General features: G+C 52.7%; 36 protein-coding genes. 24 read left to right on the forward strand and 12 right to left on the reverse strand.

Going from position 1 to position 53214, the window contains the following annotated elements:
* Positions 1-412: 412 nt before the first annotated feature.
* The 4 genes from dctP (at position 413) to ACTH3S_RS05420 (ending at position 4680) form a co-directional block, all read left to right on the forward strand.
* Positions 413-1516, forward strand: a complete 1104-nt coding sequence (dctP, locus tag ACTH3S_RS05405; protein WP_441808006.1) for a TRAP transporter substrate-binding protein DctP — start codon at positions 413-415, stop codon at positions 1514-1516.
* A gap of 66 nt (positions 1517-1582) precedes the next feature.
* Positions 1583-2083 (forward strand): TRAP transporter small permease subunit, encoded by a 501-nt coding sequence (locus tag ACTH3S_RS05410; protein ID WP_441808007.1) that lies wholly within the window; start codon positions 1583-1585, stop codon positions 2081-2083.
* Positions 2080-3411: a TRAP transporter large permease gene (locus tag ACTH3S_RS05415; protein ID WP_441808008.1), complete on the forward strand. Its 1332-nt coding sequence runs from the start codon at positions 2080-2082 to the stop codon at positions 3409-3411. Before ACTH3S_RS05410 ends, ACTH3S_RS05415 begins: the two co-directional genes overlap by 4 nt.
* Before the next feature lie 108 nt (positions 3412-3519).
* The gene (locus ACTH3S_RS05420; protein ID WP_441808009.1) at positions 3520-4680 is read left to right on the forward strand and encodes an iron-containing alcohol dehydrogenase; all 1161 of its coding nucleotides are present in this window, start codon (positions 3520-3522) and stop codon (positions 4678-4680) included.
* Between the two features lie 64 nt (positions 4681-4744).
* Here ACTH3S_RS05420 and ACTH3S_RS05425 read toward each other — a convergent pair whose 3' ends face one another.
* Both ACTH3S_RS05425 and ACTH3S_RS05430 read right to left on the reverse strand, forming a co-directional pair.
* Positions 4745-5533 carry an IclR family transcriptional regulator gene (locus ACTH3S_RS05425; RefSeq protein ID WP_441808010.1) on the reverse strand — a complete coding sequence of 263 codons (789 nt, stop codon included), beginning with the start codon at positions 5531-5533 and terminating at the stop codon, positions 4745-4747.
* A 68-nt stretch (positions 5534-5601) separates the two neighbouring features.
* Complete coding sequence (locus ACTH3S_RS05430; protein ID WP_441808011.1) at positions 5602-7080, reverse strand: phospholipase D family protein; 1479 nt, start codon at positions 7078-7080, stop codon at positions 5602-5604.
* A gap of 352 nt (positions 7081-7432) precedes the next feature.
* Here ACTH3S_RS05430 and ACTH3S_RS05435 point away from each other — a divergent pair, with 352 nt between their 5' ends.
* From ACTH3S_RS05435 to ACTH3S_RS05445, 3 genes are all read left to right on the forward strand, one after another.
* Positions 7433-10297 (forward strand): M66 family metalloprotease, encoded by a 2865-nt coding sequence (locus ACTH3S_RS05435; RefSeq protein WP_441808012.1) that lies wholly within the window; start codon positions 7433-7435, stop codon positions 10295-10297.
* A gap of 68 nt (positions 10298-10365) precedes the next feature.
* Positions 10366-12477 carry a sensor domain-containing phosphodiesterase gene (locus tag ACTH3S_RS05440; RefSeq protein ID WP_441808013.1) on the forward strand — a complete coding sequence of 704 codons (2112 nt, stop codon included), beginning with the start codon at positions 10366-10368 and terminating at the stop codon, positions 12475-12477.
* A gap of 49 nt (positions 12478-12526) precedes the next feature.
* A complete protein-coding gene (locus tag ACTH3S_RS05445; protein ID WP_441808014.1) occupies positions 12527-12898 on the forward strand; it encodes a VOC family protein in 372 nt (123 codons plus the stop codon).
* A 28-nt stretch (positions 12899-12926) separates the two neighbouring features.
* Here the strand turns inward: ACTH3S_RS05445 and ACTH3S_RS05450 are convergent, their stop codons facing one another.
* The 3 genes from ACTH3S_RS05450 to ACTH3S_RS05460 all read right to left on the reverse strand — a co-directional run bounded on the left by ACTH3S_RS05450 (position 12927) and on the right by ACTH3S_RS05460 (position 17765).
* Complete coding sequence (locus ACTH3S_RS05450) at positions 12927-15191, reverse strand: helicase C-terminal domain-containing protein (protein WP_441808015.1); 2265 nt, start codon at positions 15189-15191, stop codon at positions 12927-12929.
* The gene (locus tag ACTH3S_RS05455; RefSeq protein WP_441808016.1) at positions 15188-16876 is read right to left on the reverse strand and encodes a VRR-NUC domain-containing protein; all 1689 of its coding nucleotides are present in this window, start codon (positions 16874-16876) and stop codon (positions 15188-15190) included. Before ACTH3S_RS05455 ends, ACTH3S_RS05450 begins: the two co-directional genes overlap by 4 nt.
* A gap of 148 nt (positions 16877-17024) precedes the next feature.
* Positions 17025-17765, reverse strand: a complete 741-nt coding sequence (locus ACTH3S_RS05460) for a substrate-binding periplasmic protein (protein WP_441808017.1) — start codon at positions 17763-17765, stop codon at positions 17025-17027.
* Positions 17766-17955: 190 nt separating this feature from the next.
* On the opposite strand from ACTH3S_RS05460, the gene recC reads away from it, so the two are divergent.
* The 3 genes from recC to recD are packed head-to-tail and all read left to right on the forward strand — an operon-like array spanning position 17956 to position 27610.
* Entirely contained in the window at positions 17956-21546 is a 3591-nt protein-coding gene (gene recC, locus ACTH3S_RS05465) for an exodeoxyribonuclease V subunit gamma (RefSeq protein ID WP_441808018.1), read from the forward strand.
* On the forward strand, positions 21543-25274 hold the full coding sequence (recB, locus tag ACTH3S_RS05470) for an exodeoxyribonuclease V subunit beta (protein WP_441808019.1): 3732 nt from the start codon (positions 21543-21545) through the stop codon (positions 25272-25274). The genes recC and recB overlap by 4 nt, the downstream gene beginning before the upstream one ends.
* Positions 25271-27610 (forward strand): exodeoxyribonuclease V subunit alpha, encoded by a 2340-nt coding sequence (gene recD, locus ACTH3S_RS05475; RefSeq protein ID WP_441808020.1) that lies wholly within the window; start codon positions 25271-25273, stop codon positions 27608-27610. The genes recB and recD overlap by 4 nt, the downstream gene beginning before the upstream one ends.
* Here recD and ACTH3S_RS05480 read toward each other — a convergent pair.
* Positions 27603-29399: an ABCB family ABC transporter ATP-binding protein/permease gene (locus ACTH3S_RS05480; RefSeq protein ID WP_441808021.1), complete on the reverse strand. Its 1797-nt coding sequence runs from the start codon at positions 29397-29399 to the stop codon at positions 27603-27605. The two genes, recD and ACTH3S_RS05480, sit on opposite strands and share 8 nt — an antisense overlap.
* A gap of 230 nt (positions 29400-29629) precedes the next feature.
* On the opposite strand from ACTH3S_RS05480, the gene ACTH3S_RS05485 reads away from it, so the two are divergent.
* The 3 genes from ACTH3S_RS05485 to ACTH3S_RS05495 all read left to right on the forward strand — a co-directional run bounded on the left by ACTH3S_RS05485 (position 29630) and on the right by ACTH3S_RS05495 (position 33660).
* The gene (locus ACTH3S_RS05485; RefSeq protein ID WP_441808037.1) at positions 29630-31366 is read left to right on the forward strand and encodes an ABC transporter transmembrane domain-containing protein; all 1737 of its coding nucleotides are present in this window, start codon (positions 29630-29632) and stop codon (positions 31364-31366) included.
* A 146-nt stretch (positions 31367-31512) separates the two neighbouring features.
* Positions 31513-32790: a 4-aminobutyrate--2-oxoglutarate transaminase gene (gene gabT, locus ACTH3S_RS05490; RefSeq protein WP_441808022.1), complete on the forward strand. Its 1278-nt coding sequence runs from the start codon at positions 31513-31515 to the stop codon at positions 32788-32790.
* Positions 32791-32895: 105 nt separating this feature from the next.
* Entirely contained in the window at positions 32896-33660 is a 765-nt protein-coding gene (locus ACTH3S_RS05495; protein WP_441808023.1) for a VC0807 family protein, read from the forward strand.
* A gap of 93 nt (positions 33661-33753) precedes the next feature.
* On the opposite strand, the gene gyrB is transcribed toward ACTH3S_RS05495, so the two are convergent.
* From gyrB to dnaA, 5 genes are all read right to left on the reverse strand, one after another.
* Positions 33754-36168, reverse strand: a complete 2415-nt coding sequence (gene gyrB, locus ACTH3S_RS05500) for a DNA topoisomerase (ATP-hydrolyzing) subunit B (RefSeq protein WP_441808024.1) — start codon at positions 36166-36168, stop codon at positions 33754-33756.
* Positions 36169-36245: 77 nt separating this feature from the next.
* A complete protein-coding gene (gene recF / locus ACTH3S_RS05505) occupies positions 36246-37379 on the reverse strand; it encodes a DNA replication/repair protein RecF (protein WP_441808025.1) in 1134 nt (377 codons plus the stop codon).
* Between the two features lie 124 nt (positions 37380-37503).
* The gene (locus ACTH3S_RS05510; protein WP_441808026.1) at positions 37504-38775 is read right to left on the reverse strand and encodes an ABC1 kinase family protein; all 1272 of its coding nucleotides are present in this window, start codon (positions 38773-38775) and stop codon (positions 37504-37506) included.
* A gap of 14 nt (positions 38776-38789) precedes the next feature.
* Positions 38790-39893 carry a DNA polymerase III subunit beta gene (dnaN, locus tag ACTH3S_RS05515; protein ID WP_441808027.1) on the reverse strand — a complete coding sequence of 368 codons (1104 nt, stop codon included), beginning with the start codon at positions 39891-39893 and terminating at the stop codon, positions 38790-38792.
* Between the two features lie 40 nt (positions 39894-39933).
* Positions 39934-41385, reverse strand: a complete 1452-nt coding sequence (gene dnaA, locus ACTH3S_RS05520; protein ID WP_441808038.1) for a chromosomal replication initiator protein DnaA — start codon at positions 41383-41385, stop codon at positions 39934-39936.
* A 689-nt stretch (positions 41386-42074) separates the two neighbouring features.
* Here dnaA and rpmH point away from each other — a divergent pair.
* The 9 genes from rpmH to ACTH3S_RS05565 all read left to right on the forward strand — a co-directional run bounded on the left by rpmH (position 42075) and on the right by ACTH3S_RS05565 (position 51968).
* Positions 42075-42209 carry a 50S ribosomal protein L34 gene (gene rpmH, locus ACTH3S_RS05525; RefSeq protein WP_008172542.1) on the forward strand — a complete coding sequence of 45 codons (135 nt, stop codon included), beginning with the start codon at positions 42075-42077 and terminating at the stop codon, positions 42207-42209.
* A 15-nt stretch (positions 42210-42224) separates the two neighbouring features.
* Positions 42225-42632: a ribonuclease P protein component gene (gene rnpA / locus ACTH3S_RS05530; protein ID WP_441808028.1), complete on the forward strand. Its 408-nt coding sequence runs from the start codon at positions 42225-42227 to the stop codon at positions 42630-42632.
* A complete protein-coding gene (gene yidD / locus ACTH3S_RS05535) occupies positions 42632-42925 on the forward strand; it encodes a membrane protein insertion efficiency factor YidD (RefSeq protein ID WP_441808029.1) in 294 nt (97 codons plus the stop codon). Before rnpA ends, yidD begins: the two co-directional genes overlap by 1 nt.
* Positions 42926-42929: 4 nt before the next feature.
* A complete protein-coding gene (gene yidC, locus ACTH3S_RS05540) occupies positions 42930-44651 on the forward strand; it encodes a membrane protein insertase YidC (protein WP_441808030.1) in 1722 nt (573 codons plus the stop codon).
* Positions 44652-44744: 93 nt separating this feature from the next.
* Entirely contained in the window at positions 44745-46124 is a 1380-nt protein-coding gene (mnmE, locus tag ACTH3S_RS05545; protein WP_441808039.1) for a tRNA uridine-5-carboxymethylaminomethyl(34) synthesis GTPase MnmE, read from the forward strand.
* Positions 46125-46316: 192 nt separating this feature from the next.
* Entirely contained in the window at positions 46317-47189 is an 873-nt protein-coding gene (locus ACTH3S_RS05550) for a helix-turn-helix transcriptional regulator (RefSeq protein WP_441808031.1), read from the forward strand.
* Positions 47190-47359: 170 nt separating this feature from the next.
* Positions 47360-48604 carry an MFS transporter gene (locus tag ACTH3S_RS05555; protein ID WP_441808032.1) on the forward strand — a complete coding sequence of 415 codons (1245 nt, stop codon included), beginning with the start codon at positions 47360-47362 and terminating at the stop codon, positions 48602-48604.
* Between the two features lie 79 nt (positions 48605-48683).
* A complete protein-coding gene (locus ACTH3S_RS05560) occupies positions 48684-50726 on the forward strand; it encodes a TonB-dependent receptor (protein ID WP_441808033.1) in 2043 nt (680 codons plus the stop codon).
* A gap of 108 nt (positions 50727-50834) precedes the next feature.
* Complete coding sequence (locus ACTH3S_RS05565; protein ID WP_441808034.1) at positions 50835-51968, forward strand: SIP domain-containing protein; 1134 nt, start codon at positions 50835-50837, stop codon at positions 51966-51968.
* Between the two features lie 131 nt (positions 51969-52099).
* Here the strand turns inward: ACTH3S_RS05565 and ACTH3S_RS05570 are convergent, their stop codons facing one another.
* Positions 52100-52177 carry an SEC-C metal-binding domain-containing protein gene (locus ACTH3S_RS05570; RefSeq protein ID WP_441808040.1) on the reverse strand — a complete coding sequence of 26 codons (78 nt, stop codon included), beginning with the start codon at positions 52175-52177 and terminating at the stop codon, positions 52100-52102.
* A gap of 142 nt (positions 52178-52319) precedes the next feature.
* Here ACTH3S_RS05570 and ACTH3S_RS05575 point away from each other — a divergent pair, with 142 nt between their 5' ends.
* Both ACTH3S_RS05575 and ACTH3S_RS05580 read left to right on the forward strand, forming a co-directional pair.
* Positions 52320-52694 (forward strand): DUF2959 family protein, encoded by a 375-nt coding sequence (locus ACTH3S_RS05575; RefSeq protein WP_441808035.1) that lies wholly within the window; start codon positions 52320-52322, stop codon positions 52692-52694.
* 231 nt (positions 52695-52925) lie between these two features.
* Positions 52926-53213: a cytochrome c peroxidase gene (locus tag ACTH3S_RS05580; RefSeq protein WP_441808036.1), complete on the forward strand. Its 288-nt coding sequence runs from the start codon at positions 52926-52928 to the stop codon at positions 53211-53213.
* The last annotated feature ends 1 nt before the right edge of the window (position 53214 follow it).

Genomic DNA, 53214 nt, shown 5'->3' on the forward strand with positions numbered 1-53214 from the left:
ACAAGATCACTTTAAACGCTGTCTGTCAGGTGCAAGTCCGACAGGCTGCTAGGAAGGCATTGCTTAATTTGACATGCTGGTATGCTTGAACAACAATGAATATTCGGACTAAAAAGGTACAGTTCGTCTCAATATTCGTTATATTTTTAGATTTGCAACAATGCCAAAGCGTAGCCACGTGCTGCGAATACTAACAAAAGTGAGGCTGTGCAGATGATTTACACCAATCCAAGCAACAACAAAACCAGTAACACCCCTTAAATCCTCTCATTGAAGCCTCATTGATGGTGGGCATGACTAGACGGTGTAAACGCTGCTTAAAGCTTCTTTCGAAGTTTACGTCAACTGCGAATCTTGTTTTTCCCGAAAATCAAAACAACAATTTCAAAAGCCAAACACTAGGGAACATTCCATGAACAAAAAACTCCAATTTGCCGCCGCCGGCCTAGCTGCTGGTATCGCTCTTGCCTCCTTTTCCACGGCCACTTTGGCCAAGGAAAAGTGGACCATGACCACCACCTGGCCCGAAAACTTAGCGCTGATTGAAATCGATCGCCATTGGGTTGAACTGGCCAACAAACTTGTTGGTGACGAGCTGGAAATCAACTTCCGCGCCGGCGGCACCTTGATGCCCGGCACCGAAGTGTTTGATGCCACCGAAACCGGCAGCATTGAAGCTGCGGGTGATTGGCCCGGTTACTGGGCAGGTCGCAGCCCGGCCTTTTCTCCGCTAGCCACCACCACCAGTTTGTTCAACGGCGTGGATTACTTGAACTGGATTCAACAGTGGGGCGGTTTCGAGCTCTATCAAGAAGTTTACGGCAAGTACAACATGGTCTATTTGCCATACGGGATCACCAATAATGAATCGGGCTTTATGGGTCGCACCCCCATCAAAAGCCTAGCTGACCTCGACAAAAAGCGCATCCGTCTTTCCGGTCGTGACCAAGGGCGCGTTCTGGAGAAGCTCGGCGGCTCACAGGTCACCATTGCGGGTGGAGAAATTTATCAAGCTATTGAGCGCGGCGTGATTGACGCCGGTGAGTTTTCCACGCCGGGCGTTGACTACCAGGCCGGCTTTGCTGAAGTGGCCGAATATTGGGCCACGCCCGGCTGGCACCAGTCTGCCAGTGTATTTGGTGTGATGATCAACAAAGATGCCTGGGACGAGCTTTCCAGCGAAACCCAAGAGAAGTTGAAGATTGCTGCTGACGCTAACCTAGCCTGGTCACTTTCTTGGTCGGAGCACGGCTCCACCGAAGGCGCCGTTCAGTTCGAGAAAGCTGGCGTCGAAATCAGCCAGTTCTCTGAGGAAGATCTGGCACGCATTCAAGACATCACCAATGAAGTGATCGTTCGCGGAGCCTGCGAAGATAAGATGCATGCCAAGGTTTATCATTCCATGATCAGCTACATGGAGAACTACGCTAACTGGCGTGATATTAGCGCACCGTTCAACATGAGCCGCACTCTCGACAACCTGCCTTCCCTGGAAAAAATAGAAGAGTGCTTGTAAGACTCTTACCGCTACCCCGATGCGGCGCATCGGGGTAGCTCTTCGTATTGATTGCGGGGTTTCTCTATGAATGCAATTGCTAATGCGATCGATACGCTCAATGACGTTTTCGGCCGACTCATTGCGCCACTGATTGCGATTATCACGCTAGTTGTTCTTTACGATATTGCTTTGCGCTTTTTTATCGGCCGCCCCAGCGACTGGGCTTTTGATATCACCAAGATGCTATTCGGTGCTCATTTCATGCTGATGGCGGCTTACGGGCTTCGCCACCATGTTCACGTCGAAGTCGATGTGATCAAACGGTTACTCTCACTCAGGAAACAGGCGATTCTCGACGTTATCGGCTACCTGATCTTCTTCGCTCCCTTCATGTGGATGCTATTAAGCCTCGGCTGGAGCTTCTTTATGCGTTCGTTCAGCCGCAGCGAAACCACCTACGGCATGGTGTCCATTCCGGTTTATCCAGTTAAAGGCGTCATATTCATCGCGGCGGTATTGATCCTGCTGCAGGGTATCGCGATCTTCATCCGGGCGATTCAGCAACTACGGGAGGAGCGGGCATGAACTTAAGTCCGGAAATGCTCACCCTGGTGATGTTCGCTGGGTTGATCGTAGGCCTGTTTATGGGCCACCCCCTGGCGTTTGTACTGGGCGGTGTCGCGGTCATCGGTGCCTTTGTAGGGCCTGGCCTGAACGTGATGGGTACCCTGATCAACAACATCTATGGCAATGCCATGGATAACTACGTGCTCGTGGCAATCCCGTTATTTGTCTTGATGGCGCGGTTTCTGAACGATTCCGGTGTCACCGAGAAAATGTTCGATGCCATGCGCCTGCTACTCGCCAATCTGCGTGGTGGCTTGGCGTTGACGGTGGTCATTGTATCTGTGCTGTTGGCTGCAACCACAGGTATTGTGGGCGCCTCGATAGCGGTGATGGGCATGATCGCGCTTGTGCCTATGCTCAAGTATGGCTACAACAAGGAGCTGAGTGCCGGGGTAATCATGGCCAGCGGTTGTCTGGGCATCCTGATTCCGCCCAGTATCATGCTGATCCTGATGGCCAGTTACTCGCCGGTCTCGGTGGGGGCCCTGTTTGCAGGGGCCTTGGTACCTGGGCTGATATTGGGGGTGATGTACGCGCTTTACGTTTTGATCATCTGCTACATCAAGCCAGCGTACGGCCCGAAGGTGCCAGCTGAAGAGCGCGCCCAGACCAGCACCGGCGAATTGCTCATTATGCTGTTCAAGTATGTTCTTCCGCCCATGGCGTTGATTCTTGGGGTATTGGGGGCATTGTTCACCGGTATCGCCACGGCTACTGAAGCCTCTGCCATCGGGGTATTCATTGCATTTTTGCTATTCTTGATTTTCGGGGATCGCAAGCTCAAGACCTGCTACAACACCCTGATCGATGCCAGCAAGACCACCACCATGGTGATGCTGGTGCTGGTAGGCGCCACAGCCTTCACTGGGGTCTTCTCCCGTGGTGGCGGCATGAGCGTGATCAGCGATCTGGTATTAGCCATGCCCGGCGGCACCACGGGCGCCCTGATTCTGATGCTGTTCCTCGTGTTCATTCTGGGTATGTTCCTCGACTGGACCGGTATTGTGCTGCTCAGTTTCCCAATCATGTTGCCCATCGTCGAGGCCATGGAAGTGGATATGCTGTGGTTCGTGGTAATGGTAGCCGTAGTGCTGCAAACCTCGTTCCTGACGCCGCCGTTCGGCTACGCCCTGTTTTACCTGAAAGGGGTGGCACCGCCAGGCGTGGAAATCGTCGATCTGTACAAGGCGGTGATTCCGTTCGTAGCCTTGATCCTCTTGGCATGCGCGCTGCTAACTGTCTTCCCTTGGTTGGTTACCGGCTTGCCAGGCATCATGTTGGGCTGATCTCCTTTGCCTTGGCTGCCCCAGTCGGGTTGATAACCACAACGCCCATCACTTCTCGGTGGCGGGCGTTGTGGCTCAAGAAAACAATAATGACCAAAGGACGTAAGTATGTCTGTAGCCGTTGCTTTACCTCGAGTTATGGAAATGGGTGCGGGAGCCATCAACAAGTTACCCGGCATCGTGCAATCCTTGGGTGGTAGCAGACCACTCATCATTACCGACAAAATAATGGTGCAACTGGGCTATGCCCAGCAAATCCAAACCCTGTTATCAGCAGACGATTTGCAAGCAGATGTGTTTGACGGCACCGAGCCAGAACCCACGGCTGCCTCCATTGAAGCCGGCCTTCAATGCGTGCTGGATAAAAAATACGATGTGATTATTGCCTTGGGCGGCGGCAGCCCAATAGACAGCGCTAAAGCTATCGCGATCCTAGGCAAGCACGGTGGCAATATTCGCGATTACAAATTTCCCCGCCAGGTCAGTGAAGCCGGTATTCCGCTTATAGCGATTCCGACAACCGCGGGCACAGGCTCCGAAGTCACGCGCTTTACCATTATTACCGATGAAACAAACGATGAGAAAATGCTGTGTGCCGGCCTTGGCTTTGTGCCGCTTGCCGCTATTGTTGATGTAAATTTAACCCTGAGCGTGCCACCGCGCACAACCGCCGATACCGGTATTGATGCGTTAACCCACGCCATTGAGGCCTACGTTAGCCAAAAAGCCAGCCCATTCAGTGATACTCAGGCTTTATCGGCCATGCGTTTAATTGCTCCGCACTTAAAGCGTGCCTACAGCAACGGTAACGACATTGAAGCTCGGGAAGCCATGATGTTGGGGTCAACTCTGGCGGGCATTGCTTTTTCCACGGCATCTGTTGCCTTAGTACATGGCATGAGCCGCCCGATTGGTGCGTTTTTCCATGTGCCTCATGGTCTGTCCAATGCCATGTTGCTGCCCAGTGTTACGGCATTTTCGATACCGTCTGCGCCAGAACGCTACGCCGATTGCGCTCGGGCAATGGGCGTAGCTGCCGCCACGGATAACAACGAACAGGCCAACCGCAAATTACTGGAAGCACTCGAAACCTTTAACCGCGAACTGAAAGTCCCAACATTGGCAGAATTTGGTGCCGAAAAAGCGCACTTTGACAGCCTCTTGCAAACCATGGCGGAACAAGCCTTGGCATCCGGTTCCCCAAGTAATAACCCACGTATTCCAAGCGTTGCGCAGATAATCGCTATCTATAAAAAGCTGTGGGTTTAAACGCTTAATCCATATAGAAGGGTAAAGGTAATAGAACAACTGTCCGAGTGTATGGGCAGTTGCTCTATTGAGAATCTGACGTTGTTGCTTCTTTTAACATCAGGCTTAGCTCTTTTGCTGCTGCTTGAAGCTGTGGCACAAAAACCTGCAATTCCGCTAGTGTTTTTCGGATAGTCGGCGCATGGGTAAATAAGCTGGCAAAGTAGTGTCCTTCCGGGCTTAAAATCGGCACTGATATTGCGACTATTCCGGCAATGTACTCTTCGTTATCAACACCAACCCCCGTTTTTTCGATCTGCTCTAAGCTGGCTTCTAGCTGCTGCTTATCCGCCAAGGTATTATTGGTCAGGGGCCGCAACGGCATATTGTTAATTAATCGTTTACGCTGGGCTTTCGGGAGCGAACTCAAATAGAGCTTGCCGCTCGAAGTGCACCACACCGGCACATTGTCGCCAACTTGCAAATAAAGCTGTAACGGCCAATTGCTTTGTACGCGGTCGGTGTAAACCATTTCGAGGTTCATCGGAATAGCAATACCGCAGGTTTCGCCTACCTCTGCAGCCAAACGCTGTAAAACTGATAGCCGTAGGATCTCTAGGGAGTCACTGGTTAGTACGCCGACAGCTGTTTTCATCAATCTTGTGCCGGGAATAATCAAGCCACGCCAGTCCGTTTGCACAAAACCGTCAGCTTCCAACTGTTGCAACAATCGATGAATACTGGGTTTTGGGATATCTAAAGTGAATGCCAAGTCTGCGGGCGAAAGTGGACGCTCACTGACAGATACCAGTTCAACAATTTCTAAAACCCGATTGATTGAGGAACCTTTGCTACGTTTAGCTGAATCATTCATTGGGCTTAAATTCACCTGAATTAGTATAAAATGTCGTGGACTAGCTATTTGCTCGCTCTACCTCTTTGTCAAAGCAAGGACTCAATAGGCAGTATCGAGAAAAACGAAACCATCATTCGCTTAATCAGCCCAGCCCCCGGATCGTGGCTGTGCCTAACCTCTTCTTCGCCGTTACGCTCAATCCACTGCAAATCGCCATCTTCATCCAGCACCACTTCATAAGCGGTTATTCGCGCTTGTTCTTCAAAATGACTTTCCACCACTTGAGTCAGCTCTGGACTTTCAATCACAAAGCCGAGTTCGGTGTTGATATGAACCGATCGGGGATCAAAATTGAAAGAGCCTACGAACAAGCTTTCGCCATCAATCGCAAAGGTTTTAGCGTGTAGGCTGGAGGAGGAACTGCCCATCAGGTTTTTCTGCAACTGACCTTCCACAGACTCGCGACCGGGTAACTTGCGCAGCTCAAACAGTTGCACACCGGCTTCCAGCAGCGGCTTACGGTACTTTGCGTAACCTGCGTGCACCATGGCTACGTCGTTGGCTTCGAGGGAGTTAGTCAGTACCCGCACCTGAACACCTTGGCGCTCCAGATCCCGGAACATTTTTACGCCGGTTTTAGTGGGGATGAAGTAAGGCGATACCAGGGTTACTGAACGTTCTGGGCTTCCCATGGCTTCTGCCATCTGCCGGCTCAGCAAACCTTTCTTCGGCTTTTTACCAAGCACCTTGGCGGGGTCGTCACTGATCATGGCAACCGGCGCCCAAGTGAACTCCAGGTTGCCCGCCAGCAGCTTCTTCAGAAACTCTGAGTCTTCTATTGCACACACATACTTGCTAGCTTCAGAGCTGGCGTTACAGATTTTGGCGGTTTCTACCACCTTGGCTAAATCCTTCTCATCAGCTTCGCCTAAAATGGTCGATGCAGGATAGGCGGAGACACTTGACCAATAACGATCAAAGTCGTTAGAAAGCTCATGCACCACAGGGCCAATAGCTAACACATCAAGGTCGGCAAACAGCGCCCCTTGGCCGGCGCCAAAATACTCATCGGCCACATTGCGCCCGCCAATGATCGCCGCTTGGTTATCCGCGGTGAAAGATTTGTTGTGCATACGGTGATTCAGCCGTTGGAAGCTGGTCACGTAACCAATCCACTTGGGGCTGCGCACCACGAACGGGTTAAACAGCCGTATCTCGATATTCGGGTGGGTATCCAGCGCAGCCAGCGCGTCATCAAGCCCGGAGATTCCGTTGTCATCCAGCAAGAGGCGAACCCGAACACCCCGTTCGGCGGCCCGGTAGAGCACATCAAGCAGCATGGTGCCGGTGATGTCGTATTGCCAGATGTAATACTGAACATCCAAAGTGACATCCGCGCCTTCGGCCAACAGCGCCCGTGCGGCAAAGGCGTCGTGGGCGTTTTCAAGAAACACAACACCGCTCTTGCCCGGGTGCGCCTCTGCTAAAGGCGTAATCGCATTCCCCAAGCGAGTGTTAGTGGTTTGGTCGGCGGGTATGGCGAGGCTTTCATTGCGATCGGTCATGGGAGGTAGTGCACACCCGCTAATGGTCAACAATATGGCCAGAACGGCTATCACACTCGGTAAATGCCCTCTGGGCCGTTTAAACACGTGAATGACTCCTTCTGATTGGGTGGATAAGTGTAGCAGTTATCCTGCCAATTTTTAGATTCTGGTAAAGCCTATGCCCGCAATTTGAACACGGCCTCACCACTTAAAAGTCAATGTAAAACACTTAGAAATTTTTTAAAAACTTCTTTATATACGGCAATTTAGCGACCACAGTCACACCGTACAAAATGCAACGGAATACCGTTTGGGCATTTTGGGCCAGTGGATAAAAATGCCCAGCTTCAACGGAAATAAGGTTTTTGTAATGTTCAGAAACAATTTAATAGGTGTGTTGGTTGTGCTGGTTATGACAGGCTGCGGTGGAGGCGGCAGTGGAGATAGCGATTCGAAAACCTCGTCACCCGGTGCTTATCTGGAAATTACCGGGAGCCCGACTTCTGCAGTCGCTAAGGTGCCATATCATTACCAACCGGAACTAAAAGCCAATGTGAAGTCTTTGCAATTCCGCGCCACAGGCCTTCCCGATTGGGCGAGCCTGGATGCCGCTACCGGTGAAATCAGCGGCACACCTGGCGCTGACGACGTCACAGCATATACCCCGTTCACACTCACGGTTACATCCGATGCAGGCAGTTCTACTCAGGAACAGGTGCTGCGGGTTCTGCCCACAGATACTTACCTCGGCAATGCCAAGGTACTTGCGTTTGACGCCATTGATTACGAAGGCAATGAACGAACATTACGCAATGATCTGTCCGGCGGGCTGCTGAAGGGCCAGGTCACCTTTGCCCAATCCCATACGGTGAAGCCCCATAACAATTTCGTGAGAGACGGGGGCGACGAAACCCAAAGCGTGTACACGCCGAAACCGGTTGCCCTGCGCGATGCCTTGTTGCTGTTCACACCGGATACGCAGGACACTCCGATTACAGTTGAAGTCACGGCAACTCTCAACGGTGAGCCGGCCGGTCGCTTCGTCATGAACCATCCCAACGCGCTACCAAGATCGGATTACTCTGGCCCACGTCGCGTTGAATACTCTACCCACGCCTGGAATGTGCGGCTGCCCTGGAATCTGATGCGCAATGGCCTGTCCTTGACCTTTACCGTGAACGGCGATGCCCCCGACGCGCTGACCGGCCGGCTGGTTGCGTCCGACATAGATATCGGTGGCGCCAGCCAGCTGGTATTCCAGTCTATCCGGCTCGGCATGCTGACCCATGTCGATCGGAACTGGAAGCATTTCACTTTGAATGATCCCGTTATGGCAGCTACTGACTACTTCCAGAACCTGCCCGTTTCGAAGCTGGTAATGGGTAGCTACACAGATATGGAGCTAAAAAAAGTTATTGTTGCCAGTGGTAAAATTTACACCGACAAAAGCGACAGCGACGGCGGCACCTACAACGGCGACATGCGGGAAAACGTTGCAAAATCCCAGGTCAGCATCGGTATTAACCAAGCAAGCTATGGCGTTACCAGCAACAGTATGAATCAGTCTTATTTCCATAACTTTAAGCAGATAACCAACCATCACGCCTGGGGCAATTATCAGAATGGGCGTCAAGAGCATGGACTCAGTGGTGGCAACGGGGCAGGTACTGTAACCGCTACTTTGGGTAACGAAGCAAGCCACGAATGGGGACACGCCTACGGGCTTGGCCATTATCCGGGCGGCGGGCTTACCGAGGACAGCCGCTGGCAGCGCCACCATGCAGACAGTAGTTGGGGCTATGTTGCCTACCGTAATCGTATGCGTAGCAATTTCGAAAATAATAGCTGGACTGCTGAGGCCCAGCCTGTTGGCTCCCATTTCATGGGACGTATTCGGTACTACAAAGACGCCATGTCAGGTGGCTGGGGCAGTTCCCCATTCTCTGAATACACGTTTTATACCGGCTACTCGGCGCGCATTATCCAAAACGATCTGGCCGGGTTCCCCATTCCGGACGAAACTTACGAAACCGGCTATAAAAAGTGGGATACACAAACCGGCCAATACGAACCCCATCAGTTCGAGGCCTGGCGAAACGTTCTTGCTCCGGTGAAAACCGGTGTGCCTGTCGCGACGATTCTGGGCGGCTACGACCCGGATGGCACCAACGCGGTTATCTACCCGGTATTCCACGGTAACTACGGCAACGTGTTTGATTTGCCCGAGCCGGATATGTCCCGCACAACCGGTATCTGTTGGGTCGATGTACAAAATGCCAGTGGCGAGCAAACACGCATTGAGGTGGCGGCGCAACGCCATAACGGCGGTACCATCAATCAACTGCACTTCAATCTGGAGGCCACTTTCCGCCCTACTGAGGCAATATTGACATGCCGCCGCGATGGCACAGATATCGAGCTGACCCGAACCACCTTTGACGGCCAGATTCCGGAACTGCCTCCGGTTGCTATTGTGGGTCAGGAACACGGCTACGAGCAGCTTCGCGGCCTCGAAATCGCGAAATTGAACACCGCACTGGAAGCCATCGCAGCCGACAGCGTGCCGGTATTGCCGACAGATGCACAACGCTGGCTTGCCAGTTACTCTGCGGCTGACATGGCGGATGGGCTGAGCGAAACAGCAAAGACGGTTCTCGTCCGCATTCAGAACACCCATGACACTGTCATGCGAGCGCAGGCTCTGGTCAACCAGCAAGAAGCGGAAGGCGCAGCGGCTAACGATATTCAGGCTTTGCTGACTGAGCTGCTGATTGATCGTGGCTTGATTGCAACACCAGCGGATATCGACCTGGAAGGCGAGGTTATCAAAAATGGTAACCACCGCCTGTCGACCGCTCTGAATGACAAGGGATTCATCACGATTGTCACCGGGGCGGAAGGCCAACCAGAGGCCGCCCACTGGTTAATGACCGCCCGGGGCAGTTTGCACCCGATGGATCAACCCTGGAACTGCCTGGTTCCAACAGGAGAGTATCTGGGCCTGGCACTTTGCGACCCTGGCAGGATCAGCCAGAGCTGGGACTACGATGAGAATGACCGGTTGAGAAATGCCGGTGATGGAAAGTGCATAGACTACGACTACAAGCAAAATCGTGTGCTGATGTACGGCTGCCACGGCAATGGCAATCAGCGATGGCAAGGGGTTCGCCAGACTGACAGCCAGGTGCTGAGCGCACTGCCGGGCAAGGTGCTACAGACACTGCTCGATAAGTAGCGTGTTCGGGATGAGAGGGCGTGTATCTCCTCTCATCCCTTTATTGCCTGTGTTGCCAAGGATCCCGAATGAATGACACGGAAACCGAGAAAAGGCGACTCGCTGCGCTGATCCGACTAGGGCTACTCGATACCCCTCCGGAAGAGCGTTTTGAGCGCCTGACCCGAATCGCCCGCCAACATTATCAAGTCCAAATTGCCTTATTCACCGCATTGGATCATGACCGCCAGTGGTTCAAGTCCCGACAAGGGTTAAACGTATCTGAAATACCCCGTTCGGTGGCGTTCTGCGAGTATGCCATACGACAGGATCAGATTTTTGTTGTAGAAGATGCGTCCCGGGACCCGCGTTTTTGCACGAACCCTCTTGTGCTGGGTAGCCCACACATTCGTTTTTACGCCGGCATGCCGGTGCGTGAACCCAGCGGATACAAAATTGGCAGTTTGTGCATCATTGACGACAAGCCACGACAGTTCAGCGAGAAAGACCTGGATGTGCTCCGCACCCTCGCCACCATGGTTGAAGAAGAGCTGGAACGTTCGTACCTTGAATCGGACAACAGTGAGTATGTGCCGGTCTCCCACCTCAATCGAGCCATTCATCATGCCCAGAGCGTTTTTCTTACAAGCGATAACGAGCGCTCGGCATTTACCCAGATGCTCGGTGACCTGCTGGCTCTAACGGGGAGCCAGTTCGGGTTTATTGGAGAAGTTTTGCATGAGGATAATGGCACACCTTATTTGAAAATCGGCGCCATCACTAACATTGCATGGAGCCCCGAAACTCAGGCCCTGTATCAGGAGGTGGAGCGTCGAGGGATGGTCTTCGACCGTCTGGATAATATTCTGGGACAACTTATGGTGACCGAAGAAACCATTATCTCCAACAACCTGGCGACGAATTACGATGCGCTGACCGGCCTACCCAATCGCCGCCGGCTGACCGAACTGTTCGTGCAGGAATTGTACGAAGCCGGCCAGAGGGCTGGCATGGTTTCGGTGTGTTTTATTGATCTGGACGGTTTCAAAACAATCAATGACGAGCATGGTCACGCGGTGGGCGATGCGATGCTCAAATCCGTGGCTAACGCACTTCAGGCCACCGTACGCAGTCATGATATTGTCGCGCGCCTTGGCGGTGACGAGTTTGTGGCCATCCTGCGAGATGTCGACGATGAGGGCGTTTATGCTCGACTTCTGGATGCCATCCGGCAACCCGTCAGTTTTCGCCACCACGTGCTTCAAATCTCCGGAAGCATGGGCGTCACGCTTTATCCGGACGATGACGCGGGTTCCGATCTGCTGCTTCGTCATGCCGGCCAGGCCATGTATGCCGCCAAGGAAACCGGTAAGAATTGTTTTAGAATATTTGATCTTGAGTCCCATTCTTCCAACAAGAAGCGGGTCCGAGTGCTGGAACAGATCGGGTGTGCCCTGAGCCAACAGCAAATGGAGCTGTACTATCAGCCAAAAATCTGTCTGCGTACCCGTGAAGTAGCTGGGTTTGAAGCACTTATCCGGTGGGATCACCCAACGGATGGGGTTCTCGGCCCCGGTCGTTTTCTGGAGCAGATCGAATACACAGAGCATGCACGCACGCTCGGCAACTATGTCATCCGAGAAGCGGTAAAACAGCTGAAAGCGTTTGCGAAGCAGGATCTGCCTTATACCCTGAGCATCAATCTGAGCCCGTCACACTTTTTAAGTCAGCAATTCCGGGACGATTTATCCTGCGCCCTGTGGGATTGCCCCCGCGAATTGCGTGCTCATCTCATTCTGGAAGTCCTTGAAACCACGGCACTGGACGATATGGACACTGTTCTGAAAAACCTGAAAGTGTGCCGGGAACTCGGTGTCGATATTTCTCTGGATGACTTCGGAACCGGCTATTCATCGCTGGATCATTTACGCCGATTGCCGGCCCAAGAGATCAAAATCGATAGCTCGTTCGTAGTAGATATGCTGAGTGATTCAGACGACAGCATGATTGTCAGCGCCATCGTCAGTCTTTCCAAAAGCTTCAAACGGCGATTGGTTGCTGAAGGCATTGAAAATGCTGGCGTAGAGCGCAAACTGATTGAACTTGGCTGCGATCTGGGCCAAGGTTTTTTCTACAGCAAACCCGTGCCATTATCTGACGCTCTGCATTGGGCTGAAGATTTCAGTGGGACAGCAAATTAATGGTTTAAAACCAATTGCGCGGGCAAAGCGCGAAACAGGAGACTGCAACATGATCGGATACGTCACCATCGGTGTCAGTGATATGGAAAAAGCCAAGACCTTCTATACGGATCTTCTGGGCGGCATGGGCGCAAAGCTTCTGCTGGATATGGGGCGCATCGCATTTATTGGCGAAAGCATGAAATCCCCCATGTTGGCCGTTTGCACACCGTTCGACGGTACACCAAACCATCCTGGCAATGGCAACATGCTGGCCCTACAGCCAGGCTCCAAAGAAGCGGTTGATACCTACTATAAAAAAGCCATTGAGCTGGGTGCAACCTGTGACGGCGAGCCAGGGCAGCGTATTCCTGACCAATTCTACGGTGCTTATGTGAAAGACTCGGACGGCAACAAGCTGGCGTTTTTCCACTTCGGTTGATGCTACCCCTATGAAAACCGGGGCTGCTTTAGTCGGCGGTCTCGGTTTCAAACCACCATCCCGGCAACAGTCTCCGAATCTGCGGCTGCAAGAAGCGATCGTCTATTAGACAAATCACGCCCTGATCCTCTGGTGTGCGAATGACTCTTCCAGCGGCCTGAGCCACTTTCTGTAGTCCCGGAATCAGATAGGTGTACTCATAACCCGCGCCAAAACGCTGCTGCAGGCGATGTTTGAGAACCTCATGCCAGGCATCGAAAGGCGGCAGGCCTAGGGTAGCTACAAAAGCACCAATCAACTGATCGCCCGGTAAATCAATTCCCTCGCTGAACACGCCGCCCAGAACCGCAAACGCCACGCTGCCAGATTTTTCCTGAAACCCAGCCAGAAACTCCCTACGTTGCTGCGGACTCATTCCGGGATGCTGGGATCGTTGCGGCACCTCTGCGGCATTGCTGGCTAGCGCTTCGCTCACCTCGTTGAGATATTTGAAGCTACTGAAAAACGCTAGATAATGACCGGGGCGCTCCAGATATTGTTGGGCGATCAGCTCGGTAATAGGCTGTACAGAAGCTTCACGGTGTGCCTGACGGGTACTGATTTTGGGGGTGAAGTTCACCTGTAATTGGTCGGCGCTAAAGGGGCTGGGTAGCGAAGTGAAATGGCTGTCCTCCGGCAAGCCCAACAGGTCCCGATAATAGATGCCCGGGGTAAGGGTGGCGGAAAACAACAGTACGGAAGCTGCCGCCTGAAACCGGTCTCGCAGAAAATCCGCCGGCACCAGATTCTGAATAGTCACGCTGGCGCGGCCTCGACCTTCGCGGCGAAACTCGCACAGAGAGTGATCGCCGAACGACTCCGCCAGTTTCATGAAAGCGACGGATTCGAACAACACTTCTTGCAACGCCAGATCCGGTGGGTTGTCCGCCAGGTAATCCGTCAGCCCTGATACCAGGCCTTGCAAACTGCCGGTGAGCGCTGAGGGCAGGTTGTCCAGAAACACTGGCGCGGTGCCGGCATCCGAGTGATCACGGATAACGCTTTGCCACGCGCGGGCCGTTCGATCCAGGTGCGACTTCAAAGCCTTGGGGGCGGTTTTTCGGATTTTTAGCAGCCGCTGCTGATCCAACTGCACCGAATACATGCCCCGACCGCGATCTACCAAATTGTGGGCCTCGTCTATCAGAACAGCCGTTTTCCAGTTGTTCTGCCGGGTGAGGCCATGGAATAGGGCAGACTGATCGAACATTCGGTTTACATCGCCAATCACCAAGTCACACCAGCGCGCCATCTCCTGGGCTAGAAAATAGGGGCAAATGTCGTGACCAGCGGCAATCTTTGCCAAAACTTCTTGGGTGAGCGTGGTGCCCGCTTGGGCGGCTTCAGTCCGGGCATCCGGCAGTCGATCAAAGAACCCCTTGGCCAGAGGGCAGGAATCGCCGTGACAGGCTTTATCCGGATGTTCACAAGCATCCGTCTTGGCCACCAATTCCAACGTGCGCAAGGGCCAAATCTGCGGCGTTTCTTGGGCCGCACGCAGGCGTTCCAGAGCATCGACTGCCAGTTGCCGAGCGGTATTGCGGCAGGTGAGGTAAACCAGCCGGTCGTGTTCAGCGGCGGGCATGGCCATCAACGCAGGGAACAAAGTACCCAGGGTTTTGCCCAGACCAGTGGGTGCTTCCAGCAGCAGGCTGCCGCCTTTAACTGTATTTTTATAGACAGTTTCCGCAAGCTGGCGCTGGCGGGGGCGAAACTGTGGGAATGGAAAACGTAGGCCAGAAAGACGAACGTCCCGCTGCTCCCGATGGTGGGCTTCTTGTTCTGCCCAGAGTCGGTAGCGGTCACACAAGGCTTCCAATTCTTGCCACAGCTCATCCGCGCGGGCAGTTTGGGCTATCGACGTTTCACGCTTTTTGCCGATATCGAAATACACCAGCGCCAGCTTCAGAGTTTTGCGCTTTTCCTGGCGGCAGAGCAGGGCACCGTAAGCCCGTAACTGAGCTAGGTGCAACGCCCGCTGATGGGGCCGAATACGGGACACATCGCCACGGTGGGTTTTGATTTCTTCCAACAAGCCAGAGTGTGGGTTATACACATCGGCGCGACCATAAAGCTCCAACCCAAAGCATTCCCCGGTAAGTGAATACTCGCTTTTATAGCCGTATCCGCGTTTTTCCTGGATTGCTTGATGGCCGGCCATACCCTCTTCAGCGCTGGGCGCAGGGGTGTATCGAAAGTCCAGATCGCCCTCCCGAGCAGCGAACTCGCAGAGGGTTCTAACCGCAACCCTCACTGTATTACCTCGCTGTCTTGCCAACGCAAATAACACACGCTGGCGGCAATTCCCTGGTGCGCAAAGAAGTGAAGCCAGCGGATTTGATGATCCTGTAGCCGGTCGCCTGGGCCTTTTACTTCGATCATCTCGTAACGGGGTTTACTGTTCGGGTTATCTGGGTAAAAGCGTATAAGATCGGGGAAACCACTGCGATGTTCGCGGATATTTGTTAAAAGTCGCTCAAACAGAATCTGTAAATCGCTAGCGGGAATGCACTCCAGAGCCAGTGTTAATAGCTCTTCGCTCAACGCCGACCAGGTCACAAATGGGTTGGCAATGCCCTGTTTGGCAGCGTAGGTCTCCAAAATTTTCTGGTGATAATCGCCATTACTCAGTGTTGCAAAACACCGATCAAAGTCGGCCTGCCGTCGGCTTACGAAGTCCTCTCGCACCAGATCCGCCGGCCCGGTGTGGAACGGATGGAAGAACGCACCGGGTATAGCTTTGAAAATCGTGTGCCAACAGAACAGACCGAACAGGCCGTTTATTAAAGTGTTCTCGACGTAAAATACGGGTGCTTCCGGGGTTGAGAGGTGAGCTTCAACCACGCTTTCAACAGAACCGGCAGTTTGAGGCAAAGTGAGTGTGAACTCTCGTATCTCTGGATTCTGTGGTGCAGGCGGAACAGGTTCACCCACCTTCACCGCCAGCCGCTTTAGAATACGCGCCAAGCCTTGGGCTTCGGCATCGCTTAATTCTTTGTTCTGCCAGCGCGCAGCTATAACCCAAGCCTGATCGAAACGCCTCATCCGTTCCAGTAGCCGCAACCGTTTTAACTTGGCCTCTCGGTGGCCACTGGCGGCGAGTGCTTCCAATGCCAATTCCCGCTCTCCCTGACGTTCCGCCTGTCGGCCCAGTTCCAGCAACAGGCGATCACGGCGACTGGTCAGCCAGGGGCTATCTGAGGCACCCGGCACCAGGCTCCAAACTTCTTTGGCTGGCAAACCGGCATCCAGACTCTCGCGGCAGTGGTGCATGGCCAGGTAAATATCCACCTCACTGCGCCGGGAAAACGCTCGAGCCTCGGGGGTGAATTCCACGGCCTCGTAGCGATGATGGCCCAGCTCTACCAATACGAAGTCTGTCCAGCTTTGTCGCAGGTTGCCGAAGAACATTAGGCGAATGCGATCGAAGAGAGCCATCTGTTTAACTCGCACCACGGGCTTTACATGGTCACCCAGCCAGTCGTTTAATGTGCGGGCATTGGCAAGCTTGTCCTGTAAGGCCTCTCGCATCCCGGCCTTGGACAAATTTTTAGCGAAACCCGCCTCCACCAATACAGGTACGAAGACCGGCCGCAGTTCGGCCAAAGTGAATAAGCGAAAGAGATCATCCAGGGTCAGTAGTGGGGCGGCATCCAGCCAGTCACTCGCAATCAGCTCATCCAGCGCCTCGGCTTCCGGGCTTCCCAGCTCTGGATACTTCAACTTGTCGGCACGGAACAAATCGCCACTGCGCATCACCATACGGGTCAGCAATGCACGCGCCGAGCGAGACAATTCAAAGAAGCCACGCAAGGAAAGACGTTCTGGCTCCAATAGAAGATCATCGTGATGATTCGCCACCCAAGCCACTACCGTTTCCATGTTTTGCAGGTAATACAGAGGGTTTTCAAGATCCGCCGTGGCGGGGAGTAACGCCAAAGGGTATATGATAGGCCTGAATATCCGCCTTGCTTAAAAATTCATGATCGACGATCTGGATTTCCTGCCCGATATTGTTGAGCGCCAGGATCCAAGATACACAAGACGGATAAACCATTTTGGGTTGCAGAGTCTGGTGGTCTTTGGATCAGAGACCGTATGCTTGGGAAATTGCTTCTTTTTCACCGGACTCTACCAGCTTCCGATAACCTTCGTGTAGCGCCTTAAGGATTTTTGGATCTGTCTCTTTGTTGACAGCAAGATACATGGGGGTCTCACGGAAGACCAGAACGTGCTTAAGGTCGGTTACGTTCGCGGTATCAGCGGCCAGATAAGGGCCCGCCAGACCGTCTGCCACCCACAGGCCAATCTGGTCGTTTTCCAGACGCCGTGCGTTCAGGCCGTTATTGCTGATAGCTTGCACATCAAAGCCTTTTTCATCCAGGTAGCTCGTCATTACGTCGCCGTTGTAGCCGCCGATCCGGTACTCGCGAGCGTCTTCCAGATTATCAAGTTCGATAGACGATCCCGGCTTGGCGAACAGAGTCCATTTGATAGAGGCCAAAGGCCCCACCCAATCGTACAGCGGCTCCCGATCTGCGGTTTTGGAAACACAATAAATGGCATGGTCAGGATGCTCCCCGGCCCGATTGAGTCCATAATTGAGAGCTCTTAGCTTGGTAGTGTACGCAAGGTCGGTCTTGGCCATCAGAGCCTTTAGTATATCTGAACAAAGGCCGCTAATATCTTCGGTCTTATGGGCAAACGGCTGCCCGTTGGTGGTCATGTTGTACGGAGGGTATTGTTCTGTATAGATCCGCAGCTCCTCAGCAGTTGCAGTGCCAGCCGTTATCAGCAGACCTAGTAGCAGCCCGATTTTTCTTTTCATGTACTCCCTCCGTTGATTTAGTTGCAGTTTTCCGTGATCGCGGCATGATATAGATTGGAAGACCAGCTGGGCAGTCCGTAGAAACCGCGTGGTTTTCGTTATGGTCTGATACTGCGTCCTGTTGCAGTAACCTTTACGATAAAGACAGCAACCTGATTGCCATCAAACTGATGATCCGATAAGGAACTCCATGCCCGAACACGCCATTACCCCCGGTTTTCACGCCGTTCACGCCAATCATCTGGAAGACCTGCGCCGGGCTGTGGTGTTTATCTGCCAACAAAATCCGCTGCCGCCGCTGCAGAGCGAGACCTTTCTGGTGCAGAGTAACGGTATTGCCCAGTGGTTAAAGCTGGCGTTGGCGGAAAAGCGGTCTGAGGATGGCAGCGAAGGCGGGCTGGGCATTGCCGCCGGTATGGATTTTCTGTTCCCGGCGCGGTTTATCTGGCAGGCCTACCGGTCCGTGTTGCCGGATGGCGAGGTGCCAGAGCAATCCCCTTTCGATAAACGCCGGTTGGTGTGGCGGCTGTACCGGCTACTACCAGAACTGGTGCATACAGATGAGGTATTCAACCCGCTGGCCCGATTTCTGGAAGGCAGTGACCCGGATTTGCGGGCGTTCCAACTAGCCGAAAAAGTAGCGGATTTGTTCGATCAGTACCAGGTGTTCCGCGCTGACTGGCTCGCCGCCTGGGAGCAGGGCCGGGATGTGGTGATCACCGCCCGCAGCGAAGAAAAGCCGGTTGAGAAGGAAACCCTTTGGCAACCGATGCTCTGGCGCAAGCTGGTGGAAGACACGGGCGCAGAAGCCCATACCAGCCGTTCGCAGATTCATACCCGGTTTATGGCCGAAGGCCAGCGTGTAGCTGCACCCGCCCACCCCGGCCGCTTGCCCAAACGCATTGTGGTGTTTGGGGTATCGTCACTACCACGCCAGGCGCTGGAAGCCCTCTACGTGCTTAGCCGTTTCAGCCAGGTGGTGCTATGCGTTCACAACCCCTCGCAGTTTTACTGGGCCGACATTGTTAGCGACCGGGAACTGCTGAAAGCCGAGCGCAAGCGCGGAACCAGCCACCCCACGCTGTCGAAAATTGACGATGCGGATCAGCTACACCAGCACGCCAACCCGCTGCTGGCCGCCTGGGGCAAACAGGGCCGGGACTACATTCGCCTGCTGGACGAGTTCGACAACCCGGAAGAGTACCGCGACCGGTTTCAGATGCCGGATCAGAAGATCGACATCTTTTCCGAGCACGGCACAGGGCAGACGCCCTGTCTGCTGCACCAGTTGCAGAACGACATTTACAACCTCACCCCGCTGCAGGAAATTCGAGATGAGCAGCGGGAGCTGGATCTGAGTCAGGATCATTCGGTTGCCTTTCACGATGCCCACAGTCCCCAACGAGAAGTGGAAATTCTGCACGATCAACTGCTGGCCCTTTTCAACGCCGATTCCACACTGCGGCCCCGGGATGTGATGGTAATGGTGCCGGATATCAACGTGTACGCTCCCCACATTCAGGCGGTGTTTGGCCGCTATTCACCAGGGCGTAAACGCCACATTCCGTTTACCATTTCCGATCAGGGCCAGCGTAACCACGAGCCGGTTCTGATTGCCCTGGAAACACTGATGTCGTTGCCCCGCAGTCGGTTTGGGGTAAGCGAGATCATCAGCCTTTTAGAAGTGCCCGGCATTCGTGACCGTTTCGAGATTGCCGAAGAGGAAATTCCCCTGGCCAGGCGCTGGGTTGAAGGCGCCAATATCCGCTGGGGCCTGCATGGTGCCCACCGGGAAAGCCTGGAGCTGCCGGCAGATCTGGAACGCAACACCTGGCAATCTGGCCTGCGTTCCATGCTGCTGGGCTACGGCATGGGCGACGACGACCCCTGGGCCGGAGTTCAGCCCTATGGCGAAATTGGCGGGCTACAGGCAAGCCTTGCGGGCCGCCTTGGCGAGTTTGTGTATCGCCTGGAATCCCTGTGGCAGGCATTGCAGGCCAGCCGCGCGCCGCAGCAATGGGAAGAATTGTTCTCTGCCATGCTGGAGCAGTTTTTCCACAAGGTAGAAGGCCAGGATCTGTTATTGCTGAATCGTTTCCGCCGGCAGTTGGAACAATGGCTGGATGACACCCTCGCGGCAGGATTAGACGAGCAACCCTTACCGCTGAACATTGTGAAAGATGTATTGCTGGAAGGGCTGGATGAAGGCGGCCTGAACCAGCGTTTTCTGGCCGGCAAAGTAAACTTCGCCACGCTGATGCCCATGCGCGCGATTCCCTTCCGCAGTGTGTGTCTGCTGGGCATGAACGATGGCGACTATCCGCGCTCACGACCGCCGGTGGATTTTGATTTGATGGCCCGGGATTATCGCCCCGGCGACCGCTCCCGCCGGGAAGACGACCGATACCTGTTTCTCGAAGCTATGCTGTCGGCTCGCGAGCAGCTGTACATCAGCTGGGTAGGGCGCAGCATTCGCGACGACTCACCCAGGCCGCCGTCTGTGCTGGTTGGCCAGTTGCAGGATCACCTCGACAGTCTCTGGCAGGTAAAAGAACCGCCAGACGTGACGGTGACCGAGGCTCTGACCATTCGCCATCCATTACAACCATTCAGCCGAGACTATTTTCCCCAGGCCAACGGGCAAAATAATAGCGAGGGCAGCCCACCCAAACCCCTCGCCCAGGTGCTCCACGACCGCAATTTGTTCACCTACGAGCACGAATGGCGCAGCGCCCACGGCAATGGTGCAGCTCAACATCAACAGGCAGACTTGCCGTTTCAGCAGCCAGAGGAACCCATCACCCTGAATGATCTGGCCGGCTTTCTGAAAAAGCCTGTGGATACGTTTTACCAGCGCCGCCTGCAGGTGCGCTTCGACGATGTGGAAGACGACGACACAGATACCGAGAACTTTGACCTGAACGGCCTCGACCGCTGGCGTCTGGATACCGAACTGATTGAGCAGAGCCTGCTGAAATCCAGCGATAAAGAAGAGCTGCACCAACACCTGGAAAGCACTCTGGACCGTATGGCCAGGCGCGGCGATCTGGGCATGGGGGTGACGGAACACCGGCTGCGCAGTGAGCTATCCGGTCGCCTGCCGGATCTGTTCGAGCGGTATCAAAGCGCACTGGCCGAGTGGCCCGAAGCCATCAGCGAACCTGTGCAGTTTGAATATAGCCTGGCCAACAGCACAGGCTCTGTGGAAGTACTGGATTTGATTGGCAATCTGCGACGCAACGCTGAAGGTAACACCTGCCGGTTAGTCATCGCCGGTTCCAGCCTGCTCACTGGCAGCGGCAATAGCAAAAAGCTCCGCTACGCCAATTTGATGCGCGATTGGGTGATTCATCTGGCAGGGCAGCTAACGGAACAACCCTTCGAAACGCTGATTCTGGGCAAGGAAGAAGGCCGAAAAGTCCGTTTTGCACCTCTATCACAGGAAACCGCCAGCAAGCACCTGGATGCGATACTGGAACGCTGGATCGACGCCAGTACCCGTGCCTTGCCAATACACTGTGAGGCCGGTTTCGCCTGGATTTACAGCTTCTACCAGAGCAAAAAATTCCTCGGTGACCACGAGCGGGCCATCAGCGACGCCCAAAAGGCCTACACCAAGGCGCTGGAGCGAGACACAGGTTATCTGCGAGGCGCGTTCGAGACCCCTGAAAAGTTACTCGAAAGCGGTGAATTTGAAGCACTGCTGCACGGTCTTTACGTGCCTTTATGGGAAGCCGAGCAGGACAAATCAGCCGCCGGGCAAATCGAGGGCAAGCTATGACGGATGTGACCAATCTGAACCCGAATCTTGATCCTCTAACCCTGCCCCTCAACGGCAGCACCTTGATTGAGGCCAGTGCCGGCACCGGCAAAACCTTCACCATAGCCATTCTGTACGTGCGTTTGGTGCTGGGCCACGGTCAACCAGTGGGCAGTATGTTAGCGGCGGGCATGCTGCCGCCAAACCTGCTGGTGGTCACCTTTACCGACGCAGCTACCAAAGAGCTGCGAGACCGTATTCGCACGCGCCTCACCCAGGCTGCCCAGGTGTTTTCAGAGGCTGCAGATAGCCTTCAGCCTTCGGCAGAAACCGCGCTGATTCATCAGCTTCGAGACGACCATTATCCAGACCCGGAAACCTGGCCAGACTGCCGCAAAAAGCTGCTGCTGGCGGCCGAATGGATGGACGAAGCCGCAGTATCCACCATTCACGCCTGGTGTAACCGCATGCTCACTGAGCATGCCTTCGACAGCGGCAGCTTGTTCCGGCTGACACTGGAAACCGACCAGAGCGATCTGCTCGACGAAGTGGTGCGGGATTACTGGCGCACGTTTATCTATCCGCTATCGCCAGCGCTGATGGACGAAGTGGTGGAGCACTGGAAAACCCCGGACAACCTGCGGGCCGCCGTGCGTAACCTGATTGGCGACGCCGATGCTTTTGACGTTGCTACCGGCAATGTAGAACAGGCCATCGAGGCCACGGTGCAAAAGCGCAGAGAACAGGCCCAGGCTCTGAAAGCACACTCCTGGGCTACTTGGAAACCCGAAGTCACCGACATGCTGACCGCACTCAACAAGAGCAAACGCCTGCACGGCGGCAGCATGAAGCCGATGATTGCTGCCTGGGACAAGTTGCTGGATTGGGCCGATTCCGATGAGCTGTACCCGGAAGGGTTGGAGAAAGCCGGCTTCCAGAACCAGACGCCGGAGATACTGGCCAGTAAGCTTAAAGGCGAGGGCGATGTACCCCATCACCCTGCCTTTGATGTGATCGAAGAGCTGATCGCCTTTGCGGACAACCTGCCCAGCGCCGAAACCGATATTCTAAAACACGCCACCCTCTGGATTGCGGCACGGCTGAAATCGGAAAAACAGAAACGCTCGGAAATGGGCTTCGACGATCTGCTTACCCGGCTGGATGACGCCCTTCATGGCCCCCGTGGCGATCAATTGGCCGCCACCATCCGCCGCCAGTTCCCGGTGGCATTGATCGACGAATTCCAAGACACAGACCCGGTGCAGTATCGAATATTCAACTGCATTTACCGGGTTGAAGAAAACCGTCCGGACACCTGCCTGCTGATGATCGGCGATCCCAAGCAGGCCATTTACGGTTTCCGTGGCGCCGATATTTACACCTATCTGGACGCCCGCACCGGCGCCCGCGACCGCACCTGGACACTGGGCCGTAACTTCCGGTCGTCCAAACCCATGGTAAAAGCGGTCAACCGGGTGTTCGAGCATGGCGATCTACACAGCCCGAAAGGGGCTTTTCTGTTCGGCAAGGGCGATACCTCACCGCTGCCATTTCAAGGCGTGGAAGCCAACGGTACCAAGCGCCTGTGGTCGGTGAACGGCGACATTCAGCCCAGCCTTACCCTGTGGTCACTGGAAAGCGATGAGGAAGATAAAAACGGCAACCGCAAAAGCCTGGCCAAGGGCAGCGCAACCACCGAGGTGGCCGAAACCTGCGCCAGCGAAATCGCCCGGCTTCTCACGTTAGGCCAACAAAACCTGGCAGGCTTTGCTCTGGAAAGTGACCCGAATGATATAGAACCGGTAGAACCCAAAGACATCGCCATTCTGGTGAACAACCGCAACGAAGCGGCGGCGGTGCGGGATGCCCTGGGCCAGAGGCGCATCAAAAGCGTGTATCTCTCTGACCGGGATTCAGTGCTCACCTCCCAAGAGGCAAGTGAGGTGCTGTGCTGGCTCAAAGCCTTTGCCGAACCCCAACAGCTGGCTTACGCCCGGGCGGCACTGGCCACGCCTACGCTGGGTTTGCCCTGGCGTTATCTGGACCAGCTGCTCACCGACGAGATGGCACTGGAGCGGGAGATCGAACGCTTTACGGGTTACCAGAAGCAGTGGCATAGCCAGGGCGTGCTGCCCATGTTGCGCAGTTTTTTGATGGACTTTGAAGTGCCCGGCAGTTTGTTACAGCGCCCGGACGGCGAGCGCCGGTTGACCGATATTCTGCACATTGCGGAGCTCCTGCAGCAAGACAGCCTGCAACTGGATGGCGAACACGCCCTGGTGCATCACTTCACCCAGATTTTGCGCGCGGCAGATGAAGAAGACGAACACCGCACCCTGCGGCTGGAAAGCGATGCAGGGCTGGTAAAAGTGATCACCGTGCACAAATCCAAGGGTCTGGAATACCCGTTGGTTTTCTTGCCTTTTGGTACGGCATTCCGCGCCCAAAGCGAAAAACAATCCTTCGTGCGTTATCACGACGACAGCTCAGAATTAATCACCGTATTCGATCCAACACCGGAAGACGTCGCCCGGGCCGATCAGGAACGGCTAGGGGAAGACATCCGCAAACTCTACGTTGCCCTGACCCGGTCCCGCTTCGCTACATGGGTGGGCGTGGCAGACATCGAAAACTGGCACCTTAGCGGCCTGGGGTATCTGCTTGGCGATGAATCCGCCACGCAACCGCCGCTCAGCGATGCCCTAAACCTGCTCACCGGTGGCCACCCGGAACTGTGCACTGAACCGCTACCGGCGGCCACCGACCTACATTACACAGAAGAGGCCCCTGCCACTCTGGGGCCAGCGCTTATCTCAACCCGTGAGGCCCGGGAAAACTGGTGGATTGCCAGCTACTCCTCCCTGGAATACACCGGGCTCACTGGCACGGGCGTTGTGTTCAGGAGCGAAGCGGAAGACGCAGAAACCCAAAACCTGCGGGAAGAGGGCGCCCACAACAGCGACGAGGAAGAGGTGATTATTACGCCCAACCACAGCAACAGCCTGCATCGTTTCCCCAAGGGCGCAGGCCCGGGCACGTTTCTGCATGATTTGCTGGAGTGGTGTGTGCAACAAGGCTTGCAACGTGTTGTGGATAACCCTTTGCAGCTGCGCGAACAACTCACCCGCCGCTGCAGCACGCGGGGCTGGAGCGACTGGGTGGACACTCTGGAGCAGTGGATACTTGCACTGATCCAACAACCACTGTCGTTGAGCCGTGGTGGCGATGAGAGCGTTAGTTTATCGAGCCTCAGTACGCTGCGACCAGAACTGGAGTTCTGGTTTGAAAGCCGCAACGTGAGCACCCGGGCCATGGACAAACTGGTCACCAACTACACGCTTAACGGCGCCGACCGGCCGCAAGTGGATGGCGGGCGCTTCAACGGCATGCTGAAAGGCTTTATCGACCTGGTATTTGAACACAACGGGCTGTATTACGTGCTGGACTACAAATCCAATTTTCTCGGCGACAACGACAGCGCCTACACAGTTCAGGCCATGGGCGATGCCATTCTGGAGCGGCGTTACGACCTGCAATTCGTGCTTTATCTGCTGGCATTACATCGCTTGCTGAAGGCCCGACTGCCGGATTATGACTACGATCAGCACATGGGCGGCGCGGTGTACCTGTTTTTGCGGGGCATACATGCACCGGGAGCCGGGGCATTTACCGATAAACCGCCCAAGGCATTGATCGAACAACTGGATGCCATGTTTGATGGCAAGGCAGCCGGGGAGGTGGCGGCATGAGCAATAACAAGAATACCGACAACCAGTTTGCCCTGGATCTGGACGACGCCCCTGAGCTCAACCCCTTAGCACCCGTGGCAACCAGCAACCACAACACCAGCCTGGCGCTGAACGAGACAGCAACCGTTTTGGAACTGTTGGATAACTGGCAGCAAGCCGACTGGATTCGTCCACTGGATGTGCGCTTTGCGCGGCTGATTCACGACCTGTCAGAAGAGCAGGGTAACGCACCGAAACCGCTGGTTTTGCTGCTGGCCGCGCTGACTTCCCATCAAGTTGGCCGAGGCCACGTGTGCGTGGATCTGGCTAACCTGCTGGCCGATGCGGACACCACTTTGTCTTTGCCTCCGGAGGAGCCAAACGGAGCCGGTCCTGTTCAGAGCCGGGAAGCTTCAGCCGGATCTTCTACAGACCTGTCTGCCGCTGGCACAAGCCTGATCGGGCCAGGCGACCTCTTGGCTCGCATATCTATTCAGGAATGTTTAACCGCTATGGACGGGGCATTGGCGGTAAGTGATGGCTCACACACTTCACCCTTAGTGCTGAACGGCAGCCGCCTGTATCTGCGTCGTTTCTGGCGTTATGAACAGCAGATTGCTGCCGGTATTTTGCAGCGTTTGGCGCAGCCATCTCCTTTGGCTGACCCGGCCTCACCTGCCGCCAATACTCTGAGCCAGGCACTGGATATACTGTTTAAGCCACAGGGTTCTCTTTCTCAATCGCAGGGCTGCGTGGGCGATTCTGTGGACTATCAAAAGCTCGCTTGCGCGCTGGCAGCCCGCAATCGTTTCGCAGTGATCACTGGTGGTCCCGGCACCGGCAAAACCACCACCGTGGTGAACTTGCTTGCCGCTCTACAGTCAGTCGCTGGCGAATCTGCCGAGCGGGATGGACGTAAATACCGTATACGACTAGCCGCCCCCACCGGCAAAGCCGCTGCGCGATTGAACGAATCCATTGGCGGTGCCGTCAGCCGCTTGCCGCTGGCTCAGCTGCCGGGGCAAGTCTCTCTGACAGACATTCCCACCAAAGTAACCACCCTGCACCGGCTTTTGGGCAGCCGCCCAGACACCCGACAATTCCGCCACAACTGCGACAATCCGCTGCTGGTGGATATTCTGGTGATCGACGAAGCCTCCATGGTAGATCTGGACTTGATGGCCTCGGTGTTTGACGCCCTGCCCGCTAATGCGCAACTGATTCTGCTGGGCGATAAAGACCAACTGGCCTCGGTAGACGCCGGCGCGGTGCTGGGCGAACTGTGCCAGCGCGGGCCAGACGGGCATTATCAGCCGCAAACTGTGCAATGGCTGAAAACCATCACCGGAAGCGAGATTCCGTCGGACCTTCAAGACTCCGAAGGCCAACAACTGGATCAAGCCGTGGCCATGTTGCGCAAGAGTTATCGCTTTGCCGAAGGCAGTGGCATTCGTCATTTGGCCGAAGCGGTCAACACCAACACCTTGAATGCCAGCACGCTAAAACAAGCCCGCGATGCGGAGTTTGAGGATGTGGTGTGGCTAAACGGCCATAACAACAGGCCGTCTTTGGAAACCACTCAAGCACTGATCTTCCGCCATGTGGTTGACGGAAGTCCCGAAGCATTCCGCAATAGTGGGGAAGGGCGAATAGATGCCAACGATCAACCTCTGCCGCCGCCTGTAGGTTACCGCCATTACTTAACGCTGATGCAGAATCACAGTCTGGACAGCAACAGCACCACCGAACACTGGGACGAGCTGGCGACATCTGTCTTGAAAGCTTTCAGTGACTTTCAGGTGTTGTGTGCATTACGGCGCGGCCCCTGGGGCGTAGAAGGCCTGAACGATTTGATCGCCCAGCACCTACTGGCTCAAAGGCTGATCCCACGGGCTGAAGGCTGGTATGCGGGGCGCCCGGTGCTGATTACCGGCAACGATTACAACCTGGGGCTGATGAATGGCGACGTAGGCATTACCTTCAGCCTGCCCTGGGGCGCTGAGCCCCAAAGCGGCGGCGACAACCCGGAATCCGTGCTGCGGGTAGCCTTCCCGGCCAGTGATGGCAGCGACAATATCCGCTGGATTTCACCCAGCCGGCTACAGCAATTGGAAACCGTGTACGCCATGACGGTGCACAAGTCCCAGGGCTCAGAATTCAATCACACCTGCATGGTGCTGCCAGACCGGCTAAGCCCGGTGCTAACACGAGAATTGGTATACACCGGCATTACCCGTGCTAAAAACTGGTTCAGCCTGATAACCGGCGATGCCAGCGTGTTTAGCGAAAGTGTGGGCCAGAGGGTTGTGCGGGCTTCGGGATTGGCTTCGGTTCTTGCTGTTCGGAGCCTCAATTAGACTCGGAGTTATGCTGCTGCAGCCACAACCTGGCGTAATAACCGTTTTTAGCCAGCAACTCACTGTGCCCGCCACTCTCCACAATCTGGCCGTGATCCATCACCAAAATAGAATCAGCATCGCGCACGGTGGATAACCGGTGCGCGATAACCAATGTGGTGCGCTGGCTGCTGACTTCGTTGAGCGCACCCAAAATAGCCTGCTCGGAGATGGAATCCAGTGACGAGGTGGCTTCGTCGAGAATCAACAGCGGTGGATTTTTCAGCAGCACGCGGGCAATGGCCACGCGCTGTTTTTCACCGCCGGAAAGCTTCAAGCCGCGCTCGCCTACTTTGGTGTCGTAGCCCTCAGGTAGACTGCGGATGAAGCCATCTAGCCGGGCCTGTTTAGCTGCGTGATGCACGTCGGCTTCTGTGGCCTCTGGGCGGCCGTAGGCCAGGTTGCGGTATAGGGTGTCGTTGAACAACACCGTGTCTTGCGGAACCACGCCTATGGCCGCACGCAGGCTGTCCTGATTAACCTTGCGAATATCCTGGCCGTCGATAGTGATACTGCCTTTATCCACATCAAAAAAGCGGAATAGTAAACGGGCAAGGGTGGATTTTCCGGCGCCACTGGCACCCACAACCGCCACTGTGTGCCCGGCGGGTATGGAGAAGTCTACATCCTGCAGAATCGGGCGATCCGCGCGGTAGGAAAAATGCACGTGATGGAAGCCTACCTTCGCTTTATCCACTGCCAAGACCGGTGCCTCTTTCGTATCTTCAATGGCGGGTTTTTCATCCAGCAGGCCAAACAAGCGCTCTACATTCACCAAAGATTGGCGGATTTCCCGGTACACAAAACCCAAGGCATTCAGCGGAATAAATAGCTGAAGCAGGTAGGCGTTTACCATGGTGAAATCACCCAGAGTAATCGCGCCACTGGCCACTTCTTGCACGGCCATCACCATGATGATAATCATCGCCGCGCCGATAATCAGCGCCTGGCCGGTATTGAGCGCGGCCAGGGACAGGCGGTTTTTGAGACGCGCCTGCTCCCAGCCGGCAAGATCCTGATCGTAAAGCTTGGCTTCAAAGGTTTCATTGTTGAAGTACTTCACGGTCTCGTAATTAAGCAGGCTGTCTATTGCACGGGAGTTGGACTGGTTATCCCGGGCGTTGGCTTCGCGCACAAACTTGGTTCGCCACTCGGTCACCACAATTGAAAACGCGATATACACCACCACGGCTATGAGGATGGCCAGCACGTAGCTGGCATTAAACGCCACCAGCAAAATGCCCGCCACCATAACGATTTCCAGCAACGTGGGAATAATGTTGAACAGGGTAAAGCGCAGCAAAAAGCTGATACCGGTGGTGCCCCGCTCAATGTCCCGGGCCAGACCGCCAGTTTTGCGATCCAGATGAAAGGCCAGTTCACGGTCGTGTAGATGGCGGAACACCCGCAGCGATACCCGCCGCATGGCCCGCTCGGCAACCCGCGCAAACACTGCGTCTCGCAACTCACTGAACAGCGTGCTGGCAAACCGCAACACGCCATAGGCGACCACCAGCACCACGGGTATCCACAGCAGTAGTTCGCCACTTTCTCGGCCCTGATCCAAGTAATCCACAATATACTTCAGCGCTACAGGGGTTGCGACCGTGGCCAGTTTTGCCAGTATCAGGAAGGCAACGGACAGAATTACTCGCCCACGAAACTCTGCCAAATAGGGCCAAAGCCCGGCGATCACTTTCCAATTCGGTTTTTGGCTAGCAGAGTATTCACTATCAGCGTAAGCGCGCACGGACATTCCTTCATTTTCAACGAGGGGACAAGCGTATGATAAGGCTCGTCGCAAGCAGCATTCGTATAACTGCCTGAGTTTACAGTACCGGCGCATTTTACAGCACCGCAACTTTTTATAGCACCGCGCCCTTTTATGACACTGCGACTGCTTACAACATGGCAGCTATTAACATACCGAGACTTTTCCCAACCAGGAGACACATCATTAACACTCGCAAGCGGCAGGCTCTGAAACTGGTCATCGGATTTGTTAGCCCCTATCGAAAGGCCGTGGCCGGGGCTCTGGTTGCACTGGTTATCACCGCCGGCATCACGCTCGGGTTAGGGCAGGGACTGAGGATATTGGTGGACCAAGGGTTGGCTACTCAGTCCCCTGACAATCTCGCCCGGGCTGTAGGGTTGTTTTTCGTTCTTGTTCTGGGGCTGGCGTTTGGGTCATTCGCACGTTTTTATTTGGTGTCCTGGATCGGCGAACGGGTAGTTGCAGATATTCGCAAACAGGTCTTCAATCATCTGATTGACCTGCACCCGGGATTTTTCGAGCAGAACCGGGCCTTGGAAATTCAATCCCGTTTTACTGCAGATACCACGGTGCTGCAATCGGTGATCGGCTCTACCGTGTCCATTGCCTTGCGCAACGCGTTGATGCTGGCAGGTGGGCTATTGTTGCTGTTCATCACCAACGCCAAACTCGCTGGCATCATTCTGCTGGGCTTTCCGCTGGTGATCGTGCCCATCCTTTTTTTCGGTCGACGGGTTCGACAACTGTCACGGCTCAGCCAAGATAGAGTGGCGGACGTAGGCAGTTACGTGGGTGAAAACCTCACACAGATCAAAACCGTGCAGGCCTTCAATCACCAACCCCACGACCGGCGCTTTTTTGCAGGTGTGTCTGAAAAGGCTTTCGACATTGCCCGCGAGCGCATCCGGCAGCGCGCCTGGCTGACAACTCTGGCTATTTCGTTGGTTATGGGTGCTGTTGGCATTGTGATCTGGATTGGCGGCCTGGATGTTATTCACGGGCGGATTACGCCGGGGGAGCTGGCGGCTTTTGTGTTCTACAGTTTGCTGGTAGGGGTAGCTGCCGGGGCCATCAGTGAGGTAATTGGCGAGCTGCAACGGGCGGCTGGCTCTGCGGCTCGTTTGTTTGAATTGTTGCAGACCAAGCCTGGGTTTGATCGGCCATCAGAGTTAGAAGCTAATGAATTTCCCAACGCCATTGGCGGGGATATTCGTATCGATGGGCTCACGTTCCACTATCCCGGTCGCAGTGAACACGCGGCACTGGCTGATATCTGCCTGCAGGTTCGGGCCGGGGAAACATTGGCGCTGGTGGGCCCCTCCGGCGCCGGTAAATCTACGCTGTTTGATCTGTTGCTGCATTTCTACCAACCCGACAGCGGCACCATTCACATTGACGGCACAAACAGCGCTACCGTGTCACTAAACGCTCTACGCAACTGCTTTTCACTGGTACCCCAGAACCCGGCACTGTTCCACGGCACCGTGGCAGACAACATTCGCTACGCACGGCCAAACGCCAGTCAAGCCGATGTTGAGAAGGCCGCTCGTATTGCTCACGCACATGAATTCATCGAAAAACTGCCTGAAGGCTATCTCACCCGCTTGGGGGATGCCGGGCTGGGACTCTCTGGTGGCCAGAAGCAACGACTCGCTATTGCCCGAGCGCTGCTCGCCGATGCGCCCATTTTGCTATTGGACGAAGCCACCAGTGCTCTAGATGCGGAAAGCGAGAGCCTGATTCAGCAAGCCATGCCGGCGCTTACCTCTGGCAGAACCACGTTGGTGATTGCTCACAGACTGGCCACCGTGCGGGATGCCGATCGCATCGCCGTTCTGGATCAGGGCCGTTTGTTGGCGGTGGGAAGCCATGATGAGCTGATACAAACCAACCCACTATATCGGCGCTTGGCGGCGTTACAGTTTCGGGAACCACCGACATAATATTCGGCGTGATTTGATTGTGTCATTCACCAGTACTTTCTAGACTGGTTGTAACACCCTACACTGGTTGCGACACCCTACACTGGTTATGAAGAGCTATACTGTTAGCGAAACCGTTTAATTGAAGACACAGGGAGAATGGCAAAGTGAGCAACAAAGAATTGCAGGCACTCAAAGAACGCTATGTTGCGGCAGGCGCGGCAAGTCCCAATGAGCAATTTGCTGACCACGCAACCAATTCAGAACTGTGGGACGCGGACGGCAAACGAATGATCGACTTTGCCGGCGGCATCGGTGTTCTCAACATCGGTCACCGGCACCCAAAAGTAGTTGAGGCGGTGAAAGCCCAACTGGATAAACTGATGCACACCTGCCAAACGGTTATGCCCTATGAGGGCTACGTACGTTTGGCTCAAAAGCTAAGTGAAGTTACGCCGGTAAAAGGCCACGCCAAAGTGATGCTGGCCAACTCAGGCGCTGAAGCCCTGGAAAACGCCCTTAAGATTGCCCGTGCAGCCACCGGTCGCACCAACGTAATCTGCTTCAACGGTGGCTATCACGGCCGTACCTTCATGACCATGGCGATGAATGGCAAGGCAGCGCCTTACCAGACAGACTTTGGCCCCATGCCAGGCACCGTATTCCGGGCACCTTATCCTGTGCCCTATCACGGCGTGAGTGAGGATGAAGCTTTACGTGGTTTGCAGATGACAATGAAAGCTGATTCTCCGGCAAACCAGACGGCGGCCATTGTGCTTGAGCCGGTACTGGGTGAGGGTGGTTTTTACGCAGCACCAACCAGTTTCCTCAAAGCACTCCGGAAAATTTGTGATGACAACGGCATTCTGCTGATTGTCGATGAAGTGCAAAGTGGCTTTGGCCGTACCGGCAAGATGTTCGCCATTGAGCACAGCGGTGTTGAGCCAGACATCATCACCATGGCCAAGAGTATGGCCGATGGCATGCCAATTTCGGCGATCGTGGGTACCGACAAAGTCATGGATGCGTCAGGCCCCAATTCTCTGGGCGGCACCTATACAGGTAGCCCAACCGCCTGTGCTGCGGCCTTGGCCGTGTTCGAGGTGTTCAAGGATGAGGACATTCTGGGCAAGAGCGTTGGCTTGGGAGAGAAGCTGGAGCAGCGTTTCAACCAATGGCAAGAACAGTTCACCCATGTGGATAACGTTCGCTGCCTCGGGCCCATGGCGGCATTCGAGATGGTTGAGAGCAAAGAAAACCGCAAGCCTATGCCAGAAATGGCTGCAGCGATTACCAAGAAAGCGAAGGAGAAGGGCCTTATCCTTCTGAGCTGTGGCATGTATGGCAACACACTGCGCTTCCTGATGCCGGTCACCATTGAGGACTCCATCCTTGAGGAAGGCTTGGTGATTGTAGAAGAGTGCCTGAAAGAAGCCGGCGCCTGATAAATTCACGAAGACTGAAGGTTATAAAACCGAACCTCCGGGTTCGGTTTTTTTATGGAGTTCGTCGTATACTGGCTGTAGTTGTTTCACCAACCAGGCAGAGCCATGACTTCACCGAACACCACATCTGTACCCGAGCACAAACCCAGGCCATGGGTTGATCTGCTGGTCAGTATTGTCATCCCCTCCGTTATTCTGATGAAATTCAGCGGCGACGAGCATCTTGGCAGCGTTAATGCCCTGATTCTTGGTTTAGCATTCCCTCTTGGTTGGGGGTTGTTCGAGCTGATTCGCTATCGCAAAAAGAATTTTATAGCCGTGCTTGGCTTGGTAAGTGTCGGGCTCACCGGTGGTATTGGCTTGCTAGAGCTGGACGCCGGCTGGCTGGCGATAAAAGAGGCAGCCATTCCCGCCATTATTGGCTTGGCAGTGTTGGCCTCTACCCGCACAAAGTACCCTCTGGTTCGCACCCTCCTCTACAACCCCAACGTGCTCGATGTGGCAAAGATTCAAAAAACGTTGGAAGAACAAAACCACGTGGAAGAGTTTGAAGGGCGCTTGCTGAACGCGAGCTACTTCTTTTCCGGCACCTTTCTGTTTTCATCCATCATGAACTACGTAATTGCCCGCTGGATAGTGGTAAGCCCTTCCGGTACCCAAGCCTTCAATGAAGAGCTCGGCCGGATGACTCTTGTGAGCTACCCAATGATAGCCATCCCGTCCATGATCATGATGATGCTTATCTTCTATTACCTGTGGCGAACCATTCGCCGGCTGACGGGTTATACCCTAGAAGAGGTGATGGCTCCTCATTTGGCAGAAAAAGAGAAGGGAAAAGCCAACTCATCAGGCTCCGCATCCGGTAAATAATCCTATATTCCATCTACATACAGCACTTTTGGGATTAAAAAAACGGCCAGAGTATCGCTACTCTGGCCGTTTTTTTTACCAATCTGAACAATGTTAGATGTCTAGATTGGTCACTTCCAGCGCATTTGTCTGGATAAAGTTACGTCGCGGTTCAACATCGTCGCCCATCAACGTGGTGAAGATTTGGTCTGCCGCAATGGCATCTTCAATCTTTACTTTCATCATCCGACGCGAGTCAGGATCCATGGTGGTTTCCCACAACTGATCTGGGTTCATCTCACCCAAGCCCTTGTAGCGTTGGATATTCAGACCACGCTGAGCCTCCTTCATCAGCCACTGCAATGCCCCCTCAAACGACAGCACCGCCTGTTTACGCTCACCACGCTGAACGTAAGCACCTTCTTCGATAAGCCCGTTCAGAGTTTCGCCAAGGCGTGCAATAGCGCCATAAGATGGCGAATCAAAGAAATCATGGCTAAATGTGTGCTCGTACGGAATTCCGTGCACATAGATGGTTACTTTTGGCAGATAGAGCTCACGCTCATTGTCCTTGGCCACAGAGAAGGTGTACTTGGTACCCGTGCGAGTATCGACATCTAGCCCATCACCCAAACGAGTAGCCCAAGCAGCAACCGTTTCCTCGTCCTTTAGATGTTCTGCCTTCAACGTATCGTTATGCAGCATCTGCTCCAGTACTTTCGCTGGATAGGCGCGAGATAAGCGATCAATCATCGCCATAACCGTCTGATAATCCTGCACCATGGTTTCAAGAGCGGAGTCCTTGATGGAAGGTGCTTCAGGGTTCACATACAGCTGTGCGCCCTCTAGAGACGTCTGAGTGAGATAAGCCTCTTTTGCCTTCTCGTCCTTCAGGTATTGCTCTTGTTTGCCACGCTTCACCTTGTAAAGCGGCGGCATAGCGATGAACACATGGCCACGTTCAATGATTTCCCGCATCTGACGGAACAGGAATGTCAGCAGCAGAGTACGAATGTGGGAACCGTCCACATCGGCGTCCGTCATGATAATAATGGAGTGATACCGCAGCTTATCTGCGTTGAACTCCTCGCGGCCGATACCACAACCCAATGCGGTGATTAGTGTGCCCACTTCGGCGGAGGATAGCATCTTGTCAAAGCGTGCTTTCTCGACGTTCAGGATTTTACCTTTAAGCGGCAGAATCGCTTGGGTTTTGCGGTCTCGGCCCTGTTTGGCGCTACCGCCGGCCGAGTCACCCTCCACTATGAACAGTTCAGAGAGGGCAGGGTCTTTCTCTTGGCAATCAGCCAGTTTGCCTGGCAAGCCGGCAATATCCAGCGCGCCTTTTCGACGAGTCATATCCCGGGCTTTACGAGCAGCTTCACGGGCCCGTGCGGCTTCAATCATCTTATTAACGATAAGTCTGGCTTCGTTAGGCTGCTCTTGCAGATACTCTGCAAAGCAATGATAGAGCTCCTGCTCAACAGCCGTTTTCACTTCCGAAGACACCAACTTGTCTTTTGTTTGTGAAGAAAACTTAGGATCGGGCACTTTCACACTGATAATTGCTGTTAGCCCTTCCCGAGCGTCATCACCGGAGGTGCTGACCTTAGCCTTCTTACCCAAACCTTCATGCTCAATGTACGTATTCAGCGAGCGGGTAAGCGCGGAACGGAAACCGGCCAAGTGCGTGCCGCCATCCCGTTGGGGAATATTATTGGTGAAACAATAAATATTTTCTTGAAAAGCGTCGTTCCACTGCATGGAAACTTCCACCACAATGCCGTCTTCACGCTCACGGGTGAAGTGGAAAACCCGGTTAATGGGCGTTTTGTTTGCATTGAGGTGCTCAACAAATGCACGTAAACCGCCTTCGTATTCGAAGATTTCTTCTTTACCGCTACGCTCGTCTGTCAAGCGGATACGCACACCGCTGTTTAGAAACGCCAACTCCCGAATGCGTTTTGCCAGAATATCGTAGTGGAACTCAATATGGGTAAACGTCTCGGGCGACGGAATAAAGTGTACCCGAGTACCAGAAGCGTCTGTCTCACCGACCGGCGCCAAAGGCGCGTTTGGTACACCGTGTGTGTAGGTCTGCTCGTACACCTTTCCTTCGCGACGGATGGTCAGGGTAAGGGTAGAGGACAGAGCATTTACAACGGAAACGCCTACACCGTGAAGACCACCGGAAACCTTATAGGAGTTATCATCAAACTTACCGCCGGCGTGGAGTACTGTCATGATAACTTCAGCAGCGGATACGCCTTCTTCCTCATGAATATCCACAGGAATGCCACGGCCATTGTCTTGGACACTTATCGATTCATCGGGATGAATGATAATCCCGATTTCGGAGCAGTACCCTGCCAGAGCTTCATCGATGGAGTTATCCACCAATTCAAACACCATGTGGTGCAGGCCGGTACCATCATCCGTATCGCCGATGTACATCCCTGGCCGTTTCCGTACCGCATCCAGCCCTTTCAGAACTTTGATGCTGGCAGAATTGTAGCTCGATTCACTCATTAAGAAACTCCTGAAGCGTAAGGGCCGGCGCTTTCCCCAAACCGCATCTCGCAGGCTAAGGGCTTGATAAGCCGGTTTTATTCTTCCTTCAATTTGCCATGTTCCACGTGGAACATTCGGTAATCAGGTGTCTGACTCCCCTGCCACAACGACTCTGGGTCGGGATGTTCAATGGAGGTAATAAACACCTGGCAACGTAATTCCTGTAACTTGCGAGCCAACATTGTTCTATGGCTCTCATCCAATTCGGCATTGATGTCATCAATCAGAAAACTGACCTGTTTCCCAAGACCGTTCAACACCATACTTTGGGCAATTTTCATCAGTATAACGAGGGTCTTTTGCTGGCCGCGGGAAAACGTTTCCGCCACCGGTCGTCCTTGAAATCTGATCCGGATATCCGCACGGTTTGGCCCATAAAGGGTGTGTCCCATGCGAGTTTCCTGTTCCCGGTGGCGAACAAGCACATCTACCAGTGATTGACTGGTATCCCACCCAGGGTAAAACTCCAGTTTCAACTCATCCGTCCAGCTCACATCCACCTCGTGAACCAAACCGTCGAACGCACTTTTGAACTGATCAAAGGCGACTTTTCGGGCTTCGCTGATTCTTTCGCTCAGTGCTGCGTACTGAGCATCCCAGATGCGCAACATGGATTCGTCTAGTCTACCATTTCTCAGCGTTTGATTCCGCTGTGATGTGACCCTCTGGCACTGTTGCCAGCTTGAGGCGAAGGAAGGTTCCACGTGGAACACTGCCCAATCGAGAAATTGACGACGCTTTCCAGGACCACCGGCCACAATATCGAATACACCTGGGTCAATGACTGACACGGGCAGATGCATTGCAAGAGAGGAAAGGCTCCGTACACCTTCGCCATCAACGCGCAAAGTGGTTTCTTTCTGGGCCACATCTCTAGAGATTCCTAACCGGTGAGCAAGGGCATGTGAAGAGAGCGCATTCCGCTCTTCATCAAACCCGTGATCCAAGCCACCAAAAACGGTGAACCGCTGTTGGCCGTGCTGAACTACCGCCTGGTGCCTATTAATCCGAAAGGATCGGCCAAGGCCAAGATAACCAATAGCTTCTAGTACACTGGTCTTCCCGCTGCCGTTGGCACCGTATAGCAGATTAAAAGAAGGGGAGAACGATGCAGGTTCAGCGGGGGATAGATTGCGAAAAAACTCGGTATGCAGTTTTACCAGCGCCATAAAAAGGACAGCTCGTCGCAGCAGCAAGAGAAATGGAACGTATCCATGAAAAAAGGCAGAATCCCACCGTCAAAATGAAATGCTGCCCTTAGTGTACAAAACCAATTAAGCGAAGGCGACCGCCTCAGTGAAGCATATTCAAACGCTCATCCATGAAAACATCCATCTCTGGCGCAAGGATATGTACGTAACGGTCAAAATACAGGAACTGCTTCAGCAACAGGGCGAACTCCCTCGGGAAGTGTAGCCCGTGACTTTCACCCACTTTAACCATATCCATCAGAATGTTATTCACATCGTCTTCTGCCTGATCCGCCTGGTAAGGCACCTGATCCGGCACCATCTTATCCATCTGTTGATACAGCTTACGTAAATCGTTCGCCAAATCACCTGCCTGAACCGTGTGGTTGGTGATTCCGATACGGATCATGGCATCTGCCATACCGTCGAAATTACCTACCATTACTGCAGAAATAAAATCGCTGACCGCTTCCCAAGTGTCGGGTCGAATTCGGCCCACAATTCCGAAATCGATAAACCCTATACGTCCATCTTTCAGCACCATCAGGTTGCCCGCATGCACATCAGCATGGAAAAACTCACACTGAGTCAGACTGGAAAACCAAGTATTCATTGCGGTAATCAGAGTCCGCTCAGGATCTTTAGCGTAACCACGAATACTTTCAAGATCTGTTAAAGGTACGCCGTGGAAACGTTCCATGGTAAGTATCCGACGGGTGCTGGCATGTTCGTAAACCTCGGGAACCGTAGCGTCTTCATTATGGGTGTCGTGGAGAAACCTCCGAAACACTTTAAGGTTGTTTGCCTCCTTAATAAAGTCGCATTCCTCCATCATAGTGCGTTGAATTTCTTCAACAATACCTGAGAGCGAAGTCCAAGAAAGCTTTGGAGCCAAAGTCTCAAGAATTCTCGCTGAGAGATACAGAAAGTTCAGGTCGGTTAGCAGGATATTTTCAACACCCGGCTTCTGCACCTTGATCACAACATCTTCACCAGTAACCAGCCGCGCCGCGTGAACCTGTGCAATGGATGCTGAAGCCAGCGCTACCGGATCAATCTCCGAGAACACCTCATCAATGGGCCGATCCAGTTCATCACGAATAATGCGCTTTATTACACCAAACGGCAGATTGGGCGTGCGATCCAAGCAGTACTGAAATTCTTCCACGTATTCCTTCGGGAAGAAGGTCGGGGAACTGGCAATGAACTGCCCAAGTTTGATGTAGGTTGCACCCAAGGATTCGAACGTTTGACGCAACAGGCGCGGGGCAGGGGGACGATCACCCCCCACCCATTTGACACCGGTTCGGCCAAGTACAGAAAGTGTTTGCCCAATTCTGAACGCGCCTTTGATTCCGTTCGTTACGGTGCCCATTATCGATTCTTCTCCTATAGCCTCATTGGCATAACCACATAGAGACAGCGGCTATCGATTTGCGATTCGATCAGTGCGCTACTGTTCGGATTGGAGAGTGTGATTTTCACCTGCTCATCATCCAGCGCGTTCATGACATCTACTAAGTAGCCTACATTAAAACCAATCTGTAGGGATTCGCCCTGATAATCCACTGACAGGGCGTCTTCGGCCTGTTCCTGGTCCGGGTTGTTGGCAAACACTTGAAGCTCATTCGTTGCCAAGTTCAAGCGAACACCACGGATGTTTTCATGGGACAAAATGCCGGCCCGCTGAAGTGTGTTCTTCAAGGTGGCTCTATCTGCCAGAACTATCTTATCGCCACCACGGGGAATCACCCGGTTGTAATCCGGGAATTTTCCTTCAATCAGTTTGGAGGTAAACGTATAGGACCCAACCGTCGCCCGCAGATGATTATCTCCGATAACCAACGTGACCGGTGTCTCCACGTCATCCAGCAACCGTGAAAGCTCCAGAACGCCCTTACGAGGCACAATAACCTGCTTCGGTTCGGCACAACCGGTATTCAGCTCAACATGAGCCATGGCCAGTCGGTGACCGTCAGTGGCCACTGTGCGCACATGATCCTTGTCCACTTCCAACAGCAAACCGTTCAGGTAATAACGAACGTCCTGCTGAGCCATGGCGAAAGCCGTCGCATCAAACATGCGCTCAAGTTCTTTCTGGGGCAGTTCAAGACGGAAGCTCTCTGGTTCATCTTCCACATTAGGGAAGTGCTCGGCCGGTAGTGTAGACAACGTGAAATGGCTTGCGCCACTGCGTATATGCAGCCTATCGCCTTCAAGCACCAGTTCTATTGGCGCTTCATCGCCCAGCGCCCGGCAAATGTCTGAAAGTTTTCTGGCCGGTACGGTAATCTGCCCGGGCTGGTCAACATGGACAGGCGTTATCCGTCCTACCAGCTCCACTTCCATATTCGTCCCGGTCAAAACCAGAGTGTTGTCTTCGGCTACCAGCAGCACATTGGAAAGCACCGGCATGGTCTGCTTTTTTTCAACGACACCGGCAATACTTTGCAACGGTGTGAGCAGGGATTCACGGCTGATCGTCAGTTTCATGTCACTCAGCTTTCTGTTGTTGGAAGGATGAATGTGGTGTTCAGGTGGTTAGCAATCTCATGAAGTTCTTATAGTCTTCGCGGATCCCAGGATCTGTCTCCTGAAGCTCCACGATTTTCTTACATGCATGCAAAACAGTTGTGTGATCGCGGCCCCCAAACGCATCTCCAATTTCCGGCAGACTGTGATTGGTCAACTCTTTCGAGAGCGACATAGCCACTTGCCGAGGCCGGGTAACCACCCGGGTGCGCCGTTTGGAGTGCAGATCCGCAATCTTGATTTTATAGTACTCAGCCACTGTGCGCTGAATGTTATCGATACTTACCTGTTTTTCATGCAGCGCAAGCAGATCTTTCAAGCTTTCCCTGATAAACGGCGGCGTAATTTCAGAACCTGTAAAGTGAGCATTCGCTATCACCAAACGTAGCGCGCCTTCAAGCTCTCTCACGTTAGAGCGAATTTTTTGAGCAATGAAAAATGCCGCTTCGCTGCTCAATTTAACATTGGTCTGCTCCGCCTTTTTCATCAAAATCGCCACCCGCGTTTCCAGCTCTGGCGGCTCAACCATCACCGTGAGTCCCCAGCCAAAACGAGACTTCAGGCGCTCCTCCATATCGATGATTTCTTTTGGAAATCGATCACAGGTTACGATGACCTGTTGCCCACCCTCAAGCAACGCGTTAAAGGTGTGGAAAAATTCTTCTTGGGAACGCTCTTTGCGGGCAAAAAACTGAATATCATCAATCAATAACGCGTCTACGGAACGGTAGTACCGTTTGAATTCACTGATCGCATTCAGTTGCAGCGCCTTGACCATGTCTGCAACAAACCGTTCCGAGCGCAAATACGCAACTTTAGCATTAGGGTTGCGCCGTACAATCTCATTTCCGATGGCGTGCATCAGGTGGGTTTTACCCAAACCTACGCCACCGTACAAAAATAGCGGGTTATAGGCACCACCTGGGTTTTCAGCCACCTGCATTGAAGCAGCCCTGGCAAGCTGGTTCGACTTACCTTCTACAAACGTATCAAACGTGAAGCCTTCATTGAGAAAGCTCTGATGTTTGATATCACCTTCTACTTGAACCTGGCGCCGGGGTGTTGCAGATCCATACCCCCTACTCTGCGCAGGCCGGCCACTCGCAGTAACCGCCACACCTTTCTCTTCTTCGGTCACTCTGCTGCCTGTCTCATCCTGCACTCGCTGTGCTGATCCCTGCTGAGCAGTTTCTGAGCGCTTCACCGGTTCGTCTTCCCGGGGAGCGGAGCCGACCCTCATGCTCACTCTTGGTGCCTGCCCACCATTCAAATCCTTGAGAACTTCTTCTATACGTCGCAGGTACTTTTCATTGACCCAATCCATCACAAACCGATTAGGTGCAAATAGCATCAGTTGCCCCTCCCGATGATCAGACTGAAGGGGCCTGAGCCAGGTATTAAACTGTTGTGCGGGAAACTCATCCCGGAGTACTTCAAGACATTGATGCCACATACCGTTCGGCACGACAGTCCGCTCCCGATAACTCATAAATTTCTCGAACCGGACTGAGGATGCCCGATCCCGAAAGATGACCAAGGATTCTAACCTGCTGGCCTCTCCAGTGAAAGGGTAAACGCAGCATCATAAACACCCTGTGGAAATTTATATTGTTTATTATCATCTGGTTAAAAACTTATATACAGCCTTGTGTACAGAAAATTCTCATTAAAAGTTATCAACACACCTGTGTGCACAACCGGCCCTCAGCTCTGTGTGTAACCATTAGGTCTCTTGGTGGATAACTTATGAGTTTCATCTGCCTCTGACTTCTCCACAATCCATCCTTCGCTCGTCCACAGGCCTTAAGCCTACTTTTCCTAACTCTTGTAAATGCGACAGGATGTTGATTTCAGTTTGAAATATTGGCTTTTCCACAGAAAATGGCCTCTGTAATAACAGTAATAATAGAATCTTTAAAAGAATTATAAAAAAGACCTATAGATACTATTACTCGTCAACTGGCCTTCAAATTTGCGAACACTTTTGAAACGATCCAGCAGTCAAATTTCCCATCGGGATAACTCCGTATCAATAAACATTGAACCTACGGGAAAACTTGAATAGAATGCCGCTCCTGTTTTGGCTATTAATTTCCCAGCCAACTCCTGAATGTCCAACACACGAATTGTGAGATAGTCACCATGAAAAGAACGTTTCAACCAAGCGTCCTGAAGCGTAAGCGCGTTCACGGTTTCCGTGCCCGTATGGCTACTGCCAACGGCCGCAAGGTAATTTCTCGTCGCCGTGCCAAAGGCCGTGCTCGTCTGTCTGCGTAATCTGTCGTTCGCCTTATGAAGGCTTTGAATTTCCCGAAATCACATCGTCTCTTACGGCCTGCTGATTACGGCAAAGTCTTCGACGACGTACAGTTGAAGGTTCCGCACAAGAATTTTCTGATCCTGGCTACTCCGAATAACCTCGGGCATGCCAGGGTCGGTCTTGTTTTTGCGAAAAGGAACCTGAAACTTGCCGTACAGCGAAACCGGATTAAACGTCAGGTGCGGGAAACTTTCCGACACCAGCCTGAACTTCCTGGAATGGACATTATCGTTCTTGGTCGCCAAGGGCTCGCAGCTCTGGATAACCAGACAGTTCGCTCGTCTCTGAATGGCATCTGGCACCGGCTGACAAAAAAGTATCATCAGCTGCCGTCATCTCAACCAGCAGAGCCTTCATCTGCCGGTGAGGGAACAGGTTAATGCGTAAGTTGCTTCTTCTTCCTGTCCGCTTTTACCAGTATGCCATCAGTCCGCTAATGGTCAGTCATTGCCGTCACTATCCAACCTGTTCACAATACGCTGTGGAAGCCATCTCTCATCACGGTTCTCTGAAAGGCGTATACCTTTCAGTAAAGCGCCTGTTGAGATGCCATCCCTGGGCAGAAGGCGGTTATGATCCAATACCAGATACCGTACAATCGCCGCAGGCAGGCATAGCACCGTGTTGCCCTCAGGCTGACCATTCCCCTATAACAACCCAGACCAGACAGTAACTCTATGGATATTCAACGCATCGTATTATTTGCCGGCCTGGCTATTGTCAGTTATCTGATGGTACTTGCCTGGAACGACGATTATCACCAGCCAGTCCCTACTGAGCAGGTAGCAGACTCTACGCGCGTCCAGTCAGATAACAGCTCTGCTGATTCTGATGCGATGATTCTTCCAGGGGAAGCCTCTCAAGCAACCGAAAATCGTGAAAACGAAGAATTTGCAACGCCTGAAAACGGTCAATCGGTCGTCAGCTCCACTAACTCTGGTGTCAACGTAAGCGACCAATATATTCGGGTTCGCACCGATGTTCTGGATCTGGTTATTGATCGTGTGAGCGGCAATCTTGTCAAAAGCTCTCTGCTTAGCTACGACGACTCACTGAATAGTGATAAGGCACTGACGCTACTGAACAATACAAAAGACCGTTTTTACGTATTGGAAAGTGGGCTTATCGGAAAAAACGGACCAGATAGCGCTAAAAACGGACAGGCACCCGTCTACGATACCGATGCGACAAGCTATGAGCTGGCTGAAGGCGACAACGAGCTGACGGTTGACCTTGTACACACCATGGAGAACGGTGTTCGCATTACTAAGCGGTACCAGTTTACTCGCGACAGCTATGAAATGGACGTTCGTTACCTTATCGACAACCGTTCAGATGCAAACTGGCAAGCCAACTTTACCGGTAAAATCGTGCGTAATGAGGCCCCAGATCCTACCTCCGGGCCCAGCATGGGCATTAAAGCATTCCTGGGTCTTGTAACCAGCTCGCCGGAAAATCCTTATGAAAAATTTGATTTTGGTGATCTGGAAGATAAACGGATCAATGAGACCGTAACTAACGGCTGGATTGCCTTTCTGCAGCACTATTTTCTTGCAGCCTGGGTACCAGAAAGAGATCAACCCGCACAATTTCAAACGACTCGTCGCGGCCAGTTACATGTAATGGGTTTTGTTTATCCGGCCACCACTGTAGCGCCTGGCGAAACTACAGAAATTGGTGCTCGTGCCTATGTAGGCCCGAAGATTATTGATCGTCTTGAAGCGGTTACACCTAGCCTCGACCGCACCGTAGATTTCGGATGGCTATTCTTTATTTCGCTGCCACTGTTCATCGTGCTCGAATGGTTCCACAGCATAGTCGGCAACTGGGGTGTATCCATTATCTTGCTGACGGTGCTGGTCAAAGGCCTGTTTTTCAAACTATCCGCCACCAGTTACCGCTCAATGGGCCGTATGCGTGCAGTGGCTCCACAGCTAACTAGGCTGAAAGAGCTGTACGGCGATGATCGTCAACGCATGTCCCAGGAAATGATGGCTCTGTACAAGAAGGAAAAGATCAATCCTCTTGGTGGTTGCTTACCTATCCTGGTTCAAATGCCAGTGTTCATTTCCTTGTATTGGGTATTGTTCGAGAGTGTGCAGTTGCGCCATGCACCCTTTATGCTGTGGATTCACGATCTTTCAGTGATGGATCCCTACTTCATTCTGCCAATCCTGATGGGCGCCAGTATGATGTTGCAGATGAGCCTGAACCCAACTCCGCCGGATCCTATGCAGGCCAAGATTATGAAGCTGATGCCGGTGGTATTCACTATCTTCTTCCTCTGGTTCCCAGCCGGTCTGGTACTGTACTGGCTGGTGAACAACATTCTGTCGATCAGCCAGCAGTGGTACATTACCCGCAAGATCGAAGCAGAGATGGCTGATAGAAAACACTAATCTGGCCGTCAGTTAAAAGCTCAGTAAAGGCTCCGTAATGGGGCCTTTACTGTTTCAGACATGCAAAAATTTGCTGTGTAGGAGGCCCGTATGATGAACCATGCCACCCACGTTCCCGACACCATTGCGGCCATAGCCACGGCTCCTGGTCAGGCCGGGGTAGGTATTGTTCGGGTGTCTGGCCCGCTGGCAAAAGCTATTTCCGTTGCAATGTTAGGGTATACGCCAAAGCCGAGATACGCTCATTACGGAGCATTTTTAGATCAGCAGAACCAGCTCATTGACGAAGGCATTGGACTGTTCTTCCCCAATCCGCATTCTTTTACCGGCGAAGATGTGTTCGAGCTGCAGGGGCACGGTGGCACCGTCATCCTGGATCTGTTGCTGCGAGAGGTTTGTCGACTTGGGGCACGGCTGGCACGCCCTGGTGAGTTCTCGGAACGAGCATTTCTCAACGACAAACTAGATTTGGCTCAGGCTGAAGCCATTGCGGATCTGATTGACAGTAGTTCGGAGCAGGCCGCACGCTGTGCTGTGCGATCTATGCAAGGAGTGTTTTCACGGCGTATCGAAACCCTGGTTGAAGCCGTGACCCATCTGCGGATTTATGTAGAAGCTGCTATAGATTTCCCGGAAGAGGAAATCGACTTTCTGGCAGACGGTAAAGTCGCCACTGATTTGCAAAGTTTGCTGGAACAGCTCCGGGACATACTGGATGAAGCCCAACAGGGCACTATTCTTCGGGATGGCATGAAAGTGGTAATCGCAGGCCGCCCCAATGCCGGCAAATCCAGTCTCCTTAACGCGCTTGCCGGGCGAGAGGCAGCCATAGTAACTGCCATTGAGGGCACTACTCGGGATGTCTTGCGCGAACACATACACATCGATGGCATGCCATTGCATATTATCGACACTGCGGGCCTGCGTGATAGCCCGGATGAAGTGGAACAGATTGGTATTGCCAGGGCTTGGGACGAAATCCGCCACGCGGATCGCATACTGCTCATGGTAGATGCTACCACCACAGATAAAACCACCCCTCATGAAATTTGGCCGGATTTTATTGACCAGTTGCCGGCATCAGCCCCGGTTACGGTGATCCGTAACAAAGTAGACCTGAGCGGAGAAACAGTGGGTATTTCAGAGTTATCCACAGGCCAGGCACCGGTGATACGCCTTGCGGCGAAATCCACTAGTGGCCTGGATGTTCTGCGAGACCACCTAAAACAATGTATGGGCTTTGCCAGTACCACCGAAGGCGGCTTCCTGGCCCGTCGACGGCACTTGGATGCGCTGGAGCGGGCTTTGGACTTACTAATGCAGGGCCAAGCCCAGCTGGAAGGTTATGGTGCGGGTGAGCTGTTGGCTGAAGATATGCGGGCCGCTCAAGATGCGTTGGGAGAAATCACCGGGCAGATCACGCCGGACGAATTGTTGGGCAAGATTTTCGGGTCGTTTTGTATTGGGAAGTGATACCATTAGCGGTTCTGAGACTATCCGACCCACCAGCGCTCTTTTGTAAGTCGAATCAGTCTGAACTGCTACAATAAAAGAGACCTAAAAGGTAAAGTTATCCTTATTAATTGATAATGATTATCATTAGTGTAGAATCCTGTTCATTAGTACACTAGCGCTTTTATCAGGATCACCATCGTGACATGTTGTTTGGTCGAAAATATTGCTTCCTTCGAACAGTTCAACCTGAATCTAGTTGGACGTAGCTGGGTACGTTTTGTCAATCATTGCTTCAGTGAAGATACGATAATTGAAAATATGCATAGCCCTGGACTTCATATTTCCATGCTGGGAACGTGTCAGGGAGTAACAAAAAATAGTGGTATGGATCCTCTACGGGATTACAGTTACCAGTACATGGTCACGATGGTTGACCAGCCTTGTTTTTCCCAAATGCAGTTCTATCGTGACACCACTTGGCAAACCTTATCCATCATTCTTCCGCTTGATGCTCTTCGCGGAAACATTATGATTCCTGAGTTTCGGGCCAATTTTTCCCATGCTGTTCCCCAGATCCAGCTTGCTGAATTGGGCCCAGTGTCAGGTAACATTCTCCGCTGCTGTGAGGCTGTTTGGAACTGTCCTTTGCAAGGCTTGGAGCGAGGACTGTTTATTCAGGCAAAGGCCCAAGAGGTGTTGGCGTTGTTCCTGCACCAAAAGCATCAGCAGAAAATGATGCCGGACACAGGTCGTTTATCAGAACTGAGCAAGGTGATGAGCTATATTCAGGCAAATCTGGCTCAGGAATGGCGCTTGTCCAAGGTAGCCAGACTGGCAGGCAGTAATCAAACCTATGTGAAGCAAGACATAAAGACACTTGTTGGCCTGAACTTTAGTGACTGGCTCAGGAAAACACGGCTAGAAGTTGCCTGTGAACAGCTGGCTGGTTGTGAATCCATTACCCAAATATCGCTTGATGTGGGTTTCAAAAGTCAGGCGCACTTTGCTACTTCATTCAAGAATGAAATTGGAATTTCACCCAGCGAATATCGCCAATCTCTGGTCCAGAGACAAGTTTCTTAAGATTTTTTGCCAGATCTGAAAATGGCATACCTCTGCACGAAAGATCTCCCTTCTCTTTATCGGTAAATTAATCAGACGTCTGCGGTGATAGCCACCACTCGTCATCGTGCCATCAACGCGAAGCACCGAGTTTCACCTAACGACGACTAGACCTATCAGAGCGCACTAGCATGAATTTTCGTAACTATCCGTGGTGGATGTTGGCCAGCACTTACATCACGCAATACATTGGTCTCGCATTCATTATGTCGGCGGCGATGGCCATATTGCGGCAGCAGGGCATGTCTCTGGACAAGCTTGCGCTAGTGAATCTTGCAGTTCTGCCTTTGGCCGGCAAAGTGCTTTATGCCCCTATCATTGATAAGTATCGGTTGTCATCGCAAGGCACCTATCGCAGTTGGTTGCTGGTGGCTCAATCCAGCATGGTTTTTCTGCTGTTTGTTGCCGGTACATTGGATTTCGAACAACAATTTCCCTTCGTGCTGGGTGTTCTTGCATTGTATGTTTTTGCTGTGAGCATTCAGGATGTAGCGGTAGACGGTTTGTCCTGCAAACTGTTTGATGCCGAGTCGCGGAAGTTCGCCAACAGTGTTCAGTTTTCCGGAAATCTGCTTGGCAACATTATCGGTGGCGGGCTGATTCTCACGTTTTATCCCAGCTTGCTTTGGCGGGGTTCCTTGTGGTTGTTGGCAGGTCTTACCTGTATATCCCTTCTACAGATACTGCTCTATCGTGAGCCCGAGGAAAACTCAAGCCATAGTGGAAACACTCCGCAAAGCACCACTCTGTGGTTGGATATCAAGTTGTTTTTATCACAACAAAAACGCTGGTTTCTAATCATGGCGCTTTATCCTATCGGGTCTACTTGTGGCTTCGCCTTGCTCAACCCTCTTCTGGTCGATAGTGGTTGGCAGTTAGACAAGATAGGGTTCGTGCTCAAAATCTACGGTTCTGTTGTTGGTTTGCTTTCCGCTTTGTTCGCTGCCCCCTTGATTGGCTGTATGGGCCGGATCAATGCTTTGATTAGTGTCGTCCTGCTTCAGGCGTTTGCCTTGTTGCTCGTGATACCCATTGCTCTGGGGTATACCACCGAACTCTGGGTCTATGCCGCCGTTACCGTGCATTTTCTGGCGTTTCCCGCCCTGTTGGTGGTGACTTCCACCATCATTATGGATAAAGCAGCGTTGACTAACCGCAAGGCGACATTTTTTACGCTTCAGTTCAGCTTTGCTTCAATGCTCGGATTTGCCTATTCAGCAGCAAGTCTAGCGCTGGCAAAACACGTTGGTTACAGCACTGTTGTTATTGCAGGTACTGTTTTTACCGCAGGAGTTGCGGTTCTAGTCTGGCTGATGCGGGAGCAGACAACCGCCATCGATACCTTAGACACCTTTGGCTTGCAAGAACATTCTTAACACGGACCACCTGCCAAGACCACGCCGGATAAACGACCAGATACCAAGCCCTACAGAGCTACCAAGGAATAAACGCACTATGAACAGAAAGTTTATTGGAAACATTGATTGCTCAATAAAAGCACCTTTATGGTTTACCTTTTCATTGCTTGGCTTATCAGGCTTTATTTTGGCACCTTCGGTCAGGGCTGATGCGGTGACTCTGGATACTTTGGTTGTCACCGGCGAGAAAATCGAAAAGTCGATAAAAGACACCAGTACCGCAGTAACCGTCTTTACAGAGGATCGGGTGGATTCCGGCGATTTCAGTGTAACGCAAGAAGTTGTGACACAAACACCCAATGTGGTGACTGACTCCTTTGGCAATATCTCCATCCGGGGTATGTCTGGAGGCGGGGCAGCCAACGGGGGGGCAGCTTTGATTACCGGATCGCGGGCACGTGTTACCACAGTGATTGATGGTAGTACTCAGGATTGGTCCGGGTACAACTTCACGCCGGAATTTCTATGGGATGTAAGACAGGTTGAAGTGCTGAGGGGGCCCCAATCGACAGCACAAGGGCCGAGTGCGATTGCGGGCGCGGTTGTGATCACCACAAATGATCCCGTTTTCAAGAAAGAAGCCGCACTGAGAACTGGCCTGGAAAGCTACAAGAACGGCAATTTGAAATATCAGCTTTCGGCTATGACCTCCGGTCCAATTATTGACGAAACCCTAGCATACCGACTGGCGATTCATGGTAACAAAGGCGAGGGCTGGTTGAACTATGAAGCAGCGGATTTCAACGTTCCTGATCTGGACGAATCTGAAAGCCTGAATGTGCGAGGTAAACTACTGTGGCTGCCCTCCAGCCTACCCAATTTGTCTGCAAAAATGACGTTGACTCACCACAAGAATGAGGGTGAACACGCAAGCTTTGCCAGCAACACAGATGAGGGTATCCGGACGCAAACCCTAGATATTACGTCTGCTGTCGCCCGCCTTCAGGATTCCGAAGAAAATGCAGCGGCATTGGATATTGATTACCAGATCAGTGAGGGCATCACCAGTGTGCTTCATCTTAATCACATCCGCTCGGATATCTACGCGAATGGCTACATGGCGTCAAATGTCTTCAACTATGACATTGATCAGAAAAGTACAGCGATTGAAAACAGGGTTGTACTTAACCGGCCATCATCTGCCGTAACGGGTGTTATTGGCCTTTTTGCGGCCAGAAAAACCTCCAGCATTTTCGCAACGCAGGGCCCGGTGACCATTGATACCGATTATACAACCAATACCACGGCTGCGTTCGGCGAAGGAACCTACGCTTTTTCACCCTCTACATCAGCGACGGTAGGGCTGCGTATCGAGAATGAAAAAATCGACAAAACAGGGTCTCTACTCGCCAGCGGACCACTGCAGCAGGATTCAGATGAAACCTATTATCTGCCCAAACTGGGATTGATGCAGGGTGTTTCCGACTCTACCACTTTGGGTTTTACCGTTAGGAAAGGGTATAGCCCGGGTGGTTCCGGGATTACGTTTGATGGGGATGTATATACTTACGATAGTGAGGAAGTAACGTCTTATGAGTTGAGTAGCAAAAGCGAGTTTGGAGAGGGCGCCGCGCTTTATGCAAGCCTGTTCTACAATAAGTACGACGACTATCAGGCGTTGTCCGGTCTCGCTCTGTTTAACGTCGATCAGTCCCATATCTATGGGGCTGAACTGGAAGCCAGTATCTGGCCCACTAATAGCCTTGAACTCACAGGTTCTGTAGGAATCCTGAAGAGCAAGATTGATGCTCATGACACTTTTGAAGGTAATGAGCTGCCCAGTGTACCTGATTCCAACCTGCGTATCGGACTGACACAGTTTATCGGTAATGCATGGTCTGTCGGAGCAGATATCTCCTATGTCGGAAAATATTATTCCGAGCTCGATAATGATCACTCAGCTAAGGTGGGTGATGTCGTGATTACGGATCTGCGCGCTCAGTATCAGAAGGGTGATTTTACGGTGGATGCGTACGTCAAAAACCTTGCTGATGAACATGCTGTGTATTACCGCGTGGGTGCACTTGCTACGGTAGGTCAGACGCGCACTGTCGGTCTGAGCATGACCTATCGCATGTAGGCTTTCATTTCCGGGGAAAACAAGGGCTGTTGTCAACCGCCTTTGTTTTTCACCGATCACATTCCATTGTTTCCGATACCTTTTTGCTGACTATAGAGCCCTATAACCATGCGCATACCTGTTGGTGATGTTGATCACAAGCTCGACGTTATTGATCACGTAAATCAGGATCACACCGAAGAACTTATGGCCATTGCCCGGGGCTACTATCTTCAGGGTAGTGTTCAATCTGCAAAGCTTAGTGATATTTTCGAGGATGGCGTTGAACTGGAGATACACAGAGAAACAGACAGAATTCCTGAATTGCTGTTCGTGCCCTTTGAAATTGATGGCAGTCTGGAAGACAAGATTCTTTACCTTGCCTTTGCCGCTGTTGTTAAACAGGGAAGGGACTTCGGAGGCTCGGGACGACGCTTTTTTGAAGTTATTGCCAAACAGGACGTTACAGAGAACATCGCCCGTCTGACCATCCATTCAACCAGCCCGTTGCCTGATTACTATCCTGGCTATGCGTACGCATTCTTACTCAAAAGTGTATCCAAGAGGCCCGCTAAGGCAAGTTCCGAAAATGGCAAAAAGACCTGGTCCAAAAACCTTATTGATCGAGGTTTTATATGGTTACTGAAGCACTTGTCGGGTAAAAACAGGCAAAAGCTTCTGGAGAGCGCCAATAAGGACATACGCCTTTATACTTTGCGTAAGTCGTGGAAAAGTCAGAGCTCGGCCTTCGCAGATCAGGGTTATATCGACATTTTCAAACACGGTGACACGCGGGGAAGCCAGTGGATTAGAGAACTGTGTGTGGGGGACATTATCCAGAGTCGTTCAGAAACCCCAGACAGGCACCCACATTTGAGTGAAGGAAAAGCGACCCTGATAGCGGATGAAACTGCGTATCCCGCACTTGCGGGAATACTGGAACATTGGCAAAACAAGATTCCACCCAACATTATTTTATTAAGCAAGGATAAAGCTGATCAGGACTATTTTGGTGAGGGTTTTGTTCTTGGAACGGCTGCCGTACATCGAGTGATATGCCCGGTAGACAAACAGGGAAGCGAAACTTTGCGGATTCTGGAGACTATCGAACAAATTGATGTGGTGTGGGCCGCGCTTGAATCTGCATCAGCAAAAATGATCAGGCGTTATCTGCGTAGTGAGCGTCAGATTCCCGGAAAGCACAATCACACGAAGGCTTATTGGGCTTTGAAATCCAGACGTGGGCAAGATCCGGAAGTATGATTTTTGCGGGCACACCAACCCGTCAACGCGAGAGAGCATATTCCGAGTAGAAAATTTGGTTACTGTAGCAATCTACTGGTTCTTCAGTTCTACTTCAGGGGCAGCACCTGAGGCTCTGCACGTTGTGTTTTTCACTGGAAAGTGAACCAAAAACCTGACAAACAACACGTCTTAAACTTCCTGCCGCTACCACAGGGGCAGTGTGGGATAGTAGTTTACTCTGGCATTGATTCGTAGCGTTTGCGTCAGGGATTGATTTAAACCATGTTTATCGAAACCACTAGAGCTTCTGTATTCACCCAGCTAACCGGCTTATTTTGTCTTGTGCTGGCACTCAGTGGGTGCAGTTCAATGTATTACAGTACGATGGAAAAGTTTGGCGTTGAAAAACGCGATATTCTGGTGGAAAGAGTGGGGGATGCCAGAGATTCCCAGAGTGATGTCCGCGAAACGTTTCGATCGTCTCTGGAGCAGTTTCAGAGCGTGGTGGGCACGCCGGAAACCACGCTACAAGAAAAATATGAAGTCATCAGTAATGCTTATGATGGTAGCCTCAACTCGTCAAATAAGGTACAGGATCGTATCGAGGCGGTTGAAAATGTATCCGAAGTCTTGTTTAACGAGTGGGAAAATGAACCGGATCTGTACGAAAGTGCCTCACTTAGGAAAACCAGTAAGCGCAGGCTAGATGAAACCCGCAAGCTATACAGCAGCTTGATTACCTGAATGTATCAGGTTGAAAAGAGTACGGATCCCGTGCTGGAAGCATTTATACAGCGGTTTCGTGAATAACGCGTTTGAGGCTTGAGCTAATAAAACCAAGTGTTGAATTCCTGAATTTGACGGTCGTCAATTTTGCTGCACGTAATGTTGCCTGCCGCGCTCCTTTTATTTACAAACGTTAATCTTCTGATAGTTTGAGATGTAGTAACTACCCGCAAATGAGAGAGCAGAAAAATGAAACGGCAAACACTTAAATTGGCTATTGCTGTCAGTCTGGGTATTACTGCAGGAGCCGCAATGGCGGCGGACTTGCAGGATCGTGCGCGGGAAATGTTTTCGGCGATACCCCAGTACCCACCGGTTATTGATGGCAATGAGTTGACCGAAGCAAAACTTGAGCTTGGCAAAATGCTATTTTTCGAGCCACGCTTGTCTGCAAGCCACCTGATTTCCTGCAATACCTGCCATGGTAATCCCCCCGAAAATCCAAGGTGTTCAAAAGTAGAATTTTCCGTAAGCTAAA

The sequence above is a fragment of the Marinobacter sp. genome (genome assembly GCF_052094685.1).
Classification (GTDB): domain Bacteria; phylum Pseudomonadota; class Gammaproteobacteria; order Pseudomonadales; family Oleiphilaceae; genus Marinobacter.

Bases quoted from the DNA above. Each gene is read 5' to 3' on its own strand.
- yidC (WP_441808030.1), top strand. From the start codon at position 42,930: ATGGATATTCAACGCATCGTATTATTTGCCGGCCTGGCTATTGTCAGT.
- ACTH3S_RS05410 (WP_441808007.1), top strand. From the start codon at position 1,583: ATGAATGCAATTGCTAATGCGATCGATACGCTCAATGACGTTTTCGGC.
- recB (WP_441808019.1), top strand. From the start codon at position 21,543: ATGACGGATGTGACCAATCTGAACCCGAATCTTGATCCTCTAACCCTG.
- rpmH (WP_008172542.1), top strand. From the start codon at position 42,075: ATGAAAAGAACGTTTCAACCAAGCGTCCTGAAGCGTAAGCGCGTTCAC.
- ACTH3S_RS05565 (WP_441808034.1), top strand. From the start codon at position 50,835: ATGCGCATACCTGTTGGTGATGTTGATCACAAGCTCGACGTTATTGAT.
- recD (WP_441808020.1), top strand. From the start codon at position 25,271: ATGAGCAATAACAAGAATACCGACAACCAGTTTGCCCTGGATCTGGAC.
- ACTH3S_RS05555 (WP_441808032.1), top strand. From the start codon at position 47,360: ATGAATTTTCGTAACTATCCGTGGTGGATGTTGGCCAGCACTTACATC.
- dnaA (WP_441808038.1), bottom strand. From the start codon at position 41,385: ATGTGGCATCAATGTCTTGAAGTACTCCGGGATGAGTTTCCCGCACAA.
- recF (WP_441808025.1), bottom strand. From the start codon at position 37,379: ATGGCGCTGGTAAAACTGCATACCGAGTTTTTTCGCAATCTATCCCCC.
- ACTH3S_RS05440 (WP_441808013.1), top strand. From the start codon at position 10,366: ATGAATGACACGGAAACCGAGAAAAGGCGACTCGCTGCGCTGATCCGA.
- recC (WP_441808018.1), top strand. From the start codon at position 17,956: ATGCCCGAACACGCCATTACCCCCGGTTTTCACGCCGTTCACGCCAAT.
- mnmE (WP_441808039.1), top strand. From the start codon at position 44,745: ATGAACCATGCCACCCACGTTCCCGACACCATTGCGGCCATAGCCACG.
- ACTH3S_RS05495 (WP_441808023.1), top strand. From the start codon at position 32,896: ATGACTTCACCGAACACCACATCTGTACCCGAGCACAAACCCAGGCCA.
- ACTH3S_RS05560 (WP_441808033.1), top strand. From the start codon at position 48,684: ATGAACAGAAAGTTTATTGGAAACATTGATTGCTCAATAAAAGCACCT.
- ACTH3S_RS05420 (WP_441808009.1), top strand. From the start codon at position 3,520: ATGTCTGTAGCCGTTGCTTTACCTCGAGTTATGGAAATGGGTGCGGGA.
- dnaN (WP_441808027.1), bottom strand. From the start codon at position 39,893: ATGAAACTGACGATCAGCCGTGAATCCCTGCTCACACCGTTGCAAAGT.
- ACTH3S_RS05445 (WP_441808014.1), top strand. From the start codon at position 12,527: ATGATCGGATACGTCACCATCGGTGTCAGTGATATGGAAAAAGCCAAG.
- rnpA (WP_441808028.1), top strand. From the start codon at position 42,225: ATGAAGGCTTTGAATTTCCCGAAATCACATCGTCTCTTACGGCCTGCT.
- dctP (WP_441808006.1), top strand. From the start codon at position 413: ATGAACAAAAAACTCCAATTTGCCGCCGCCGGCCTAGCTGCTGGTATC.
- ACTH3S_RS05575 (WP_441808035.1), top strand. From the start codon at position 52,320: ATGTATTACAGTACGATGGAAAAGTTTGGCGTTGAAAAACGCGATATT.
- ACTH3S_RS05510 (WP_441808026.1), bottom strand. From the start codon at position 38,775: ATGGGCACCGTAACGAACGGAATCAAAGGCGCGTTCAGAATTGGGCAA.
- ACTH3S_RS05415 (WP_441808008.1), top strand. From the start codon at position 2,080: ATGAACTTAAGTCCGGAAATGCTCACCCTGGTGATGTTCGCTGGGTTG.
- gyrB (WP_441808024.1), bottom strand. From the start codon at position 36,168: ATGAGTGAATCGAGCTACAATTCTGCCAGCATCAAAGTTCTGAAAGGG.
- ACTH3S_RS05580 (WP_441808036.1), top strand. From the start codon at position 52,926: ATGAAACGGCAAACACTTAAATTGGCTATTGCTGTCAGTCTGGGTATT.
- ACTH3S_RS05430 (WP_441808011.1), bottom strand. From the start codon at position 7,080: ATGACCGATCGCAATGAAAGCCTCGCCATACCCGCCGACCAAACCACT.
- ACTH3S_RS05425 (WP_441808010.1), bottom strand. From the start codon at position 5,533: ATGAATGATTCAGCTAAACGTAGCAAAGGTTCCTCAATCAATCGGGTT.
- ACTH3S_RS05435 (WP_441808012.1), top strand. From the start codon at position 7,433: ATGTTCAGAAACAATTTAATAGGTGTGTTGGTTGTGCTGGTTATGACA.
- yidD (WP_441808029.1), top strand. From the start codon at position 42,632: ATGCGTAAGTTGCTTCTTCTTCCTGTCCGCTTTTACCAGTATGCCATC.
- ACTH3S_RS05460 (WP_441808017.1), bottom strand. From the start codon at position 17,765: ATGAAAAGAAAAATCGGGCTGCTACTAGGTCTGCTGATAACGGCTGGC.